The sequence below is a fragment of the Deinococcus psychrotolerans genome (assembly GCF_003860465.1).
Classification (GTDB): Bacteria; Deinococcota; Deinococci; order Deinococcales; family Deinococcaceae; genus Deinococcus; species Deinococcus psychrotolerans.
The window spans coordinates 1,941,995-1,995,995 of sequence record NZ_CP034183.1 but is presented as its reverse complement, the minus strand read 5'-3'; the positions used below and the strand labels follow the sequence as shown (position 1 = coordinate 1,995,995).

General features: G+C 63.7%; 56 protein-coding genes, 3 tRNA genes and 1 other RNA gene (2 of these 60 cut by a window edge). 25 read left to right on the top strand and 35 right to left on the bottom strand.

The window, feature by feature from the left end:
- The 3 genes in view from yqeK to rsfS are tightly spaced (at most 19 nt apart) and all read left to right on the top strand, a layout consistent with a single transcriptional unit that may run on beyond the window.
- Window positions 1-186: the 3' portion of a bis(5'-nucleosyl)-tetraphosphatase (symmetrical) YqeK gene (gene yqeK, locus EHF33_RS09860; protein WP_420889939.1), read on the top strand. 408 nt of this gene lie to the left of the window's left edge; 186 of the gene's 594 nt are visible here — the last part of the coding sequence; the start codon falls outside the window, past its left edge; it ends in the stop codon at window positions 184-186.
- Window positions 183-1,460, top strand: a complete 1,278-nt coding sequence (locus EHF33_RS09855) for an LCP family glycopolymer transferase (protein ID WP_124870699.1) — start codon at window positions 183-185, stop codon at window positions 1,458-1,460. The genes yqeK and EHF33_RS09855 overlap by 4 nt, the downstream gene beginning before the upstream one ends.
- Before the next feature lie 19 nt (window positions 1,461-1,479).
- The gene (rsfS, locus tag EHF33_RS09850) at window positions 1,480-1,881 is read left to right on the top strand and encodes a ribosome silencing factor (protein ID WP_124870696.1); all 402 of its coding nucleotides are present in this window, start codon (window positions 1,480-1,482) and stop codon (window positions 1,879-1,881) included.
- A gap of 34 nt (window positions 1,882-1,915) precedes the next feature.
- Here the strand turns inward: rsfS and EHF33_RS09845 are convergent, their stop codons facing one another.
- From EHF33_RS09845 to EHF33_RS09825, 5 genes are all read right to left on the bottom strand, one after another.
- On the bottom strand, window positions 1,916-2,737 hold the full coding sequence (locus EHF33_RS09845; protein WP_124870693.1) for an HpcH/HpaI aldolase/citrate lyase family protein: 822 nt from the start codon (window positions 2,735-2,737) through the stop codon (window positions 1,916-1,918).
- Window positions 2,738-2,925: 188 nt separating this feature from the next.
- A complete protein-coding gene (locus tag EHF33_RS09840) occupies window positions 2,926-4,935 on the bottom strand; it encodes a transglutaminase TgpA family protein (RefSeq protein WP_124870690.1) in 2,010 nt (669 codons plus the stop codon).
- The gene (locus EHF33_RS09835) at window positions 4,932-6,011 is read right to left on the bottom strand and encodes a DUF58 domain-containing protein (RefSeq protein WP_124870687.1); all 1,080 of its coding nucleotides are present in this window, start codon (window positions 6,009-6,011) and stop codon (window positions 4,932-4,934) included. The genes EHF33_RS09840 and EHF33_RS09835 overlap by 4 nt, the downstream gene beginning before the upstream one ends.
- Before the next feature lie 150 nt (window positions 6,012-6,161).
- Window positions 6,162-6,752, bottom strand: coding sequence for an ankyrin repeat domain-containing protein (locus EHF33_RS09830; RefSeq protein ID WP_124870685.1), 591 nt, complete (start codon window positions 6,750-6,752; stop codon window positions 6,162-6,164).
- A 112-nt stretch (window positions 6,753-6,864) separates the two neighbouring features.
- Window positions 6,865-7,824 (bottom strand): AAA family ATPase, encoded by a 960-nt coding sequence (locus EHF33_RS09825; protein ID WP_420889938.1) that lies wholly within the window; start codon window positions 7,822-7,824, stop codon window positions 6,865-6,867.
- Window positions 7,825-8,006: 182 nt separating this feature from the next.
- Between EHF33_RS09825 and EHF33_RS09820 the strand changes: the two genes are divergently transcribed.
- Complete coding sequence (locus tag EHF33_RS09820) at window positions 8,007-8,792, top strand: enoyl-ACP reductase FabI (protein WP_124870682.1); 786 nt, start codon at window positions 8,007-8,009, stop codon at window positions 8,790-8,792.
- 6 nt (window positions 8,793-8,798) lie between these two features.
- On the opposite strand, the gene EHF33_RS09815 is transcribed toward EHF33_RS09820, so the two are convergent.
- The 3 genes from EHF33_RS09815 to EHF33_RS09810 form a co-directional block, all read right to left on the bottom strand.
- Window positions 8,799-10,178: an alpha/beta hydrolase family protein gene (locus tag EHF33_RS09815; RefSeq protein ID WP_124870679.1), complete on the bottom strand. Its 1,380-nt coding sequence runs from the start codon at window positions 10,176-10,178 to the stop codon at window positions 8,799-8,801.
- Between the two features lie 117 nt (window positions 10,179-10,295).
- Window positions 10,296-10,466 (bottom strand): hypothetical protein, encoded by a 171-nt coding sequence (locus tag EHF33_RS21105; protein WP_164473359.1) that lies wholly within the window; start codon window positions 10,464-10,466, stop codon window positions 10,296-10,298.
- Between the two features lie 60 nt (window positions 10,467-10,526).
- A complete protein-coding gene (locus tag EHF33_RS09810; protein WP_124870676.1) occupies window positions 10,527-11,378 on the bottom strand; it encodes a M55 family metallopeptidase in 852 nt (283 codons plus the stop codon).
- Window positions 11,379-11,414: 36 nt separating this feature from the next.
- Here EHF33_RS09810 and EHF33_RS09805 point away from each other — a divergent pair, with 36 nt between their 5' ends.
- On the top strand, window positions 11,415-12,167 hold the full coding sequence (locus EHF33_RS09805; RefSeq protein ID WP_124870673.1) for a GNAT family N-acetyltransferase: 753 nt from the start codon (window positions 11,415-11,417) through the stop codon (window positions 12,165-12,167).
- 90 nt (window positions 12,168-12,257) lie between these two features.
- Here the strand turns inward: EHF33_RS09805 and EHF33_RS09800 are convergent, their stop codons facing one another.
- From EHF33_RS09800 to mglB, 5 genes are all read right to left on the bottom strand, one after another.
- Window positions 12,258-14,474, bottom strand: coding sequence for a tetratricopeptide repeat protein (locus tag EHF33_RS09800; protein WP_124870671.1), 2,217 nt, complete (start codon window positions 14,472-14,474; stop codon window positions 12,258-12,260).
- 51 nt (window positions 14,475-14,525) lie between these two features.
- Window positions 14,526-15,605 (bottom strand): hypothetical protein, encoded by a 1,080-nt coding sequence (locus EHF33_RS09795; RefSeq protein WP_124870668.1) that lies wholly within the window; start codon window positions 15,603-15,605, stop codon window positions 14,526-14,528.
- Window positions 15,606-15,752: 147 nt separating this feature from the next.
- Window positions 15,753-16,163, bottom strand: a complete 411-nt coding sequence (locus tag EHF33_RS09790) for an ACT domain-containing protein (RefSeq protein ID WP_164473451.1) — start codon at window positions 16,161-16,163, stop codon at window positions 15,753-15,755.
- Window positions 16,160-16,750, bottom strand: coding sequence for a GTPase MglA (gene mglA / locus EHF33_RS09785; RefSeq protein WP_124870666.1), 591 nt, complete (start codon window positions 16,748-16,750; stop codon window positions 16,160-16,162). Before mglA ends, EHF33_RS09790 begins: the two co-directional genes overlap by 4 nt.
- Window positions 16,751-16,873: 123 nt before the next feature.
- The gene (gene mglB / locus EHF33_RS09780; RefSeq protein ID WP_124870663.1) at window positions 16,874-17,359 is read right to left on the bottom strand and encodes a GTPase-activating protein MglB; all 486 of its coding nucleotides are present in this window, start codon (window positions 17,357-17,359) and stop codon (window positions 16,874-16,876) included.
- A gap of 140 nt (window positions 17,360-17,499) precedes the next feature.
- Between mglB and EHF33_RS09775 the strand changes: the two genes are divergently transcribed.
- From EHF33_RS09775 to EHF33_RS09765, 3 genes are all read left to right on the top strand, one after another.
- Window positions 17,500-19,896, top strand: a complete 2,397-nt coding sequence (locus tag EHF33_RS09775; protein ID WP_124870661.1) for a phosphodiester glycosidase family protein — start codon at window positions 17,500-17,502, stop codon at window positions 19,894-19,896.
- A 69-nt stretch (window positions 19,897-19,965) separates the two neighbouring features.
- Window positions 19,966-20,355 carry a DUF3208 domain-containing protein gene (locus tag EHF33_RS09770; protein ID WP_124870658.1) on the top strand — a complete coding sequence of 130 codons (390 nt, stop codon included), beginning with the start codon at window positions 19,966-19,968 and terminating at the stop codon, window positions 20,353-20,355.
- Window positions 20,352-20,582: a hypothetical protein gene (locus EHF33_RS09765; RefSeq protein ID WP_124870655.1), complete on the top strand. Its 231-nt coding sequence runs from the start codon at window positions 20,352-20,354 to the stop codon at window positions 20,580-20,582. The genes EHF33_RS09770 and EHF33_RS09765 overlap by 4 nt, the downstream gene beginning before the upstream one ends.
- A gap of 3 nt (window positions 20,583-20,585) precedes the next feature.
- Here EHF33_RS09765 and EHF33_RS09760 read toward each other — a convergent pair whose 3' ends face one another.
- Window positions 20,586-21,242 carry a hypothetical protein gene (locus EHF33_RS09760; protein ID WP_225429785.1) on the bottom strand — a complete coding sequence of 219 codons (657 nt, stop codon included), beginning with the start codon at window positions 21,240-21,242 and terminating at the stop codon, window positions 20,586-20,588.
- 148 nt (window positions 21,243-21,390) lie between these two features.
- On the opposite strand from EHF33_RS09760, the gene EHF33_RS09755 reads away from it, so the two are divergent.
- Window positions 21,391-21,466 (top strand) — tRNA-Ala (locus EHF33_RS09755).
- Window positions 21,467-21,533: 67 nt separating this feature from the next.
- Here EHF33_RS09755 and EHF33_RS09750 read toward each other — a convergent pair.
- The 4 genes from EHF33_RS09750 to EHF33_RS09735 are packed head-to-tail and all read right to left on the bottom strand — an operon-like array spanning window position 21,534 to window position 24,094.
- Entirely contained in the window at window positions 21,534-21,845 is a 312-nt protein-coding gene (locus EHF33_RS09750) for a hypothetical protein (protein WP_124870648.1), read from the bottom strand.
- Window positions 21,842-22,336: an acyl-CoA thioesterase gene (locus tag EHF33_RS09745; protein ID WP_124870644.1), complete on the bottom strand. Its 495-nt coding sequence runs from the start codon at window positions 22,334-22,336 to the stop codon at window positions 21,842-21,844. Before EHF33_RS09745 ends, EHF33_RS09750 begins: the two co-directional genes overlap by 4 nt.
- Before the next feature lie 60 nt (window positions 22,337-22,396).
- On the bottom strand, window positions 22,397-22,819 hold the full coding sequence (locus EHF33_RS09740; RefSeq protein ID WP_124870640.1) for a secondary thiamine-phosphate synthase enzyme YjbQ: 423 nt from the start codon (window positions 22,817-22,819) through the stop codon (window positions 22,397-22,399).
- Between the two features lie 33 nt (window positions 22,820-22,852).
- On the bottom strand, window positions 22,853-24,094 hold the full coding sequence (locus EHF33_RS09735) for an MFS transporter (protein WP_124870637.1): 1,242 nt from the start codon (window positions 24,092-24,094) through the stop codon (window positions 22,853-22,855).
- Window positions 24,095-24,213: 119 nt separating this feature from the next.
- On the opposite strand from EHF33_RS09735, the gene EHF33_RS09730 reads away from it, so the two are divergent.
- Complete coding sequence (locus EHF33_RS09730; RefSeq protein ID WP_124870633.1) at window positions 24,214-24,723, top strand: MarR family winged helix-turn-helix transcriptional regulator; 510 nt, start codon at window positions 24,214-24,216, stop codon at window positions 24,721-24,723.
- A gap of 13 nt (window positions 24,724-24,736) precedes the next feature.
- Here the strand turns inward: EHF33_RS09730 and EHF33_RS09725 are convergent, their stop codons facing one another.
- The 5 genes from EHF33_RS09725 to EHF33_RS09705 all read right to left on the bottom strand — a co-directional run bounded on the left by EHF33_RS09725 (window position 24,737) and on the right by EHF33_RS09705 (window position 27,771).
- Entirely contained in the window at window positions 24,737-25,168 is a 432-nt protein-coding gene (locus EHF33_RS09725) for a hypothetical protein (RefSeq protein WP_124870631.1), read from the bottom strand.
- 32 nt (window positions 25,169-25,200) lie between these two features.
- The gene (locus EHF33_RS09720; protein ID WP_241191128.1) at window positions 25,201-25,470 is read right to left on the bottom strand and encodes a hypothetical protein; all 270 of its coding nucleotides are present in this window, start codon (window positions 25,468-25,470) and stop codon (window positions 25,201-25,203) included.
- A gap of 23 nt (window positions 25,471-25,493) precedes the next feature.
- Window positions 25,494-26,390 (bottom strand): menaquinone biosynthesis prenyltransferase MqnP, encoded by an 897-nt coding sequence (mqnP, locus tag EHF33_RS09715; RefSeq protein ID WP_164473450.1) that lies wholly within the window; start codon window positions 26,388-26,390, stop codon window positions 25,494-25,496.
- 116 nt (window positions 26,391-26,506) lie between these two features.
- A complete protein-coding gene (locus EHF33_RS09710) occupies window positions 26,507-27,199 on the bottom strand; it encodes a c-type cytochrome (RefSeq protein WP_124870627.1) in 693 nt (230 codons plus the stop codon).
- Between the two features lie 101 nt (window positions 27,200-27,300).
- The gene (locus EHF33_RS09705; protein ID WP_124870624.1) at window positions 27,301-27,771 is read right to left on the bottom strand and encodes a SufE family protein; all 471 of its coding nucleotides are present in this window, start codon (window positions 27,769-27,771) and stop codon (window positions 27,301-27,303) included.
- Between the two features lie 133 nt (window positions 27,772-27,904).
- Here EHF33_RS09705 and EHF33_RS09700 point away from each other — a divergent pair, with 133 nt between their 5' ends.
- A complete protein-coding gene (locus EHF33_RS09700; RefSeq protein WP_124870621.1) occupies window positions 27,905-28,765 on the top strand; it encodes a sulfurtransferase in 861 nt (286 codons plus the stop codon).
- A gap of 113 nt (window positions 28,766-28,878) precedes the next feature.
- Here the strand turns inward: EHF33_RS09700 and EHF33_RS09695 are convergent, their stop codons facing one another.
- Window positions 28,879-29,871, bottom strand: a complete 993-nt coding sequence (locus tag EHF33_RS09695; RefSeq protein WP_124870618.1) for an NAD(P)/FAD-dependent oxidoreductase — start codon at window positions 29,869-29,871, stop codon at window positions 28,879-28,881.
- A 62-nt stretch (window positions 29,872-29,933) separates the two neighbouring features.
- Between EHF33_RS09695 and EHF33_RS09690 the strand changes: the two genes are divergently transcribed.
- The gene (locus EHF33_RS09690) at window positions 29,934-30,287 is read left to right on the top strand and encodes an MmcQ/YjbR family DNA-binding protein (protein WP_124870615.1); all 354 of its coding nucleotides are present in this window, start codon (window positions 29,934-29,936) and stop codon (window positions 30,285-30,287) included.
- Window positions 30,288-30,488: 201 nt separating this feature from the next.
- Complete coding sequence (locus EHF33_RS09685; protein WP_124870612.1) at window positions 30,489-30,722, top strand: hypothetical protein; 234 nt, start codon at window positions 30,489-30,491, stop codon at window positions 30,720-30,722.
- 74 nt (window positions 30,723-30,796) lie between these two features.
- On the opposite strand, the gene EHF33_RS09680 is transcribed toward EHF33_RS09685, so the two are convergent.
- The 7 genes from EHF33_RS09680 to EHF33_RS09650 form a co-directional block, all read right to left on the bottom strand.
- Window positions 30,797-31,993 carry an erythromycin esterase family protein gene (locus EHF33_RS09680; protein WP_241191127.1) on the bottom strand — a complete coding sequence of 399 codons (1,197 nt, stop codon included), beginning with the start codon at window positions 31,991-31,993 and terminating at the stop codon, window positions 30,797-30,799.
- A gap of 385 nt (window positions 31,994-32,378) precedes the next feature.
- A tRNA-Ile gene (locus tag EHF33_RS09675) sits at window positions 32,379-32,455 on the bottom strand.
- A gap of 92 nt (window positions 32,456-32,547) precedes the next feature.
- Complete coding sequence (gene argJ, locus EHF33_RS09670; protein ID WP_124870609.1) at window positions 32,548-33,702, bottom strand: bifunctional glutamate N-acetyltransferase/amino-acid acetyltransferase ArgJ; 1,155 nt, start codon at window positions 33,700-33,702, stop codon at window positions 32,548-32,550.
- Window positions 33,703-33,748: 46 nt separating this feature from the next.
- Window positions 33,749-34,336, bottom strand: a complete 588-nt coding sequence (locus EHF33_RS09665) for a hypothetical protein (protein WP_124870605.1) — start codon at window positions 34,334-34,336, stop codon at window positions 33,749-33,751.
- Between the two features lie 56 nt (window positions 34,337-34,392).
- The gene (locus EHF33_RS09660; protein ID WP_124870602.1) at window positions 34,393-35,883 is read right to left on the bottom strand and encodes a tripartite tricarboxylate transporter permease; all 1,491 of its coding nucleotides are present in this window, start codon (window positions 35,881-35,883) and stop codon (window positions 34,393-34,395) included.
- The gene (locus EHF33_RS09655) at window positions 35,883-36,401 is read right to left on the bottom strand and encodes a tripartite tricarboxylate transporter TctB family protein (RefSeq protein ID WP_124870599.1); all 519 of its coding nucleotides are present in this window, start codon (window positions 36,399-36,401) and stop codon (window positions 35,883-35,885) included. Before EHF33_RS09655 ends, EHF33_RS09660 begins: the two co-directional genes overlap by 1 nt.
- Before the next feature lie 95 nt (window positions 36,402-36,496).
- Window positions 36,497-37,465, bottom strand: a complete 969-nt coding sequence (locus tag EHF33_RS09650; RefSeq protein WP_124870596.1) for a Bug family tripartite tricarboxylate transporter substrate binding protein — start codon at window positions 37,463-37,465, stop codon at window positions 36,497-36,499.
- A 246-nt stretch (window positions 37,466-37,711) separates the two neighbouring features.
- On the opposite strand from EHF33_RS09650, the gene EHF33_RS09645 reads away from it, so the two are divergent.
- Both EHF33_RS09645 and EHF33_RS09640 read left to right on the top strand, forming a co-directional pair.
- Window positions 37,712-39,328, top strand: a complete 1,617-nt coding sequence (locus EHF33_RS09645) for an ATP-binding protein (protein ID WP_241191126.1) — start codon at window positions 37,712-37,714, stop codon at window positions 39,326-39,328.
- On the top strand, window positions 39,325-40,011 hold the full coding sequence (locus tag EHF33_RS09640; protein ID WP_241191125.1) for a response regulator: 687 nt from the start codon (window positions 39,325-39,327) through the stop codon (window positions 40,009-40,011). Before EHF33_RS09645 ends, EHF33_RS09640 begins: the two co-directional genes overlap by 4 nt.
- Window positions 40,012-40,033: 22 nt before the next feature.
- Here EHF33_RS09640 and rraA read toward each other — a convergent pair whose 3' ends face one another.
- On the bottom strand, window positions 40,034-40,531 hold the full coding sequence (rraA, locus tag EHF33_RS09635; protein WP_124870593.1) for a ribonuclease E activity regulator RraA: 498 nt from the start codon (window positions 40,529-40,531) through the stop codon (window positions 40,034-40,036).
- Between the two features lie 110 nt (window positions 40,532-40,641).
- Here rraA and EHF33_RS09630 point away from each other — a divergent pair.
- Both EHF33_RS09630 and EHF33_RS09625 read left to right on the top strand, forming a co-directional pair.
- Window positions 40,642-40,716 (top strand) — tRNA-Asn (locus EHF33_RS09630).
- Between the two features lie 191 nt (window positions 40,717-40,907).
- The gene (locus tag EHF33_RS09625) at window positions 40,908-41,849 is read left to right on the top strand and encodes a DUF808 domain-containing protein (protein ID WP_124870590.1); all 942 of its coding nucleotides are present in this window, start codon (window positions 40,908-40,910) and stop codon (window positions 41,847-41,849) included.
- A 49-nt stretch (window positions 41,850-41,898) separates the two neighbouring features.
- On the opposite strand, the gene EHF33_RS09620 is transcribed toward EHF33_RS09625, so the two are convergent.
- A complete protein-coding gene (locus EHF33_RS09620) occupies window positions 41,899-42,516 on the bottom strand; it encodes an NAD(P)-dependent oxidoreductase (protein WP_124870587.1) in 618 nt (205 codons plus the stop codon).
- Window positions 42,517-42,681: 165 nt separating this feature from the next.
- On the bottom strand, window positions 42,682-43,806 hold the full coding sequence (locus EHF33_RS09615; protein WP_124870584.1) for a sensor histidine kinase KdpD: 1,125 nt from the start codon (window positions 43,804-43,806) through the stop codon (window positions 42,682-42,684).
- 344 nt (window positions 43,807-44,150) lie between these two features.
- Here EHF33_RS09615 and EHF33_RS09610 point away from each other — a divergent pair, with 344 nt between their 5' ends.
- The 4 genes from EHF33_RS09610 to EHF33_RS09595 all read left to right on the top strand — a co-directional run bounded on the left by EHF33_RS09610 (window position 44,151) and on the right by EHF33_RS09595 (window position 47,618).
- Window positions 44,151-45,716 carry a sensor histidine kinase gene (locus EHF33_RS09610; protein WP_124870581.1) on the top strand — a complete coding sequence of 522 codons (1,566 nt, stop codon included), beginning with the start codon at window positions 44,151-44,153 and terminating at the stop codon, window positions 45,714-45,716.
- Window positions 45,709-46,341, top strand: coding sequence for a response regulator transcription factor (locus EHF33_RS09605; RefSeq protein ID WP_124870578.1), 633 nt, complete (start codon window positions 45,709-45,711; stop codon window positions 46,339-46,341). The genes EHF33_RS09610 and EHF33_RS09605 overlap by 8 nt, the downstream gene beginning before the upstream one ends.
- Window positions 46,342-46,431: 90 nt before the next feature.
- Complete coding sequence (locus EHF33_RS09600; protein WP_124870575.1) at window positions 46,432-46,875, top strand: NUDIX domain-containing protein; 444 nt, start codon at window positions 46,432-46,434, stop codon at window positions 46,873-46,875.
- The gene (locus EHF33_RS09595) at window positions 46,872-47,618 is read left to right on the top strand and encodes an SDR family NAD(P)-dependent oxidoreductase (protein WP_124870572.1); all 747 of its coding nucleotides are present in this window, start codon (window positions 46,872-46,874) and stop codon (window positions 47,616-47,618) included. Before EHF33_RS09600 ends, EHF33_RS09595 begins: the two co-directional genes overlap by 4 nt.
- A gap of 28 nt (window positions 47,619-47,646) precedes the next feature.
- Here EHF33_RS09595 and dprA read toward each other — a convergent pair whose 3' ends face one another.
- Window positions 47,647-48,759, bottom strand: coding sequence for a DNA-processing protein DprA (dprA, locus tag EHF33_RS09590; RefSeq protein WP_124870569.1), 1,113 nt, complete (start codon window positions 48,757-48,759; stop codon window positions 47,647-47,649).
- A 136-nt stretch (window positions 48,760-48,895) separates the two neighbouring features.
- Here dprA and ssrA point away from each other — a divergent pair.
- The 4 genes from ssrA to EHF33_RS09570 form a co-directional block, all read left to right on the top strand.
- Window positions 48,896-49,251: a transfer-messenger RNA gene (gene ssrA / locus EHF33_RS09585) on the top strand.
- A gap of 314 nt (window positions 49,252-49,565) precedes the next feature.
- Window positions 49,566-50,567, top strand: coding sequence for a roadblock/LC7 domain-containing protein (locus EHF33_RS09580; protein WP_124870567.1), 1,002 nt, complete (start codon window positions 49,566-49,568; stop codon window positions 50,565-50,567).
- Between the two features lie 11 nt (window positions 50,568-50,578).
- Window positions 50,579-52,204: a hypothetical protein gene (locus tag EHF33_RS09575; protein WP_124870564.1), complete on the top strand. Its 1,626-nt coding sequence runs from the start codon at window positions 50,579-50,581 to the stop codon at window positions 52,202-52,204.
- 50 nt (window positions 52,205-52,254) lie between these two features.
- Window positions 52,255-54,001, top strand: the 5' portion of a protein-coding gene (locus EHF33_RS09570) for a hypothetical protein (protein ID WP_124870561.1). Its footprint extends 230 nt past the window's final position; the window shows 1,747 of its 1,977 coding nt (coding positions 1-1,747); its start codon is at window positions 52,255-52,257; its stop codon lies off the right edge, out of view.

The following is a 54,001-nucleotide window of genomic DNA, read 5'->3' as shown; positions in this document are numbered from 1 at the left end:
GAGCCGGGGCGGGGCGTTAACCAGCACATCCGTGAACTGGCGATGGTGGACTTGGAAGGCGCTTTGGCACTGGCGATCAGCTCCAAGGTGCATTATCTGCAGGCACGCGGTATTCCGGTGCATCCGCGCACGCTCTCGGCGTATCAGGGCCTGCAAGAGCGCGGCGCACTGCCTCCCAGCGCATGAAGAGTCAACCGGCCCAGCGGCAAGGAACCCAACGCCAAGAAACGCGGCGGCGCTGGCTCCGGCCGCTGCAACTCTCCCTGCTGACGCTCGCGGCGCTGTGCGGCGGCGGCTACTACGCGCTGAGTGCCAGTAACGGCCAGGGCGGCGGCAGCAATGTGGTGCTGAGTGGCAGCTTGCCGAACTTCACCTTGCTGCTGGCGGGCCGCGACGTCATTTACTGCTACTACCACCAGCCCTGCAAAGATCAAAACCAGCGCAAGGGCGTCATTCAAACCGCCAACACCGACACCTTGATGTTGGTCAAGGTGCAGGGCAAGCGGGTCAGTGTGCTCTCGATTCCGCGCGATACCAATGTGGGCGACTTCGATCCCAAGAAATCTGCCGCCGAGCAAAAAGTCAATGGCAAATACTGGGACGGCGGGCCGCAGGCACTGGTCAGCGCGGTGGAAACCATCACGGGCGAGCGGGTGGACAATTACCTGATCGTGCGAACCGAGGAAGCGGCGCGGGTGATTGACGCGCTGGGTGGCCTCGACGTCAACGTTCCGGCGGGCGGCATCGAGTGGATCGACAAAGCGGCAGGCGTCAACCTCAAGCTGGCGGCGGGGCCGCACCACTTGGAAGGCCAAGAAGCGGTGTGGTACTTGCGCGTCCGCAAAGGTTTTGGCGACGATTACGGCCGAATCGACCACCAAAAGCAGGCGCTGAGCCAACTCGCCAGCAAGCTGACTACCCCGGGCGGCCTGAGCGCTGTTCCCACCATCCTCAGCGTGATGAACGGCGTGGAAACCAACCTCGATCCCACCCTCCTCACCACCGTTCAGCCGGTGCTCTCGCAGTTCAAGCTCAGCTTTGCCACCCTCCCCACAGACACCATCCGCCGCAGCTTTAACTTGGCGGTCAACCGTGAGGAACTGGCCAAAGTCTGGGGCAACTCACTCAAGGCCGAGCCAAGTAGCGCCGTGACCATCTTGCTCGAAGACGCCAGCGGCGCGAGCCTCGGCCCGCCGATGGTGGATGCCCTTCACGCGGCAGGCTACCCCAATGTGCGGCTAAGCACTTTACCCAAAATAGGCGAGCGCAGCCAGGTCTTTACCCAGTCTGACGTGGAAACCGCTCAAAATATCGCCGACCAACTCAACTTGCCCAGATTGCAGGGCGAACGCTTTCCGGTTGCGGCGGGCCAGATCGGCGTGCTGCTCGGCGGCGACGCGCCGCAACTCTTCGCCGCCCTCAACCACTTTACCCCTGCGGCCAGTTCACCCGCTCCCTAACTTTTCTTCTGGAGTTTTCATGACCAAATCAACCTCTGCCGCCCATACCTCAACCGACGCCTCGACTGATTCCCTCTTGCCGCAACTGCGGGCCATCGTGGACGCCGCCCGTGAGCGCCGCGCCGAGGATGTGGTGGTGCTCGACCTGACCGAAGTCAGCACCACCCTCGAATATTTCGTGATCTGCACCGCCACGGCGGGCCTGCAGCTCAACGCCGTGCGCGAGAATGTCCGCACCAAAGCGGTGGAAGCTGGATTTTCGCGCCCCACCGTCGAAGGCCCCTCGGAGCGCTGGTTGCTGCTGGCCTTCGGAGCCAGCGTCGTGGTGCATATCATGACCAAAGAAGCCCGCGAATACTACGACCTTGAAGGCCTGTGGAGCGACGCCAACAAGCTGGACTTTCCCGAAAACGTGGTCTGAATTTTTTGAAATCCTGCTCAAACCGCTCCAATCCTCAAAGCGGCGCGGACGTTCCGGCTTGTGCCAGCACGTCTTGCGCCGCTTTGACGTGCATTTCTTCGACCATCCGGCCCCGCACCGTCACCAGACTTCTGCCCTCTCGGCGGCCCGCTTCCCAGGCCTGCAGCAGTTCGTGGGCGGCCTCCACGTCGGCTGGGCTGACTCCGAAGCTGCGGTTAGCCGTCTCCACCTGCGAGGGGTGGATCAGCGTTTTGCCGTCAAAGCCCAGGGCACGGCCATTTAAGCACTCGCGCTCAAAACCAACCGTGTCGGTAAAGGTGTTGTAAACAGCGTCCAGCACGCCTTTATTGTGGGCGCGGGCGGCCAGCACCACCGCGCTGAGGGCAAAAAGCAGCGGCGTGCGCTCTGGGTCTGGGCCGGTTCGTAGGTCGTGGGCGAGGTCGTTGGCTCCCACGATCAGGCCCGCCACGCTCTGCTCGGCGGCGAGGTCGGGGGCGGCCAGCACGCCGCGTGCCGTCTCGATCATGAGCCACAGCGGCACGCCCAGCGTCATGCTGCGGGCCACTCCCGCTTCCTCGACCTTGGGCAGCACCAAGCCGTCGGGTTTTTCGCACAGCACCGCTTCTTGGTCGGCCTGCTCCCAAATGCTGCCGGAAATGTTGAGGCGCACCCACACCGGACAGGGAAAGCCCTCCTGCAGCGCGGCGCAGATATTTTCACGGGCCTGTTCTTTGTGTTCGGGAGCCACCGCGTCTTCCAAGTCCAGAATAATCACGTCCGCGCCGAGCGTGCGCGACTTGGCAATGGCGCGGGGCTTGTCGCCGGGAACAAAGAGAGCGCTGCGGGGGCGCTTCATTGTGGCCCCGCCGTGTGGGAGGGCGCTGGGCGGGAACGGGCCGCGCTTGAAACGAGCAGGAAGGGAAGCAGCGCCAGCCAGTGCCGCCAGTTCAGGCGAGAACGTTTGTGCATGACGCTCAGGGTAGACGCCGGGGCTGAGAAAGTGAACGCTTTCAGTGGGGAGAACATTTATTTCTGGCGAGTTGGTTAAGCTTTCACTTTGAGCTCCCGCACCTGCGCCGCGAAGGCCCGAATCTGCTCGTCGGTCGGCTGGGGGCCGTAGCGCAGCATCTGGTACTCGCCGATCAGGGTTTCAATGTGCTCGGCGTGTTGCGGGTAGCGCTCGGCAGCCCGCGCCGCGTAAGTGCTGGCGGGTTCCTGTGGCGCTCGGGGCAGCGACAGGCGGCGGGCTAGAAGGGCGTAGGCGGCGCTCAGCGGCTCCTGCGGCGGGCGGCGGCGCAGCAGCATCGGGACGAAAGCCAGCCCGATGGCCAGCATGCCGAACACGGTCAGTTTCCAGTCGCCCAACTCGCCGAGGCCCAGCTTGGCAAACAGTTGGCGCTGCTGAGCGCCGTCGTAGCCGATGACCCAAGTATTCCAGAGGTTTTGCAGCGCGTCGAGGCGCAGGCTCAGGCCGCCCAGCCAGCCGGGGTTGCCGCTAGCCAGCCCCGGAGCGCCGCGTAAACTCGAAACGCCCCGCTCAATTCGGTCAGGTGAAACGGTGGCGGTGGGATCAACCCGCACCCAGCCTTGCCCGGCCAGCCAGACTTCGGTCCAGGCGTGGGCGTTGGCCTGGCGCACGATCAGGTAGCCGCTGTTGGGTTCGGCTCCCTGATAGCCGGTCACCACCCGCGCCGGAACACCCGCCGAGCGCATCATGATGGCAAACGAGCTGGCGAAGTGCTCGCAAAAGCCGCGCTTCGTTTCAAACACGAAGGCGTCCATTCCGTTGACGCTGGGGAGGGTCGGTGGGTTGAGGGTATAAGCGAAACTGCCCGCCGCAAACACGTTTAGCCCCGCCTTGACCCGCTCTACGGGCGGCAAATTCAGCCAGGTCTTGGCCAGCTCACGGATGCGCGGATTGCTGCGATCCGGAAGCTGCAAATTGCGCTCCAGCCAAAACGAATCGGCGTTCAGGCCGTAGCGGTAGGCGGTGGCGGCGCTCAGTTTGAAGAGGGTGCGGCTGCCGATTCGGCTGGGCTTGATGACTTGCAGGTTTTGGGTGATGGCCGTGCCGGAAGGCAGCGAAGCGGGGGCGTCGAGGGCCAGCACCCAGGTATTCTGGCTGGGTTCGGCAGTCAGGGTGTAGTTTTGGACGGGCCCGAGCGCCTGCACGTCGGGGAGCGCTCTTCGCTCACGGCCCAGCCTCCACGTTTCGCCGTCAAAAAACTCCATCACCGGGCCGCGCCAATATAAATTGCTCGGCGGCGGCGCTTGGCCTTCAAACTGCGCCCGAAACGCCACCTCGTCGCTGAGCGCGAGGCTGCTGATGCTGCCCGGATTGACGCTGTCGGATAAGCCCGAAGCGCTTTGGCCCTTGCCGCTCACCGGCATTTGCCACAGCGGGCTGTCGGGGCGTGGAAACAGCACGAACAATGCGGCGGCCAGCGGCAAGGCTTGCAGCAGCAGCACTCCTGCCGAGCGCAGCGGCCCAAAGGCAGCCAGCAGCCCGGCCTTACTGAGGCCGAATGTGGGGAGGCCGGTCAAGCTCTTGGGCCGCTCCAGCAAGCTCACTCCCGCCGAAAGCGCCAGCATGGACAGCAGCGCGTGAACGGCGGTGAGGGTGTCTTGGACGTAAAAAAAGTGGGTGACGGTCAGGAAAAAGCCCAACAAACCCAGCGCCTGTACGTCGCGTCCGCTGCGGGTTTCCAGCGCTTTGAGACTGGTCAGCACCACCAAAATGGCTGTGCCGCCGTCGCGCCCCAGCAGCGTGTCGTAGGTTTGATTAAAGCCCCAGCCGGCCGCCGCCACCACCAGCAGGGAGAGCAGGGTTTGGGTCAGGGCGGGCAGAGCGGGAAAGCGGCCCAACCCCAGCGCGGCGCGGTAAGCCAGCAGCGCCGCAAACAGCAAACTGGCCCACCACGGTAGCCGTGACACATACGGCGCGGCGCACAGCAGCAGCGCAGCCAGAGTGGTCAGCAGCGCGGGCAGCGGGGCGGCGGGGTCAGTGGGCCGCTTGAGACTGCGGCTTCGGCTGGGCCAGTTGAGGGTGGTCATCGGCGCTTCCTCCCCCTGGACTGGTGAGCAGCAGCGGGCGGCTGATCGGGGGCGTTCTCAGCCGCACGGTAAAGCGCCAAGGCACTGAGGGCGCGGCGGGCCTGCGTTTCGCCGCTGCCTTCTTCCAGCTTCAGACTCGGCAACTCCAAGCGGTAGCGGGTGTCTTGCTGGCGGGCCTGCAACACCCAGGCGCTCAGGCGCGAGAGGCGCTCCTCGGTGTTCAGGCCGCGCAACTCGCCGTAGCTCAGGCGCAGGGTAAAGCTGGCGGGCGCGTCGAACAGCTTGGTTTGCAGCTCACCGAGGCGGGCCGATTGCCGCCACGCCACCTGCCTAGGCGCGTCACCCGGCAGATAAGGCCGGATGCCCGCGAAATCTTCTTGCCCGCTCAGGCGCTTCTCGCCGCTGCCTTCGCCGACTTTGCTGCTGGGTAGCGGCGGCGCGTCGTCCTCAGGGGCCGGATACACCAGCGCTTCGGCGCTCAGCAGCGGATAGGTCACGCCGCGCCAAAGTCCCAGCGGGTCGCGGCCTTCCAGCCGGAGGCGCGGCAGCAGCAGCGGGCCACGCTTGGGCGCGAAAATCAGCACTTCGGCGCGGGTTTCGGCCTCTGAGGGCACGTCGAACAAACAGATGGCCGCCGAACGCGGGCGGTGGGCACGCAATCTTAAGCTGCTGCGAGTCTGCTTGGATGGATTTTGCACCCGGACAGCAAAAACCGCGTCTTGTCCGGCCCAAGCGCTCCCAGGCGGCGCGGCACTGAGGGTCAGTCCGCTGAGGCTGCGCGAGGCCGACACCGCGCCCACCACCCACAGGCCCAGCATCAAAAAAGTCACGAGGTAGCCGAGGCTCAGTTGGTAATTGACGCAGCCGATCAGCGTCAGCAGCGCCGTGAGAAGAAACGCCGCGCCGAAGCGGGTCGGGTAGACACGCGGCCCCTTGGAAAAGTGGGTGGCGGGCGCAATGGTGACGCCCTGCCCGGTGTCGGCGCTGCCATCATCGCTGGCCCACTCGCTGACGCGCTCGCGCAAGCTGCTGGAAAGGGGCCGAGGGGGAGCGGTGCTGGCAGGGCGCTGGGTCATGGAGTTCCTTAAAGCATTTGTCGTAAAAGTTTCAAGACTTTTATGACCGAGCGGAGCGAGTGAAATACGTGCTAGAGCAGATGGGAGTGGAATTGGTGGGGTGCTTTTCCACAACAATGGAACGGACAAATGCTCTAGAGGGCTGAGAGATCAGGTTTGCGGTGTGGTCTTCGCTTGAGTCAGCAGCGCTTCAAGCTGAGCGGCCGCTTCGTGTGCGCCCATCAGTTTGGCCGCGTCCACCACCGAGAGGCCGCCCACGTCTCGGGTCTTTAGGTCGGCTCCTCTGGACAGCAGCAATTCCAGCATCTCCAAGCGGTTAAACATGGCGGCCATCATCAGCGCGGTTTTTCCAGCGGGCCCGGACGTTTCGGTGTTGGCTCCGTGCGTGAGCAGCAGCTTGGCCATCGCCAGATCGCCTTTGTAGGCCGCGCCGACCAGCGGGGTTTGCCCTTGGTCGTTGGCCAGTTCGGGGTCAGCGCCCGCCAACAGCAGGTACCGGGCCGCTTCCAGGTGGCCGTGATAGCTGGCCAGCATCAGCAAGCTGTCGCCCTTCTGGTTCCTGATGTTGGCGGGGAGGCCCTTTTCCAGCAGTGAGGCGAGTTGCTCGGCGTCTCCGGCCCGCACCAGTTCAAAGACAGCCTGAAAAAAGGCCAGCGTTTCAGGGTCGGGGGCGGGCAACTGGTGAGTAGGCGATTGGGGAGTGGCTGACTTGGGGACGGACAAATCGGGGTTGGGCGTCATTGGGTGGCTCCTTGCAGGGACTTGGGGCGAAAATCAAAACCAGTATGGCCACTGCTCCCGCCCGTATCTGAGCCGCTTCTCACCCTTCCCGCCACACGTTTATCAAGGCTCCTTAAGGAATCGCCACCGTCGCCAGAAGCTGGGCGGCCACCGCCGGACTGGCGGCCCCGCTGGAGCGGCCCAGCAAGCGGTGCGCGGCCACGCTGCCGAACACTGCCCGCACGTCTTCGGGCAGCGCGTGTTGGCGGCCTGCCAGCCAGGCCCACGCCCGCGCCGCCGAGAGCAGGCCCAGTGCGGCGCGGGGACTCAGGCCGGTCTGCACGTCGGGGTGCAGGCGTGAGGCGGTCACGAGGGCCAGCACGTAATCGGCCAGCGCTCCCGAGACGTGCACGGCGGCTGCGGCCTGCTGAGCGGCCAGCAGCGCTTTGGGGGTCAGCACGGCGCTCAGCTGGCGGGCCGCGTCTCGGCGTCCGCCCGCCAGCAGCAGCTCACGCTCGGCGCGGGGGTCGGGATAGCCCAGCGAAACGGTCATCAAAAAGCGGTCAAGCTGCGATTCGGGCAGTGCGAAGGTGCCGAGCTGCGAAGCGGGGTTTTGGGTGGCGATCACGAAAAAGGGACTCGGCAGGGCGCGGGAGGTGCCGCCTTCGCTGACCTGCCCCTCCTCCATCGCCTCTAAGAGGGCCGACTGGGTCTTGGGGGTGGCTCGGTTGATTTCGTCGGCCAGCAGCAGTTGGGTAAAAATCGGGCCTTCGTGAAAACGGAATTCGCGCTGGGCCGGTTCGTAAATGCTGACGCCCAGCAAATCGGCGGGCAGCAAATCGCTGGTAAACTGCATCCGCGAAAAATGCAGGCCGAGGCTGGCTGCTATCGCCTGCGCCAGCGTGGTTTTGCCGACTCCCGGTACGTCTTCGAGCAGCAGGTGTCCGCCCGCCAGCAAGCAGGCCAGCGAGAGTCGGACTTGCTCGGCCTTGCCCAAGATGACCTGGTCAAGCTGGGCGAGGGTGGCATTGGCCAGCGGCATTAAGCCCGCGTGCTGCTCCGCTAAGGCGGGAGTGGTTTGCAGCGCGGTCACGGTTCCCTTGAGAAGCAAAGGGGCCGGAAGAAACGGGGGCGGGCACTCATACTTGCAGCTTAGCGGTCGTGCTCTGGCAGAATGCTTACCAGTAGTTCTATTCGCCCAGCTTCCTTGTCAAACTCAGCTCCTTTTAGACCCGCTCCAACTTTCCCACCTCACGGCCCGCTAAACTCTGAGGCATGATCTCACTTGATTTAAGCGGCAAAAAGGCCCTAGTCATGGGCGTCGCCAATGCCCGCAGCCTCGGCTGGGCCATCGCTGAGCAACTCCTCGCGGCAGGCGCACGGGTGGCCTTTAGCTATCAGGGTGAACGTCTGCGCCCCGAACTGGAAAAACTGACCAAAGACTATTCGGGCGTGCTGCTCCGGCAGGCCGACGCCACCAGCGAAGACGATTTGACGGCGTTGTTTGCCGCCATCAAAGCCGAGTTCGGCCAACTCGACGCGGTGGTTCACGCCATCGGCTTTGCTCCGCGTGAAGCGATGGAAGGCCGCTTCCTCGACACCACCGCTGCCGATTGGAACACCACCCTGTCGGTCAGCGCCTACAGCTTGGTCAGCATGTGCCGCCACGCTGAGCCGCTGCTCACTGAGGGCAGCAGCGTGATCAGCTTGACCTACCACGCCTCGCAAAAAGTCGTGCCCAAATACAACGTGATGGGCGTGGCCAAAGCCGCTTTGGAGGCGGCCACCCGCTACCTCGCCGCCGAAATGGGTGCGAAGGGTGTGCGCGTCAACACCATCAGTGCTGGCCCGATGCGGACGATTGCCGCCCGCAGCATCCCCGGCTTTAGCACCATGTACGACCAGGCCGCCAAAGCCGCGCCGCTGGGCCGCAACGCCACCTCGCAGGAAGTCGGCAAGCTGGGGTTGTTCCTGCTCAGCGACCTCGCCAGCGGCATTACCGGCCAAGTGGTTTACGTGGACGCGGGCAGCAGCGTCATGGCCATGAAAATGGACAACTGAGTAGTTTTAAGGCTGACAGGCGTCCACGCCTGTTCTGGTGGCGCGGGTAAACTGGCAGCCGTATTTGGCGTCGGCCACCACACTGGGCGTCAGTACATCGTCTCCGGTAGGTTTGGGGCCGCCGCTGGCCCACTTCATCCAGTCGTTGAAGGCTTCTACGAATTCCGCTCCCACAAATTCGCAGTGCCCCGCCGCCCGAATGGCCCGCTGCACCAGCAGTCCCGAAGTGCCGTTTTTCTGGGCCATTTGAAGGTAATGCTGCTCGTGGGCAAACGGCACATAAAAGTCGCCGAGCGTGTGCATGGTCAGCACCGGCACCTTGAATTGGGCGTTAATGGCCGGGAGCCAGCGCAGTCCGTCGGCGCGGGGCAAGTTGGCGCTCGGATCGGCGGTGGTTCGCAAAACGGCTTGGTTGTAGGCGACCTCGGCGGCGGTGGGGGTCTGGCCCTGCGTCCAGCGGTAAACAGCATTTTGGTTGCCGTAAAAGTTCTTGGTCAAAATGCCGGTGAGGGTGCCGTCCGAGCCGCCGGTACTCAGCACCGCGTTTTGCAGCGCTCCTACCCTGAAGCCGAGTTCAAACACCGGACGCGGCCCGCCGGTCAGGTTCTGTGCAATGTCGCGTAGCCGGGTGCCCTGCACGGTGTTGGGCGTCCAAAGGTCGCCGCTGCTGTCGCTGAACAGCCCCGCTTTGATGTCGGGCAGCAAGGTTTGGAAACTGCTGGCCGGGTAAGTGCTGGAACCGTAGCCGCCGAGTTCTTGGGCATTGAGGGTGTAGTCGCCCAGCCACTGAAATTCATACGGTGGGTCGAGCACGCCGCACAGCGGCATGGAGGCGGCGTAGTTGACCTTGTGCTTGGCCGTCGCCAGCGTTTCGGTTTCCACGGCGGCGGCAGCAATATTCCCGCCCATCGAAACGCCCATGATGTAGGTCGCACTCGGCGCGGGGTACTTGCTCTGCGTCAGCGCTCCGAACTGCTGGGCCAGCGCGTTGGTGTCCTCGATGCCCGACCGCACGTCGTAATAGTTAGACGAGTAGCTGGAAGCCGCCCAAGCGTAGCCCTGCGAGACCAGATACTCGCGGATCGGAGGCGGGGCGACGCTCAGGGCCGCGCCCGTGCCCGCGTAGCCGTGGGCGTACATCACCAATTTGCCGTTCCACTTTTCCGGCACTTCGATGAGGTAACTGGCCTGTCCGTGCTCACCTGCGTAGAGGCCTTTGTAGAGCGTGGCCCCTGCAATAGAGGGCGTGCTGGGCACTGCCGCCGTGAACACCCGCGTATCTTGCTCGCGGGTGGGCTGAGCCACAGTATTCATAACAGGAGCACAACTCGACAAGATAAGGCTGCACATCAGTAAGCTGGCGGCGCTGGTGCGGGTCAATTTCATAAAGCCTCCCAAAAAACAATTTGAATGTTGAGTGCATTAGAAACCCCTCTCAGCTGTCTGTCAAATGCTTGGACTTAATCAGAACTACTTGTTATTGTGCAAGACTCAATTGAACCGTCATTTGTTGGGCAGTCCTCTTCCCAGAAACGAGCCTAGAGCCACCCCCAGCCCAAGGCCAATCGCCAGACCACCTGTGCCGAAGCGGGTCAGGCCCATCAGGGCGACGCCCAGGGCCACGCCGAACGCGATGCCTGCGCCCATTGCCTGATTCTTGGTTTTGAAGTTCATGGCCTGACTCTAGAAGAAATGATGCTTAAGCGCCCTTTAAGCGTTCATGAAGGCTACGGCTCAGCCGTTCAGCTGCACTTCGGCCACCTTACAGAGCATTCGGAACATCTGGAACAAGTGGAAGGCGTCGGGGCTGCTGTACCCCACCGTCACGGCATCGATGCGGGTCACGCCCGGCACGCGCCCAGCTTGGTCGGCCCGCGCTTGGTGGTCGAATGACAGCTGCACGCTGGCGGGAAACAAAACGGTGAACGGCTGGGCGCTGTGCATGCCCTCGGCGGCTTTTTTCGCGCCCGCCCGAATCTGCCGGCACGCCTCAGCGGGGTGCAGATGCACGGCGCTGAACATGCTCAGGCCCTCTTTGACCGCCACGCCCACCACCTCGGTTCCGACGCTTTCCTGCACCTGCTTGACCGCCACATCGTCGCCGCTGATAAACACCGTCGGCACGCCGTAATGTCCGGCCAAGAGCGCATTGAGATACGGCTCTCCAGCCTGTACGCCGTTGATTCTGACGTCGCGCACCGAGCCGTTCCAGGTGTGGGCCAGCGGCGCTCCCTGCGTTCCGGCGCGGGCGTGGTAGCCGACCATCATTAGTGCGCCCACGCCTTTTTCCTGAACGCCCTGCACCATGCTCAGCGCTCTGTCGTTGCCCGACACGTAGCGCACCCGCTCGTCCAAGTATTCGGGCAAGAGGTTTCTCATGGTGTCGTGCGAGTCGGCGATCAGCACGCCCGACGCGCCGCCTTCAAAGGCTCCCAGCGCGGCGGCGTTGGCCTCGCGGCTCATCTGGATGCGGGCGCGTTCATACTCGCTGCCACTCACCAGGCCCCCAAATTCCGGCGGGCTGACCTGCACCCATGAGCTGACTCCGCACACGCCTTCCATATCCACGCTGATGACAACATTCATGCCCTGAGCGTAGCGGCTGGGCGGTAAGCTAAGCAAATGACCACAGTGCAGACGACGCCATTGCAGCGGGTGGAGGCGGCCCTGGCGGAGAGCTGGCGGGGTTATCCAGGCGAGTGGACGACCTTTGGCCCACTCAGTGCCGTCTACGCTGGCCCTGACTTGCCGATCAACGTCGCTCTGGGAGAGACAGACCAGGAAAACGCGGCGGAAGTTCTGGCGCAGATAGAGGATTTTTACGCACTCCACTCGCAGGCAGCCGCTCTGCTGGTACACTCGCACGCGCATCCGGCACTCTTCACGGCGCTGGCGGCCAGAAACTACCACCTGGATTACTTGCTTCACACCTACGCCTGCACGCTCTCCAGCGCCTCATCTGCTCCAGTCTTTGATGTCGAGGAAATGACGCCCGACGAATGGGCCGAAATCACTCCGCAGGCTTTTGGAGCGCAGAGCCGGGAAATGATGCGGCTGGCGGCTGGTGTGCCGGACGTGCTGCGGCTAGGTGTCCGGCGAGGTGGGCAGTGGGCGGGCTTCGGGGCCGTGACGGTGATGCCGGATGCACAGGGCGGCGTGGCTCTGCTGTTCAGCGCCGGAACGTTGCCTGAGTTTCGGGGGCAAGGTATTCAGTCCGTTTTGCTCGCTGCCCGCCTGCAAAGCGCCCGTGAGCAGGGCGCGACGCTGGCGGCTGTCGATGTCGCCCCCAACAGCGTCAGCGAGCGCAACGTGAAGCGGGCAGGCTTTGAGATGGTCGGAGCGCGGCTCAATTTTGTTCAGGCTCAACCTCTCTAGAGAAGTCGTCACCCTGAGTGGAGCAAAAGGGCCTTATTTCTAAATGCCCCGTCTGCGCTCAGCACGCCCCCTGCGCTTCTGGTCAATCCTCTACTCCACATCCTTGAAATTGGTGTTCGGCCCTAGGCCGCTGGAATTGGTCACCGCGCTGCTGAAGCCGGTTACGGCGCTGAGTTTTTCGCTGACGGTCAATTCGATTTTGGCGACCTCGCCGCCGCTGACGCCCGCCTTGGCCGTCCCCGCCGTGCCGTAATCGGCAATGTACTTGGCCGGGTTGTCGGCAAAGGCCTGCGCCCCCGCTTCCGCCGTGCTGGCGAGGTTTTGCGCTCCGGCGGCGCTGCCCGCGTCATCAAAGGCGGGCACCAGTTGGCCGATGCCGGTCAGGGTCACGAACGACACCACCTCGTCGTTGACGCCGACGCCCAGCGTGCTCTTTCCGCTGCCCGCAAAATTCTCGCTCTCGGCAAAGCCCAGCCCGCCACTGATGGTCAGGCTGTCGCTGGCCCAGTCCTTGCCGAAGGTGTAGTCCAATTTTAGCCGCGCTCCCTCGCCAAACGCCAGATGAATGCCGGTGCAGTCGGCCTGATAGCTCGCCAAGATCATCGGCATGGATTCGGATGGCAGATTGCAGGCCTTGTCGGGAAAGGTCTTGAGCTTGCCCAGTTTGACGGGGTGCAGCACCTCAGCAGACTTGAGTGGGCACGAACGCCCGTCACTGTCGCGCACGAAGTCAGGCTGCAGGGCTGCCGTCAGCCAGACCTGATACAAGCTCAGCTCCTGCGCCGCTTCCACCAGGGCGCTGTCCACTACGGTGACGCGCTGAAGGTTGGCCGCCGCTTGATCGCTGCCGTCTTTCATGCCGGCGATCCAGGGACTGCCCAGCGCCCACATGTCGCCCAGCACCGCGTCCATCTGGTGAATGGCCGCCGCGTAGACCGGAAAAAAGCGGGTATGCACAGCCAGTGCCTGTTCGCGGCGGGTGGTGACGGCGGCGCAGGTGAACGACTGGGCCGCGTCCACGATCCGGTTGAGGTCAGCCGAAGCGTCGGCCTGCGCCTGATTGAGCGCGGTCTGGGGGCCGTCAAGGCGGGCGTTGGTGATGGTGGCGAGGTCGCCCAGCACGAAGCGGGCCTTGGTGGGGGCGCGGTCGAGGGTGTGGGTATCTTTCAGCGCTGCTTGAGTCGCCCGTGCCTGCGCCTGTTTCAGCAGATCGAGCAGGTCAGCCGTGTAGGTCAGCAAGGGCTGCTTGCTCTCCGGCAACACGTCGCTGATGGCGCTGGGGTCAAAGGGCGGCAGCTTCCAGTACGCCTCGTCTCCGGCCTCCACGCCTTTGACATCGGGAAACAGCGGCGGCGTCTTGGCCAGAATCTGCTGGCCTTTGGCACTCCGGCCCAGCACGCCCTCAGCGGTGTTCAGTCCCGCTTCGGCAAAGTCGGTGAAACCATTTTGGAGTGATCCCTGAAACAGCGGCAAGGCTTGTTTGGGATGCCCCTGACACAGCGCGATCAGCCCCAAGCCCGCCATCGCCTGCGCCGCTTTGGGATTTTGTCTCAGCCCCACGTTGAAATAATTCTGCGCCGCGTCTACCCGCTGCTGATCGAGCGCCAGCCAGCCGAGATTGACCTGTACATCACTTTTCTGGGCGGCGGTGCCGGTGTTGAGAAAAGCGGCGTAGAGCAGCGCCTGTTCGGCACTGGGAAAGTCGCGCAGCCCGCGCAGGGCCACTCCCAAATTGTTGGCGTAGGTGGCGTCGCTGGGCGAATTCAGAGCGCTTTTGCTGATGGCGTAGGCTCCAGCGCGGCCCATGTTCTGTGCCAACAAAAACAGGCCCACGTTGGAGGCGTCTTGCGGCTGAGCCTGTGTAGCCAGATTCTGATTGAGCGCCGTGAGCTGGGCGGGGTCGAGTTTGGCGCTGAGGCCCGCCTGCACCGACTTCACCAGGGCGGCGTAGGCAGAAGCGGAGGGCGTGTCAGCCACCGGAGCATGGCTCGGCGCGGTGGGGCAGGGGTTGACGCCCTGACCCTCGGCTGAGCCAGTCGCGGCGCTGAGCGAGGCTGCGCCTGAACTGCCTGACCCACTCGCTCCGCCTGATTCGCCTGATACGGCGCTTTTGCTCTGGGCCGCGCTCCAATCGTCAAGCTTTTTCTCCTCGGCGGGGGTGAGTTCTTGACCTTTGCTGAGTTTTTCAATGAGTTGCACGATCTCGGGCGGCGGCATGGCTCCGGCCTGTTGTGCTTGGGCGGGCAGCCAAGCGGTCAGCAGCGTCAGCGCGGCCAGACTGACCCGCTTGAAGTTCCTTCCGGACATGGGCGGTCTCCTTGAAGGGCAAGGGGCAGATGAATACAGTGCAGCGGGGAGTTACTTGGCGATTGGAGGCAGAGCCACCGCGTAAAAGCGCAGGCCGCCGCCCAGACGCAGCTTCACGGTGGTCGGTACTACATCCTTGTCGACGGCGAACAGCACCCGCACGCCCGCGTCCTTGCCTGCGGGCAGGTCGCCGCCCAGCTCCTTGTCACGCGATCCCAGATACAGATGCTGATAGTCCACGCTGATGCCGTCTTGATCGAGCAGTGAGGCCCTAAACGAGTACGCCGCGCCCGGCACCATCGACTGCGGCACCAGATTGGCATTGTGGAAGGTCAGATAGACCACTACCACCTTCTGATTGCTGCCCACGTCCATGCCGTCCGGCTGGCTGGCGGGAACATCCACTTTATCGACCCGGACATCCAGCACCGCCGGATAAAATACGCCCGCTTTGCCGGGAACCTCGTCGAGCGCGGCGCTGCCGTCTTTCACGCTGGGATTGGCAAAGGGGGCGGCCAGCGGCGCGACCTGGCCTTTCAGATCGTAACGCCAGACCTTGCTGTTGGCGTCGTCCACGATCAGTCTGGGCAAACTCACGTCTCCGGCCAGCACGATTCGGGTATACACGTCGATCTTCTGGCCCGGCTTGAGCTGAAGGTGGACTTCGCTGTGCGTGGCCTCAGCGAACCATGCGCCGTCGCCCGCCACCGACTGGTTCTTGCTGTCCACGCCAGTAAACCGGATGCTGTTGCCCGAAATACCCAGTTCAACTTTCTGCGGATTTTGAATGGTCAGGTGCAAAATCAGCGCTTTTTCGCCTTCCGGACGGATGTCGTCTTCGTCTCCTTTGTAGAAGTGGCCGACGCTGTATTCAGCTTTGCGAATGGTGTAATTGATGGCGTCGGTTGTCCCCAGAAACAGCGTATAGGTCTTGCCGACCACCGCTGAGCCGCCTGCGAGTTGCTGGGTACCCTGTACGGCGGGCGAAGTCGATGCTGGAGGGGCCGCCGGTTTGCCTGCCGGTTTGGTGGTGCCTGCGGCCAAGGAACCAGCCCCGAGCGTCACCTGAGTGAGCAGAGCCAGCCCCAAGACAGCGATCAGCGGCGTTTTGCTTGTCCCCGTTGCCTTCATAGCAGTCCTCCTTGGTGAGCGAACCTTAGAAGCTGCAGGATGAAAGGCCCGGTCAGACCTTAATGTGGTGGCGGATTTATAAAGGCCAGATGAAATGTAGTGGGCGACTGCCACAGCCGCAGCTTGCTCGCTGAGCAAAGCGGTTTTTTAGCCGTTTAGACGGTGTCCTGCTTCTTTGAGCGCCGTCAGCGCCTCACTCAGCCGCTCACGCTTGACCAGCACGTAATCGGTGTCGAACGTGGAGACGGCGAAAATGCCTATCCCGGCGTCCCGCAGAGGATTGAGCACCGCCGTCAGAATGCCGGTGAGGGCAAAATCAAACGGGCCGTGCAGCTTGAGCGCCGCCCAGCCTGCTTGGTGCTGAACGCCTTCCGGCACGAGGCTGGCCTCGCACACCAATGAGAGTTCATCCTCACTGCGGGTCAAACTGAAAAAAGAGCCGCTGAGCAGCCCACTTGGCAAAATAAAGTCGGGCGGCCACTGCGCCACCGCAAACTCGGTGGGATCAGCGCCGCCCAAAATGGACAGGGTGAGGTGTGGAGGTTGGTTTTCGTTCACTGCCCCTTAGCCAGCCGCTCCAGCACCAGCCGCGAGACGGTCTTGAGCGTTTCAAAGACGCCGCGTCCTTGATCGGCCACCGCTTCGTGCCACTGCAACTCATGCTTGGGGTCAATCACGGCGCGGATCATCTCGGTCGAGAGTGCGCCTTCTAAATCGCGCTTGTTGATCTGAAGAATCATCGGCACTTCTTTGACGTCGATGCCGTGTTCGAGCAAATTCTCGCGCAAGTTGCGCATACTTTCGGCGTTGGCCCTGAGGCGGTTGGGGGCGCTGTCGGCCACAAAGACGATGCCGTCTACGCCGCGCAAAATCAGCTTGCGGCTGGCATTGTAAAAGACCTGTCCCGGCACGGTGTAGAGGTGAAAGCGGGTCTTGAAGCCCTGCACGCTGCCCAAATCGAGCGGCAGGAAGTCGAAGAAGAGGGTGCGCTCATCTTCGGTGGCCAGACTCACCATTTCGCCGCGCAGATGACTCGGCACTTTGGAAAAGACCTGTTTGAGATTGGTGGTTTTTCCGGACATGCCGGGGCCGTAATACACGATCTTGCAGTTGATTTCGCGGGCGGCGAAGTTAATGGTACTCACGTCATTCCCCTTTGGGTCTGGCCGCACACGAGGCGGGCGAAACGGTGGCCGAGCAGCAAAACGTCAGTTTGTGGGCACTCTCTTTGTCTAAAACTAAGCGTTGAGCCTCACTTTAGCTTATCTTTAGCCCAGTAGGTCATCGAGGAGGGCGGTGGCGCTGCTGCCGAAGTCGGCGTCGAATTTGATGGGCGGCGCTTCTTTGAGGTTTTTCATCACCTCGTTGAGGGCCAAGATGGCTTTTTTGGCGTGCAACTTGACGCGCCCGAGCGGCACGCTGCTGTCGAAGATGAGGGTCAGGAGGGCCACGTCGCCCACCGACTCTACATAAATCGCGCCTTGTTCACCTTGGTGAATTTGCTCGCTGAAGGTGCGCTCACCGAGCATGTTGGCCAGCGCGGCAGTCGCGGCGGCGTTGGAGGCCACCAAAGTCGCCACCGAGTCGAGGGCGGGGGGCCTAGGTGCCCACAGCGCTTCTTTGTGAGACAGCACGAAACCCTTGCGGTCGACCAGAAGGCAGTAGCGCACGCCTGTCGCCACGAGCAGGTCTTCGATTTGCGTCTCGACCTGATCAAAGGGTTCACCGTAGAGTGCGAGGGAAGGCTCAATCATCAAGGCGCAGTATAAGTGGGGCGTTCTTACAAGCGGCGCACAGAACTCCTTGCCTTAAGCGGAGTGCCGAGTTCGGCGGCCCTCATCTGCGGCCAGCGCCGTTCATCACCTTCCTTGGGCCAGCCGCTACACTGCCCAGCGTGAACCGCTTGCCCACTGCCGCCCGCCGCCCCGGCCTGTCTTTGCTCAGTGTGCGCCTCGCTGCGCTGGTCTTTATGGCCCCGCTGACGCTGGCCGCCGCCCGTCCGGTGGTCATCAGCGGCGTGCCGACCAGTCCGGTGATCGAAACCAAGCTGCTCGCAGGCTCGAAAGAAGGCCTGCCGATTTGGTTTTTGCCGCAGTTGGGCCTGCAAACCCGCAACAAGCCGCAGGATGTGTGGCTCAGCTACGGCCCGCGCAGTTTGCGCTACACGCCGCAGGGAGGCTGGGCAGCGTCCGGCTTTGCCCTGACTGCGCCGTTGCCCGCCCCGGAGCGCTACGGCTCAGGCGGCAGCCTCCACGTGGGCCTAGACGTGCTGCGGGCGCTGGGCGTGCCGCTGGCGGGCAATGCCGAGCAGCTGGATGTGCGGGTGGTGCAGGCCGCCAGAGAAGTGCCGTTGCCAGTGCCGCAATTCGGCTTCAACTTGGCTCCGACTCTGGTAACGCCCAAAGTGGTGCAGGCCGCCAAGGTGCCGCTCAGTCCAAAGCCAAGTGTGCCGAAACCCAGCACATCAAAACCTGATGTGGCAAAACCCAGTGGGGCAAAAATCAGTATCAATCCCACCGCGCTCAAAGCGGTTTCCGCGCCAACCAGCCCACCGCCAGTCAGCCCACCCAAGGCCGCGCCAGAGAAAGTCAAACCTGTGGTCAAGCTGCCCAGTCCGGTGAAGGCGAGTCCTGCTGTGGGCCATTCAGGTTCTGCAAGCCCCCTGGCTACGAGTTCAGCTATCACGAGTTCAACAGCCGTGGGTCCAACATCTGCGAGTCCGGCTGCCGTGAAAGCCGCCGTCAACAAAGCGGTCACCGAGGTGCTGGAACTGCGGGCCGAGGTCGCTCAAAAGCCTTCCCTCCGAAGCGCCAGTATCGAGCCCACACCGATTGCGCCGCCTGCTGGACTGCTCGCGCCTGTTCCAACCTCAATAACGCCGACCCCAGTGGCTCCTCCTCCAGTTGCGCCGACCATGTCCGCGCCGACACCCCTCCCGGCCCCCACCCCTCCCCCACTGCTCAGTGGCCCGAAGATCGTGGGAACGCGCTCCAGCCTCAGCACCGTCCGCAATATTCAGCTTCAGCGCCTGGTGATTGATCTGAGCGGGCCAGCCACGTACAGCGCCAAGAACGAGCGCGGCGGCGTGACCCTCTTTTTGCCGCAGGTGAGTGCCGACTCCAACGTGCAGACCCTAGACAGCGGCGATACCCTGACCCTCGCCCCCGACAGCAACGGCGTGACAGTGCGGCTGGACGCGGGCGGCGGCCAAAGCCAAGTCAGCACCCTCAACGACCCTGACCGGATCGTGATCGACACGGCGACCAGCCTGAGCGCCGATGTGCCGCCGCCGATCAACCCGGACGCTTTGCCAATCGGCGTGAGCCTAAAGGCGTTCGGCGGCTTGTCACTGCTGAGCTTTGATCCGGCCCAGTTTACGCCGCGTGTGGTGGCCGCTCCGGTCGGCGTGGCCCTGAACGTTTCGGAGCTGGTGCGGCGGGTCGGCGGTGTGGCGGGCGTCAACGGGGGCTACTTCGATCCGCCCAGCAGCTTGCCGGTGGACTTCGTGGCGGCGGGCGGCAAGCTGCTGGCGGCCAGCTTGGAGCGGCGCGGCACGGTGGGCTTTAGCGAGGGCGGCACAACGCTGTTCGGCTTTCCGCGCCCACGCTACATGCTCACCGGCGCGTTCGGCTCGCTGATGGTCAACACTGTGACGGCCCGCCCCGCGCCCAAGCTGCTGACCGCCTTCGTCGGCGACGGCAAAACGGCGGTGGGCGGCGCGGGCCTCCTGACTCTGACCCTCAACGCGGCGGCGAGCGGTGTCAGCAAAGCCGAACTGGGCGGCGCGGTGCCAGCAGCGGGGCGCATCAGTCTCAGCTTTGATCCGGCCCGCTTTCCGCAGTTGCCGACGGCAGAGGGCAGCTCTATTCAGGCCACTCTCAATTACCAATCTCAAGAATGGCAGGGCGTCCGCGACGGCCTGAGCGCTGGCCCGATGCTGCTGCAAGGCGGCGAAATCGTGCTCAACCCAGAGCGCGAAGCCTTCAACGTGTTGACCGGGGTGTGGCGGCCCACCCGACAGGTGGCCTTTGCCATCTACAAGGGCCAGCCCACTCTGGCTTTTTTGGAATTTGGGACGCCCGAAACCTTTGCCCGCGCCCTGCACAACGTGGGCGTCACCGACGCGCTGCGCTTAGACAGCGGTTCGAGCGCCACCGTCTTCGTGTCGGGCGGGTATCTGGGCACCGGCGGCTACCTCAACACCGTCTGGAGCCGCCCGGTGCCCAACGCCATCGTCTTGGTGCCGACCAACAACACCGCCTCGCTCAAAGCAAGCAAAAACCTCAAATAAAGTTTTGGTTGGGTTGAGGCAAGTTACCCGTTGCCCCCACCTCCGCCGCCAAAACTGTAAACTGTGGAGGTGAGCAACTCTAACGCCCCTGCCGACGCCGCCGCGCACTCTGGACGGACGGCGGTGCGGCTTTTGCAAGGCTATCTGTGGCATCCCGGAGACGAAGACAACGAGACGTTTGAAGACTTTGATCTCGAAAACTACATGCCGCATGAACTCGGTGAAGCGCACGTGCTGTGGGACAAGGTCACGGCTCCCTTCGCCTTTTTTGAAAACGGCGAACCCACCGCTTCGCAGGCGTTTTACCAGTTCACCGTGCTGCAAATGTACGACGCCCGCCCCAGCGCCGAGAGCCTCAACGCCGACGCCCTCAGCGCTTCGCAAAGCCTCGGGCCGCTCCTAGACGCTACCCCCGAAGGTGTGGGCTGGCAGCTCTGGGAAGATTTGCGCGAACTATGAGCGAATCCGAGTTGCAGTGGCTCGATCTGTACGTGGAGGGCGATACCCACCCCCGCCGCTTTGACAAACCCGAATCGGTGCGGGCTTACCTGACCAAAGTGGAGCGCCTCGGTGAAGAAGGCATCAGCACACTGCTCGGTGCGGGCGAGGTGTCCCCGCCGCTGACCCGCCGCCGCTACTGGCTTGAGTTGCTGACCGTACCGACCCCGCCCGAACGGACAGCGTAAGCCTTACTCCCGAATCAACAACCCGCGCCGCGTCCAAGCTTGGAAGTTGAGCTGGCGCACCGTTTGAAAAGCCCGCATCCAATCTTGCTCGCCGCTCAGCTTTTGCCCTCGCCCATGCCGGACGGCGAGGTTGCGGTGGGCCGCCAAAAATTCGCTCAGCGGCGCACCGGGCAACAGGCGCACGTCGAGTTCCTCGCTACTCCCCGGCGAAAAAGGCAGGCCCGAGGTGCTGCTCAGCGACGCGGCGATGCCGCTGGCTTTGTCGCGGCTCAGCGTCACGGCCTGCACGAACGGCGGCAGGGCTGGGCCGCTGGGCGTCTCACTCCAGCGCAGCGAGAGGGCGGCGTCGTCGAGCAGGTAAGCGCGTTGGTGGCGGGCTTCGGGCAACTCCGGGGCGTAAAAGACCCCCAGCGGCAAAGCGCCCAGCCCCAGCAGTTCGCCGCCGAGCGCTTTGATGGCCCGCGACTGCTCCGGCGAGGCTCCCCAATCGCGCTCCTCCCGCACTTCAAAGCTCAAGTCGCCGCTGACCTCAGGGCCGGGAAAAGGTCGGCCCGCCAGCCGGGCGCTGCTGATGTCGGGGAGCAGGCGCTGGGCCGCCGCTTTGCCGAGCAGATGCTGCAACTCTTCAGCAGTGAGGGGAACAAGGTTGAGGTGAGGCACGATTCTAAAGCAGAGTTTAGCATTTGCGTCTGGTGAGTCTGTGCAGAGCCGTCAGCGTTCGTCTGTGAAGGGTCGGTGTTGACAGAGCGCCGAGACGCTGCTAACCTACTTAAGCCTGAAAACAGGCAGGAGCAGGACAAAAATGTGTGGGGCCATGGCGCAGCTGGGAGCGCGTCTGAATGGCATTCAGAAGGTCAGCGGTTCGATCCCGCTTGGCTCCACCAAAGAGAAAGAAGAAAGACCCCGTCAAGTGCGGGGTTTTTTCATTGCTTGTTGATGAGTTTGGATTGATCAGGCTGGCCAGTCCGTTCCGTCTTGATCGGCTTCGGCGCTGAGGCGGTCGAGGAGGGCGTCGGCTTCCTGCTTTTGCACCTGCGGCACGTACAAGCCCACGTCGCCCATATAGCCGCCGGTTTCAATTTCGATAACCGGCGAAGCCATCACCCACTGAAACGGCGTGCGAACCACGCTGACGATGCCGTGGGCGCTCAGGGTGCGGCGCACGCTCTCGGCAATCAGGCGCGGTAAGGTGTCGAGGCGCACCCACACGTCGCCCTGATACATCACTTGATCGCCATTGGCGCTGAGGTCGCCGCCGGTCATGGCCGACCACTCACCGATACTGTGGGAGACGACACGGTGAGAGACAACTCAGCCGCAAAGTAAGTGGCCAGCGCCGCTTTGGTGGCTGGGCTGAGCGGCACTGGGCGCATGTCGGACTCCACCTGCACCTGCACGCTGCGGGCCTCTAGGGCCACTTCGCCGTCCGCGAGGAGGCGCGAGGCATAGGCCCAACTGCTGCTCCCAAAGCGGGTGACGACGGTTTGAATCTCGACTTGCTGGCCGAGCTTGACTTCCCGGCGGTAATCGAGTTCTAAGCGGGCCAGCACCACTTTGAGACTGGTCAGGTTCACCGAGGCGGTCAGCGCCAGCCGCGAGCTTTCCAAATACACCGCGTAGGCCGCGTTGTTGATGTGTCCCATTTGATCGGTATCGGAAAAGCGCAGTTGAATGTGGGTGTAGTGGGCGGCGGAAAAATCAAGCGCCGAGAGCTTGAGGGCCGATAAATCGGGGAAAGCGGGCAGGGCAGTCATGGCTTTACTGTAGTGCAGCTCTTTGAGCGCTGGCCAAGGTGGCTTCCAAGAGCAGCAGTTCTACTTCTCCCCCGTCAGCGTCAGCAGGAGCCTGCGCGGCCCGCCTCGGTCGCGGTGTTCACACAGATAGATGCCTTGCCAGGTGCCCAGCGCCAGCCGCCCAGCCCGTACCGGCAGGCTCAGGCTCGGCCCCAGCAAGCTGGCCTTGATATGGGCGGCCATGTCGTCGTCGCCTTCCAAACGGTGCTCGAAGTCGGCCCAGCCGTCCGGCACGCTTTGATTGAAATAGCGCTCGAAGTCGCGCCGCACATCCGGCGAGGCGTTTTCATTCAACGTCAGCGAAGCGCTGGTGTGCTGGATAAACACGTGCAGCAAGCCCACTTTGAGGCCCGCCATTTCCGGCACGGCGCTCACCACCTCGCGGGTCACCAAATGGAAGCCGCGTGGATACGGGCGCAATGTCAGTTCGGTTTGATGCCACATCTTCAGCAGAGTAGTGCAGCGGCCCAGCTTGTTTCAGCGCTCCGACAGCCGCCGGTACACCCTTGGGGTCAGCAAGCCGACCAAGAGCAGGCTCAGGGCAATCAGGGTCATGCCCCAGCGTAGGCTGCTGAGCTGCGAAACGAAGCCGATCAGCGGCGGGCCAGTCAAGAATCCCGCATAGCCGATGGTGGCGACCCGCGCGATGCCGTGCCCGGCCAGCACCTTGCCCACCGTGCCGTAGAGGACTGGCACCACGTTGGCGACCCCCAGACCAAATACCAAGCTGCCCAGCACCATCAGGGAGGGGTTGAGTGTCAGCAGGCCCGCGCACAGGCCCGCGCCGCTCAGCAGCGCTCCCGTCATCACCACCCGCTGATCGCCGTAACGGCTGCGCCAGCCGTCCCCGAAAACGCGCCCCACCGTCATGGCCAGCGTGAAGGCGGTGTAAGCCGCGCCCAGCGCCGCGCCCGAGAGGCTTAGCACCTGCTTGGAATACAGCCCGCTCCAATCGCCCAGCGACCCCTCGCCCATCATCCCCAAGAAGCACAGCAGGCCCAGCATCCAGATCAGGGTGTTGGGGTTGGAGGGATTCACGCTGGAAGAGTTGGCCGGTGCAGCTTGGGAAGGAGCGTACTCAGGCGGCGCGTCCGGCTCCGGTTCACGGTCTGGTTCATCGGCGCGTTTGGGGAGCAGCTTTGCTCCGGCCAGCAGCACCACCGCGCTCATGCTCAGGGTAATCAGCAGGGCGTGGCTGACACTGCCCAGATGCCAGCCGAGCAGCAGGCTGCCCAGTCCCGCACCGGCGAGGTTGCCCAAGCTGTAGGCGGCGTGGAAGCTGGACATCACCGGCTTTGCCAGCCAGCGCTCGACGGCCACACCCTGTGCGTTCATGGCCACGTCCATCACGCCGTTGCCCGCGCCGAGCAGACTTAGGGCCGCGAACAGCAGCCACAGATTCGGTGCGAGGAAAGGCAAGATCAGGGCAAGCATCATCAACACGCCCGCCGTGACGGTGACGCGGCGGGTACCGTAGCGGGCGGCAAGGTGGCCCGTTTGCGGCATGGCCAACAAGCTGCCCACCGACATGCCCAGCAGGGCGATCCCGACGGTGGCGGGCGAAAGTTGCAGCGCTCCTTGCACGCTCGGCACCCGCACCACCCAAGTGGCCATCACCATTCCGTTGGCAAAGAAAACGGCGCTGGTGGCCCAGCGGGCGCTGAGCGCCTGGGCTTTGGATACGGTGGGTTGAGAGGCGGTCGGCAGGGTGAGGCTCACTCCAGCATCCTGACAGGTTCAGCCGCTGTGAGGGCCCAAAGGCGTTGCTCAACCGCTCTTTCACAGCAGACTGACCGGGAAACGTACCGGGGGCAAGGGCGCTTGATATAACCAGCAGCATGTCTTCTACGCCCAAGCTGCTCAGCCGCATTCAAACCGATTGGCAGCGGGTACGCCCCGGCCTAGACGCCGCCCCGATGCTGACGTACTTGCTGGTGAGCCGCCTTCAGGCCGCGCTCGCCAAGCAAGTCGAGCGCACCCACCGGCATTCGGGCCTCAACGCCGCCACCTGGGACCTGCTGATGACCCTGCGCCGCAGCGCCCCCGATGAGGGCCTGACGCCCGCCGAACTCGCCCAGCTCACCGCCCTGACCGGGGCCAGCATCACCAACCGGATCGACAACCTCAGGGCGCGGGGCCTGGCCGAGCGCCGCACCAATCCTTTAGACCGCCGCAGCGCGTTCGTGCGTCTGACTCCAGCGGGGCGGGCGCTGGCCGACGAACTGCTGCCGATTCACCTCGCCAACGAAACGGCCATCTTCGAGGTGCTGGACGACCAAGACCGCGCCGACTTGCAGCGGCTGGCCTTCAAGCTGCTGGAGCCGCTGGAGCGCGGAGAAGAAGGGTAAAGGGGGAGTATCTCTAATGCGCCAAAAAGCCGTGCAGCGGCGGCTGCGTCTCAAAGCTCAGCCACTCGCCGGCTTCCAGCTCCGGCAGCGGCGTGAAACTCGACAGCACCAGCGGCAAGCGGGCCTGCACCACCACCGTAAAGCGCGAGGCCAGCCGCGTGATTTGGCCGACGCCTTCCATACCGGAAATGCCCACCGCCGCCAGCTTGGTTAAGGGTTCGGGGACGCTGGGCAGCTTGGCAAAGCGGGCGAAGGTGCCGTGAACGATCACGCGGGCCGCGCCGGGTTTGGCGGTGTACGGCCCAGTCCGGTCAAACAGGTACAGTGTGCGGCCCCCCGACACGAATTCCATCAGCGGGCTGCCTTCGGGCTGCGGGTAAAGCTGACCCTCGGCGGCGTCGGCTTCAAAGCGTGAGACGAAGTCCTCGACGGACGTTTCCAACATGTTAGGAGTCTAGCGTCTGGGGAGCGCCGAATTTAGTCTCCGGCCAGCGCGTCCAGCGTTGGTGTGGGCCAGCCGAAAGCTTCCAGCAGCGGATCGGCCCGATCTAGGGCGAAGGTGCCTTCCACTTCGCGCTGAAGGTGAATCAGCACCAGACCGGTCAGGCGCTCTAGGTAGGCCCACTGCGCCGACTGCGCCGGCTGCCCGTCACGGGCGCGGCGCAGCAGCGTGAGGGCCTGCTGGTCTTCGCCGGCGGCAAACGCCTCGGACGCCGCTGAAGGCACCAGTGAAGCGGCGGCGGTCAACTCAGCCCACCCCAACCCCATTTTCAGCGCAGTGTCCGCCACGCCACGTCAATCACCACACCCGCCAGCATGGTCAGGGCCAGCCACATGTTGGCGTCAAAAAAGGCGACGTTGGCTTTGGTCAGGTCGTTGGGATTGACCAAGCGGTGTTCATACAGCAAAATCGCGCCCATTGCGCCCGCCGCCAGAAAGTACCAAAAGCTGGTGCCCAGCACCACGCCCAGAGCGATCAGCAACGCGAACGTCAGCGCGTGGCTGACTGCGGCGATCTTGAGGGCCGCTGGAATTCCGAAGCGGGCGGGGATGCTCTTGACATTGTTGGCGCGGTCAAAGTCGTAATCCATCGTCGCGTAGATCACGTCCAGGCCCACCATCCAGAAGATGACGATGGCCCACAAGATCCACGCGCCCGCGCCAAAGTGGCCGGTCACGGCGATCCAGCCGCCCGCCGCCGCCGCGCCGTCGGTGACGCCCAGCCAGACATGGCACAGCCACGAAAACCTCTTGATGTACGGATAGCCGATCAGAAAGGCGGCGGCGAGTGGGAGCAGCGCCAAGCACAGCGGATTGAGCTGGGCCGCCGAGAACGTCATCACCACCAAGCTGATGATCACCAGCCCCCACGCCTGTGCCGGAGACACTTTGCCGCTGGGCACCTCGCGGCCCGCTGTGCGCGGGTTCCCAGCGTCGATGGCCCGGTCGATCACCCGGTTTGCGCCCATCGCGGCGGTTCTGGCTCCGGCCATCGCTAGCGTGACCCAGATCAGGGTGCTGAGGCCCGGCCAGCCGTTTCCGCGCAGTTCCTGAGCCGCCAGCAGCATTCCGGCGTAGGCGAACGGCAGCGCGAAGACGGTGTGCTCGAACTTGACCAGCGACAAGTACGTTTTGAGTGTGGGGCGGGCAGAACTGGGGGCGCTCACAATGCGGCCATGCTACACCCGCCCCAAGGGGCAAGGGCGCATGAAGGCACAAAACGTGGGGGGCTGGGAGAAGGGCCGCCGGATGGCCTCCTCCCCTGTCTCCTTTCTAAAATCCCTTACTTGCCTGCGCCCATGCTGCTGAGGTAAGCCGTCACGGCGCTCAGTTCGTCGTCGGTCATCTGGGCGGTGACGATGTGCATGGCGTTGGGGTAGGCCAGCTTGTAATCTGGCACGCTCTTGAATTCATTCAGCACTTCCAGGGTGTATTTGGGAGACTGGTGGGTGATGCTGGCGACGTGCAGGTAATTAGAGCCTCGCCCATTCGCGCCGTGACAGACCACGCAGGCCGTGACATTGCGCCCGACGATGCCGTTGTCGTAAATCTGCTCGCCCTTGGCCTTCAGCGCGGCGTTGGCGTCCCAGGCTCCACGCGGCGTTTGCTGGGCGTAGTAAGCTGCCAAATCCACGATGTCCTGATCACTCAGGTTGGCGGCGATGGCCTGCATGATCTGGCTGGGGCGCAGCTTGGCCCGGAAGGCGGCCAGTTGCAGCGTCGTATAGCTGGGAATCTGCCCACCCAGCGAGGGTTTGTCCGACTCTGTACTGTGACCCATCGGGCCGTGACAGCCCTGACAGCTTTTGGTCAGCGTCTCGCCGCGTTGGGCATTGGGCGGGCCAGCCTTGATGGCCAGCGGATCGCCCGCCGGTGGGGCATTGGTGCTTTGGCTGTGGGCGGTACTCAGGCCCACAGCGAGGGCAGAGAGCGTGAGAACAGGAAGCCAAAAAGCAGCGCGGGGCAATCGGCTCATGGGAAGTTCCTCCGCTTCTTAGCGTAGTCCCATCAAGCTCACCTTTGATGCTTTAGGCCGCCGCCCTCTCCATGAATGAATGTCAGATTAACTACACTGTCTCAGTTGGCGGGTACGGCTTCTTCCTGTGGCTGGCCCTTGTCACTGCGTACTTCGTTTTTGAGGCGCATCAAAATTGCGCCCATACCGCGCAGGCGCATCGGGGTAATCAGTTCGCTCAGGCCCATGTCCATATAAAATTGATCGGGAATATTCAAAATCTGCTCGCGGGTCGCTCCGGCCAGTCCTTCCGACAAAATGCCCGCGTAGCCGCGCACGGTGGGAGCCTCGGCAGGCACCTTGAAATACATCTGCACGCCTTCACCGTCATTTTCGGTGACCAGAAAAAAGGGTGAGGCGCATTCCGGTACCGGCTGCATAAATTCGGGATGCTGGGCGTACTTCTCCGGCAGGGCGGGCAGCTTTTTGCTGTATTCCAGCAAAGCTTGTAGCCTGAGCGGCTTGGGAGCGCTGCGAAACAGGGTCACGATCTCCTGCAACTTTTCGGGCAAGGCGGGGGTCGGCTCATTCATGGTTTCAGTTTACTGTCCCCGCTCTTGCCCGCATGGTAACGCCCGACCAGTTGACAGGTTTTGTCAATTAAGCCAGAATCCCACTATCAAGGCGCGAAGAAAGCCGACACTAAAGAGCACAAGGAGAACGCAAATGGAATATGTAAAAGATGTACTGGTCAGCACCGATTGGGTGGCCGAACACCACAAAGACGCGGGCGTGCGATTGATCGAAGTCAACGAAGACATCTTGCTGTTTGAAACCGGCCACATCGAGGGAGCGGTCAAGGTGGATTGGCAAGGCGACTTCTGGGAACCGGTGATGCGCGAGTTTATCTCTGCCGAGCAGCTTTCCGCGCTTCTGGGCCGTCTGGGTCTCAAAGACGGCGACACCCTGATTCTCTACGGCGACAAAAGCAATTGGTGGGCTTCGTATGCTTACTGGTTTCTGAGCTACAACGGCGTCAAGAATCTCAAGCTGATGAACGGGGGCCGTCAGAAGTGGGTGGCCGAGAACCGCGAACTCGTCACCACGCCCACCGAAGTCGTGCCCAGCCCTTATCCGGCACTCAAGCGCGACGAGTCTTTGCGAGCCTACCGTGAAGAAGTCAGAGCGCACATTGAAAAAGTGCAGGCGGGACAAGGCGCACTCGTGGATGTCCGCAGCCCCGACGAGTTTTCCGGCAAAGTCACCCACATGCCCGCTTATCCGCAAGAAGGCGTGCTGCGCGGCGGCCACATCCCCGGTGCCCGCAGTATTCCCTGGGCCAAAGCCACCAACGAAGACGGCACCTTCAAGAGCGCCGACGAGCTGAGCGCCCTCTACGGCGGTGAAGGCGTCACGCCCGACAAAGACGTGATCGCCTATTGCCGCATCGCTGAGCGCAGCAGCCACTCGTGGTTTGTGCTGCGCGAGTTGCTCGGCTACCCCAAGGTTCGCAACTACGACGGCTCGTGGACCGAGTGGGGCAACGCGGTGGGCATGCCGATCGAGAAGACCTACCAAGACGTCTGAGAATACATGTGGAGAGGGAGACGGCCGAGCTGTTTGGGCCAGTCTCCCTTTTTTTTGTGGGCTCGAATATTCAAGCGGAGCGGCTTAACAAGCGCCGCAGCAAGCCAACTGGCTTAAACCCGCTCGGCCAGTGCCCAGCCGCTGAGCAGCGCCGCCTCCAGGCGCGGGCCGTGTTCGTCGCTCTGGCACCAATCGCCGCACCAGCCGAGACGCTGATCCGGCAGCCAGCCGCACGCTTCCGCGAAGCGCTGATCTGGCGTGGCGTAGCGCCAGCGGTGGGCAAAGCTGCCCAGCACCTCAAAGTCGCCCGCGATCTCCCGGGCCGCTTCGAGAAGCAGGGCCGTGACTTGCTGCGGCGAGTCTTCGAGGTGCTCCACGCTCCAATCGGCGCGGGCGTGCAGCATCAGCGAGGGCGGGTTGGGCCCGGACAAACTGAGCCGTTTGGTGTGTTCGCGGGCCACCCATTCCAGCGCCGGATGGTTGCTGACGCGCAGGGCAGGCCAGTTGACCTCAAGGTCGGCCGCTAGCGCCACTCCGACCGCCCAACACGGTTGAAAGGTGACGGCGCTCAGCGTCCCAGTCTGAGCTTGCTCTTCCAGCAGCGCGGCGAGTTGCGGGGCGGGCGCGTTGAGTAGCAAGGTCTGTGCTTCAAACATTTGCCCGTCGGCGCTGTGGAGTTGCCACTGTCCGTCACGCCGCTCAATTTGGGTAATCTGAACGCCCGTTTTGACGTCCAGTCCCTCGGCCAGTGCTTTGCCGATGTCGCTCATGCCCGCCGCGCCCACATAGCGCGGGTGGCCGTCTGGAGCGGCGATTAAGCGGCCCTCCTGCCATTCGGGAACGCTGCGTGTCCACTCGCTGAGCCAGCCTGCTTCCAGACCCTCGCTGACCAGCGCGTGTGTGCGGGCGTGCCGGGCGGTCATAAAGCGTGCACCGTGATCCAAGCGCAGCCCCTCACCGTGTGAATCTTTAAAGCGTTTGGTGGCGGCTCGGCCCGATACGCCCCGTGATTTGTCGAGCACCTGTACCCGCATTCCAGCAGCGGCCAGATCACGCGCTGCTGCCAGCCCGGCGATGCCCGCGCCCAATACCAAGAAGTCCGTCATGCGCCGAGTGTAGCGGGGCCAGACCCACGCAACTGCAAGCCAAATGCGGGCACAATCAAGCCGTGAATTCTGTCACCGCTCTCCGTAAAGCCTGCGCCGCGCTGCCGCAGTCGCAGGAAACCTTTCCGTTTGGCCTCGATACTTTAGTGCTGAAAGTGGGCGGCAAAATCTACGCCCTGTGCGGCCTGAACACCGAGCCGCCGACCCTCTCGCTGAAAGTGAGGCCTGAGCGCGGCGACGAGTTGCGGGCGGCGCACTCGGCCATTACGGCGGGCTATCACTTCAACAAGCGCCACTGGATCACGCTGCCCCTCGGTGGCCTGCCGGATGACCTCAGTGGCGAGCTGCTGCGGGCCAGTTACGGCTTGGTGGTGAGGGGACTGACCAAAGCTCAACGGGCCGAGTTGGGGCTTTAGGGCGCGGTGAGGGCGGTGGTGCCGAGGTTCACGAAGGACAGATTGAATTGATCGAAAGTCTCATGCCCAGCAGGATGCTCAGGTGAATTTCCTGTGAATAGACCACGTGCTCGGTTACGTGTGAAGGCGTTCAAGTTTCGCCCAAACTTGGCCTAACCTGCGTCTGACATTAGCCCTGACCGGCGGGGTGCATGATGAGGTATGCCCAACGAGAAAGATTTGAGTATTGATCTCAATACGCTGGCCGCCGTTCCCCGCCCCGCCGACGAAGAGCAGCCTGCCGAGCAGGGGCCCGCGCCCAGCCAACTGCCTCCAGCCCCGCACCTTCAGCCCATTCATCCGCACGAGCATCTGGACGCCGAGCAGGTCGAGCACTTGATGGGTGACGAGGACGCTGAGCAAGGCGCAGAGCGAACTGAGGCCGAAGCGCCCTGAACAACAGCTTTATCCAGTGGCACAATTTAGACGGCCCGAATCTGCCGGACAGAATCTCGTTACCTGTGCCCTCTTTACTCCTGAGCAGGAACCGGCAAGAGAAGCACTCCGTCGCTCTGCGCGAGGCGTTCAAGAGACATCGGAAAGCTGGCGGCGTTCTCTTCTGCTTTCCTCTGCTGGCCTGCTGACAGGAGGGGCGTCAGTGCTGGGGCGGCGTACAAGTGTGGGGTCACCGGCTCCGGGTAAGGCGCGGGCAGACCCAGGTTCGTCCCACTGGCCATGCCGATAAAGGCGTACTGCTGGCCCCACTGGGCGGCCAGATGCGCTCCGGCGGGCCACCAGTCGGCGTTCATGATGTCCATCCTGATCTGGCTCGCCCCGCGCTGAAGATGCGAGCTGTGGGCGAAGACCAGCGTGGGGCCGCGTGGCCGTTCCCGCTCGGCGATGGCGGTCAGGTTTTCGGTCATCATCACGTCCCGCAGCCCTAAGAGCTGTGAAATGCGCTGCGGCGACGACCCGGCAAGGACGGCGTGATAACGCAGCAGACCCAGAGCCGTTCGGGCGCTCAACTGCGCTTGCCAGATTTCGTCTGACCAGAAGCCGTCCTGCGCTGTGAGGCCGGGAAGCTGGGTACCCAAAAAGCCCAGCAAATCATCGGTCAGCACCCGCAGTTGCCGGGCGTCCTGTGTGGCCCCGACGGACTGGTTGGGGTTCATGGCGGCGGCGGGATTCGTCCAGCGGGCGTCGTCTCCGCAGCGTTGTTCGAGGGTGGCCCGGTCAACCGGCAGGTGGGCGAAGTGACGTGCCAGGAAGTCATAGAGACTGAGCAGGGCGTGGCGCGGGCTGGCCGCCCACATGTTCTCGATAGGAGGATCAAAGCCGTAAAACCTCACGCCCCGCGTTTCAGGACGCCCAGCATTGAAGGCCCGCATCCAAGCCAGCAGGTCGCGGTTGGCTTTAACCTGGCCGAAGCCGTGACTGAAGCCGCCCTCCATCACTTCATCCAGCGTGCCTTGACCCGAAGTGACGTAGTCGCTGGCCCGCATTGCGGCAAACACGTCGCTCTCAATGGCAATCGAGCAAAATCCCTGCGTTTTGACCAAGGACTCGAAGACGCGGTTGCGCCAAGCGGGGAAGGCCTCGACACCGTGGGTCGGCTCTCCCAAACCCAAAAGCTGCGGAGGAGCGGGCAAGCTGTCCAGAAAAGCGCTGAGGGCCACGTCCGGCTCGGTCATGTCCCAGCCGAGTTGAGGAGGCATCTGGTTTGTCATGGTGGGTTCCTTTGCCGCCGTGAAGTTGCTGCGACCCCTTCAGCATTCCTGTGCAAGATGTGAGAACGCTTACGGAAAAGCATTCATTGAATCTTAAGATTCTAAAATTTAGGGTTCGTGGCGCTGCCGCTCTTGCTCAGGTCGCCCAGCCGCTCAAAAGTGCTCCAGCTTGGTTCGGGTTACGCCGGAGAAACTGAACGTGACCTTGCTCCGCCGCTCGACTTGCAGATGACACAACCAGCTGTCCCGAAGATTGGTACGGCTGGGCATCTTGCTGCGGCGTGTTTTGGCGTGGAGCAAGAGCGCACAATCACTGACGCTCAGACTCAGTTTGATATTCTCAGAGAAACGAAAAAACCCCGTCTAAGACGAGGCTGATTCTGGTTGGTGCGGATGCCCAGACTTGAACTGGGGACCTCACGCTTATCAGGCGTGCGCTCTAACCAACTGAGCTACACCCGCGCACCGCTCATGCTCCGGCCAAAGCCTTCACAAGCGGTAGGTAGCTTATCAGCGGCCCTACGGGCTGTCAAGAAGGCGGGCCGCCGCTGCACTCAGGTCGTGTAATCGGCGTTGATCCGCACGTAGTCGGCGCTGAGGTCGCAGCCCCACGCCTCGCCTTTACTTTGGCCCACCGCGAGGTCGATTTCAAACACGACTTCCTCGGCGTTCATGGCTTTGGAAACGGCCACGGCGTCGTACTGGAGCGGCTGAGCATGAAAGACCGGTACACCCTGAACGCCCACCCGCAGGTTGTCGAGGTTGAGTCTGGCTCCGCTGCGGCCCAGCGCCATGATGACCCGTCCCCAGTTGGGATCGCGGCCATGCACCGCACTCTTGAGCAGTGGGCTGGCAGCGCAGGTGCGGGCGGCCAGCAGCGCATCGGCCTCGCTGCCTGCGCCCGTGACCTTGACGGTCAGCAGGGTGGTCGCGCCCTCGCCGTCGCGGGCGATCTCGCGTGCAAGGTCGCGCATGACTTCTTCCAAAGTCGCCAGAAACTCGGCGGTGTCGGCAGCGCCCGCTTCCCCGTTACACAGAACTGCCGTCATGTCGTTGGTGGAGGTGTCGCCGTCCACCGTCACAGCGTTGAAGGTGCGGGCCACAATCGCGCCAAAAGCCGCCCGCAGCGCCGCCTGATCTATCGCCGCGTCGCTGTAGACGAACGAGAACATGGTGGCCATGTCGGGGTGAATCATGCCGCTGCCCTTGGCCACGCCCACGATACGCTGCCCGCCTGCCAGGGTGCGCTCAGCGATCTTGGGGCGGGTATCGGTGGTCATGATCGCCTGCGCGTGGATGTCCACGTCGCCTTGTACTCCGTCCGCCAGCTTCGGGACGCCACTTCTTACCTTGTCCATCGGCAAGCGGTGGCCGATGATGCCGGTGGAAGCGCTCAGCACACTTTCGGGGGTGATGTCCAGCGCTCCGGCCAGCAGCTCGCTCATCTCGGTGTTGTCTGCTGCACCGCCCTCACCTGTGGCGGCGTTGGCCACTCCCGAGTTGACCAGAATGGCCCGCAGGGGCAGGCCCGCGTCGTAGAGCTGCCGGGCGCGGGTGACGCAGGCGGCGGCGGCGGCGCTGCGGGTTCCGGCAAAGGCCCAGACACACGGCGTGCGCGACACCACGGCGGTGAGGTCACTTTTGCCGCTGGGCTTGATTCCGGCGGCGAGGGCGGCGGTCTGAAAGCCTTGGGGGAGTGGAGTGGTCATGCAAACGAGTCTAGAGGTTTGACGAGCCAGATAAGCTCGGCCGTACTCAGTTGGCGCTGCTGCTGCGGACCTGTCTGGAGGTTGTCAGCGCCAGCGGCGTTACGCTGAGCCACAAAATGAGCGCACACCCCAGCCCGACAAAGGCTGACCTCAACTCAATCGGGGGCGATGAACCAAGCTGCACCGGCAAAAACAACGCCGTAGCTCCGAGCAGGCAAAACGCGCCCGCGACCCAGACAAAAGTGCCACTCCGGAAGGCGGGAACCAGCCCCAGAAAATGGAGTCCCACCAGAATGGCGATCACCGGCATGATGGCGTCGGGATGTCCGCTGACGGTGAGCAACCGGCCCGCCACTGGAAAAGCGATCAGCATGGCCGTGACCGCAATCCGGTATGGGGTGGTGAGAAAAGGATTGACGGCTGGCGAAGCGGACTGATTGGGTGACTGCTTGGCCCGGCGGTAAAACTTGAAGCCCACCGTTGCCAGCCCCAGGCTCACCAGTACAACCAGAATGAGCGCGGGAATGCGCCAGTTTCCCGGCAGAGCCAGACTTCCGCTGATGCCCCATCCCAGCGCGAATCCGGCACTGATGAGGATAGACATTGCCGCGCCGTGCAGATGAGTGGCTTCCATAAGGCGTCAGGGTAGACCAACGCCCATGATTGACGTGAGTTTGCCAACTTGGTGCTCTACGCCCGCGCCCGCGCCCGCGCCCGCAAAATCGGCGGCAGCAGTAGCGCCAGCACCACGATCACCAGAATGAAGGCCGAGCTGGGCTGCGTCGCGAACACCGTGTAGTCGCCGTTGCTCTGCTGCATGGCCGTGCGGAAAAAGTTCTCAGCGGTTGGCCCCAGGATGACGCCGATGATGGCGGGCGTCACTGGGAAGTCGAAGCGGCGCATCCCGTAACCGACGAGCCCGAAAATCGCCAGCAAGAACAAATCGAAGATGCTGTTGTTGAGGCTGTAAATGCCCACCGTGCTGAACACCAAAATACCCGCGTACAAAAAGGGCCGGGGAATGTTGAGCAGCTTGGCCCACACCGGAGCCAGCGGCAAATTGAGCAGCAGCAGCATGAAGTTGCCGATATAGAGAGAAGCGATCAGGCCCCACACCAGATCGCCGTTGGTGATAAACAGCAGCGGCCCCGGTTGCAGGCCGTACTGCTGGAAGGCAGCCAACAAAATGGCAGCGGTGGCGCTGGTGGGTAGGCCGAGGGTCAGCAGTGGCACCAGCACGCCCGCCGCGCTGGCATTGTTGGCGGCTTCTGGCCCGGCCACACCCTCAATCGCGCCGTGCCCGAACTCCTCAGGGTGCTTGCTGAGTTTCTTTTCGAGGGTGTAACTCAGAAACGTGGGAATCTCTGCGCCGCCTGCCGGAATCGCGCCGAAGGGAAAGCCCAGCGCGGTGCCGCGTAGCCAGGGCTTCCAGCTTCTGCGCCAGTCCTCGCGGCTCATACTGGCGTTGCCTTGCAACTTGATGACGCTGCCACTATTTTTGCGGAGTCGGGTGGCCACGAACAGGGTTTCCCCGATGGCAAACAGACCGATCACCACCGTCACGAAGTCCACCCCGTCGAGTAGTTCGGGAAAGCCCAGCGTGAACCGCGCCTGCCCACTCTGAAGGTCGGTGCCGACCAGACCGATGGCCAGCCCAAAAAATAAGCTCAGCAATCCGCGCAATGGGCTTCCGCCAAAGGTGGCGCTGATGGTCACGAACGCCAGCAAGATCAGGGCGAATTTGGCGCTCGGCGGAATCTGCACGGCGATTTCGGCGATGGCGGGCGCGGCAAAGGTCAGCAACATGGTGCCGATGGTTCCGGCCACGAATGAGCCGATGGCGGCGGTGGCCAGCGCGGCGGCGGCGCGGCCTTTGCGGGCCATCTTGTTGCCTTCCAGCGCAGTGATGATGCTGGCCGACTCGCCGGGGGTATTCAGCAAAATAGAAGTGGTGGAGCCGCCGAACATGCCGCCGTAATAGATACCCGCGAACATGATGAAAGCGCTGACCGGCGGCAACTTGGCGGTGACGGGCAGCAGCAGCGCCACCGTCAGAGCTGGGCCGATGCCGGGCAGCACACCGACCAGAGTGCCCAGCGTGACGCCGATGAGCGCCCACAGCAAGTTGAGCGGCGTCAGGGCCGTTTCAAAGCCCGCGAAGAGAGAAGTCAGGGCGTCCATCAGAGGATGCCTTTGAGAATGCCCGGTGGCAAGTTGAGGCCCAGCCCACGTGTGAAGACCAGGTAAGTGATGAGTGCGACGATCAGCGAAATGGCAACGAGCAGCAGGTAACGCCGCTCACCGAAGGCGAAGGCCACGCTGAAATACATCAGCGCCGTGCCGAACACAAAACCCAGCGGCGAGAGCAGCAGTGCCCCAATTAAGAAGCCGCCCAGAATGATGCCTGCCGCCGCCAGATTGACCGGCGCGTCAGGATCGGTGTCCTCTTCGGCAGCGGGTTCGGCCTTTGCGCCGCGAAGGGTGGCCACGAGAAGCAGCAGACCCAGCACAGTCAGGCCGCTGCTGACGATCAGCGGAAAGACGCGGGGACTGACGATGGTGTTCATGCCCGAATCGGCGATGCGCTGCGTGCCGAAAAACAGCCAGATGCCCAGTGCGGTCAGGGCGACGGCCACCAGCAGATCAGGCCAACTGATAGCGGGTTTGGTAGGTAGAGAGGGTGAGGCGGGCTGGGTCATGTGGCTCCTTTTTGGCGCGGGTGTTGGGGAAGCGAATCCTCTTCCCACCAAAAAGCGGAGCAGCTCTGATCGGGCCGCTCCGCTTTTCTGAGTTTTTACTTCACCAGGCCGATGCTTTGCAGCACTTCCTTGGTGCGGGCGGCTTCCAGCTTGAGGTACACGTCAAATTTGGAGCCGCTGAGGTAAAGGTCTGTCCAGCTGCGGGTCTTGAGGGTGTCTTTCCACTCTTTGCTGGCGTGCATCTTGTCGAGCGCACTGACCAGCACGGCCTTCTCGCTGCTGCTGATGCCGGGGGGAGCCACGATGCCGCGCCAGTTGGCCAGTTCGACATTCAGGCCCTGTGACTTGAGGGTCGGTACGTCGATGCCCGCCTGCGGTTTGGCCGAGCTGATACCCACCGCCCGCAGTTTGCCCGCCTTGATCTGGGCCTCGAACTCGCCGTAGCCCGCCACCGCCGCCGCCACCTGATTGCCCAGCACTGCGGCCAGCGTCTCGCCGCCGCCACTGAACGGCACGTAGTTCATCTTCTTGGGGTCGATGCCTGCCGCTTTGGCCATCAAACCGACCAGCATATGATCGGTGCCGCCCGCGCTGCCACCCGCAAAGGCCACCTTGCCAGGGTCGACTTTCCAGGCGGCCACCAGATCGCCCATATTTTTATAGGGGCTGCTGGCCGGAACCACCACCACCTCATATTCGCCAGTCAGGCGGGCCAGCGGCGTGACCCGCGAGAGGTCCACCTTGCTGCTGTTGGTCTGAATGGCCCCGACCATCACCAGACCCATCGTCATCATCAGTGCGCCGTCGCCCTTGGCGTTGTAAAGCTGCGCCAGGCCGATGGTGCCGCCCGCGCCCGGCACGTTGAAGACCTGCACCGGCTTGGTGATGCCCACGTCCTGCATCACGCCCTGAATGGCCCGGCTGGTCTGGTCCCAGCCGCCGCCGGGGCTGGCCGGAGCCATGATTCGCAAATTGGGAATGGTCTGGGCACTGGCGAGCGGTGCGGCGGCCAGCAGGGCAAGCGAGAGGGCCAGTTTGGACAGACGGTTTACGGTTCTGGACATGAATTCTCCTGAATGAAGCGCTTCAGCACGGCGGCTGATCACCTTCAAAGGTTGAGTTTGGCGTGAGTGAAGCTTAATGGATCGCCCCGGTCAGCGCAAGCATTTTTTTGCGGCTGGCACGGTCTTTTTGCTCATTTGGGCTGCACTCAATGAACGCAATGCACGAAAGTCGGGCGCGGTGAGCAGCCCAGGAAGGCTTGCTCTAAACTGCACAGACGCCCCTCAACCGTTCTCAGGAGAAACCCCGTGTCCTCATCCCGCTTCCCCGCCCGTTTCGGCGCGGCCCGCCCACCTGCCAGCGGCTGGCCGCTTTCCCGGCTGTTTTTACGCTTGGGCATTGGCGGGCGCTTGGTGGCGCTGCACATTCTGATTCTGTGCGTGCTTACGCTGCTGCTGGTCGTCATCGAAGTCGGGCGCTTGTCCACGCAGGCCCGCGCTGAGCTGGGGCAACGGGCGCTGACCGCTTCGCGTTTGGTGGCCCAGTTTCCCGCCGTAATCGAGGGAGCCAGCCGAGGCGAGCAAAGCCCGACGCTCAATACTTTTGTCAACATCCTGCGGGGAGAAGTCGGAGCCGATTACATCGTGGTGGGCGAGCGGCACGGTATTCGGCTGGCCCACCCTTCGCCAGACCGTCTCGGTAAAGCGATGGAGGGCGGCGATAACGATGGGCCGTTTGCTGGGCAGGAAATCATCAGCGTGGCGCGGGGGTCGCTGGGGCTGGCGGTGCGCGGCAAGGTGCCGGTTCTGGACGGTGAGGAGATCGTTGGGGTGGTGTCCACCGGCTTTTTGATGCCGCAGGTGCAGGCGCTGGCTCGCCAGGCTTTATTGGCCCTGCTGCCCTGGTTCGTGCTGGCGCTGGCGTTTGGATCGCTCGGCGCGGTACTGATCGCCCGGCAGCTGCGGCGCGACATTCTGGGCCTAGAGCCGGAGCAGATCGCCACGCTGGTGCAGGAGCATCAGGCGGTGCTGTCGGCGCTGGGCGAGGGCGTGCTGGCGCTGGGGCCAAACAACGAGATCACGCTGGCCAGCGCTCAGGCGCAACTGGCGCTGGGGTTGCCCGATTTGCCAGATCGCCCGCTGCTGGCACAGGTCTGGCCCGCCGCCGCCCAATTGAGCGCCGAGCGTCGCCACAATCTGGAACTGCCGCTGGGCAAGATCAGCGTCCTGGTCAACACCGAGCCGCTGCCGGGCGGCGGCAAGGTGCTGACCTTCCGTGAGCGCGGCGCGGCCCTGCGGCTGGCCGAGGAACTGACCCAGGTGCGCTCGTTGGTCGACGTGCTGCGTGCCCAGGGCCACGAATACGCCAACCACCTGCACGTGCTGTCGGGGCTGCTGCACCTCGGCCACGTCGAGGAAGCGGCCAGTTTGCTCCGAGGCCAGATTGAGGCCGACACTGCGTTCCGTGAACTGACCCGCGAGCTGCAAGTGCCGCGTGTGGCGGCGTTGCTGTTCGGGCAAAGAGAGCGGGCGCAGGAACTCGGCCTGCTGTTCGGTGTGGAGGCCCAGTCCAACCTCTCGCCGCGCTGGGAGCGGCACGCGGGGGCACTCGTCACCATTCTCGGCAACTTGATTCAAAACGCCTTTGAAGCGCTGAGCAGTGTTGGGGGTGGGGAGGTGATTCTCAGCATCGGTGAAGACCCCGATGGCCTGCAACTCGAAGTGCAGGACAGCGGCCCCGGCGTGGCGAGCGTCCTCCAGAACAGCCTGTTTCAGCGCGGCGTGAGCAGCAAAGGCGAGGGACGCGGGCATGGGCTGGCCAACGTGCGGGCGCGGGTCGAGGAACTGGGCGGCAGTTTGCGGGTCTTTCGGCGCGGTGAAAGCACAGTGTTTCAGGTCAATCTGCCGCCGCTGGAGAGCGCGTGAAAGCCGCAAAAACCGCTACGGTGCGGGTGCTCTTGGTGGAAGATGATTTGCGGGTGGCCCGTGTCAACCGCGAGTGGCTGGAGCGCGACCCCGACGTGCATGTGGTGGGCACGGCGGTCAACTGCGCTCAGGCGAGTGAGCTCTTGCGGGCCCTCACGCCCGATCTGGTGCTGCTGGACGTGCATCTGCCCGACGGCAGCGGGGCCGAGTTGCTGCGCGGCTGGCGTGCGGCGGGGCAGTGGGTGGACGTGGTGATGGTCACGGCGGCAGGCGACGAGGCCACTGTGCGCGGCTCGCTGGCTTACGGCGTGCTGGATTACCTGATCAAGCCGTTTGGCGGCTCGCGGCTGGCCGAGGCGGTGGCGCGGCACCGATTGCGGGCGCGGCTGACGCAAGACACCTTCAATCAGGCCGCTCTCGACCGCTTCAGGGGCGTGCAGGCCAGCGAAGAAGCAGCCCTTCCCAAAGGCGTGGATGTCCACACCTTGGAGCGGGTCGCCGCTTGCCTGATACAGGCTTTGCCAGAACCCCTCAGCGCCGAGGATGTGGGAACGCGGGTGGGGCTGAGCCGCGTCACCGCCTGGCGCTACCTCGAATTTCTGGTCAAAAGTGGTCAGGCCGAACTCGCCCACCTCTACGGCGCGGCGGGGCGGCCGGCCAAGCTCTACCGGGCGCGGGAATGAAGTTGGAGCGTGAGCAGTGGCTTTACTCTCTTCTCTCGTCCAGGTGCAGCTCGGTGGCCGATACCAGCAGGCCGTCCTCATCAGCGTAGAGCCAGTCGCCGGGTTCAATACGGAGTCCAGCAAATTCCAGCGCTCCGCCGCGCAGACCCTCTCCCCGTTTCTCGCTGCGCCGTGGATGGCTGCCCAGCGCCTTGACGCCCAGCTTTTGCCCGCCGAGTTCGGCCGTATCGCGCACGCAGCCGTGCAGCACAACGCCCGCCCAGCCATTCTGGACGCCCAGGTGGGCCAGTTGGCCGCCCACCAAAGCGCAGCTCAACGAGCCGCTCGCGTCGACGACCAACACCCGGCCCTCGCCCGGCGTTTGCAGTTCGGCCCGCACCAGGCTGTTGTCGTCCTCCACTTTGAGGGTCATGACCCTGCCGCTAAAACGGATCAGGCCGCCGTAATCGCGCCACACAGGAGCAGAAACTTGCACAGCGGGAAAGGCGTCGCAGAGGTCGGCCGTCGCGTAAGAAGACATGCGCCCAGCCTAGCGCCTGACTGGGCACGCCGCAGGGTGGGGACTTGCACCTTTTGCCCAGGACTGCTATCCTTCCTGTCGCTGAAGTTGTGTCCTGCTTCAAGCGGTGTTCGGCAGTAGCTCAGTGGCAGAGCGTTCGACTGTTAATCGAATGGTCGTAGGTTCGACCCCTACCTGCCGAGCCAGATCAAGAAACCTCGTTTATGACGGGGTTTTTTTGTTTTGAATTGCGGGGAAGATGTCGATGGCCTTTGATCAATTCATGCCAGCGTTAACTCAATGGTGGAGCAGATTCCGCCCTTGCTAGAATGCAAAGTCTGATGACGCTCCAGTCCATGCCCAGCAATTTGTTCCCACTGCCCGAAAAGCGGCTCGCATGAGCGGCGGTTTGGTGGCCCTGCTCGACGACGTGGCCGCTCTCGCCAAGCTGGCTGCCGCCTCTATAGATGATATCGGCGCGGCGGCCAGCAAGGCGGGCGTCAAAGCCGTCGGTGTGGTGATCGACGACACGGCGGTCACGCCCCGCTACGTCACTGGCTTCACGCCGGAGCGCGAGTTGCCGATCATCTGGCGCATCGCCAAGGGGTCGCTGAAAAACAAGATCGTGTTCATCCTGCCCGCCGCGCTGCTGCTCAGCCAGTTTTTGCCGTGGGCGCTCAATCCGCTGCTGATGGTGGGCGGAGCGTACCTGTGCTTCGAGGGGGCCGAGAAGCTGTATGAAGCAGTCTGGGGCCACCACGATACGCAGGGAGAGGCCGTCATCAAGCTGAGCAGCGACGCCCACGAGCAGCAGATGGTCTCGGGCGCGATTCGCACCGACTTCATTTTGTCGGCAGAGATCATGGCGATTTCGCTGGGCGAGGTGGCGGATCAACCGATTTTTGCCCGCGCCATCATCTTGGTGGCTGTGGCGCTGATGATCACGGCGCTGGTCTACGGCGTGGTGGGACTGATCGTCAAAGCCGACGATCTGGGTGTTCGCCTGGCAGCCACCGGTTCCAAGACCGCTCAGGCTGCGGGGCGCGGACTGGTCAAAGGCATGCCGGTGATCATGTCGGCCCTCTCAGTGATCGGTACGGCAGCGATGCTGTGGGTCGGCGGTCACATCATCACCGACGGGCTCAATAAGTTCGGGCTGAGCTGGCCTGCCCACACCCTGCACGATCTGGCGTTGGGAGCGGGCCACGCCGTTCCCTTCGCAGAGGGAATTGTGGAGTGGCTGGTCGAAACGCTGGGGTCTGCGGTGGTGGGCGTGCTGGTGGGCGGCTTCATCGTGGCGGCGCTGCATCTGCGCCCGAAGAAGGCCGCAGCGCACTGAGCAGCGGGCCAGTGGGTGACCTGCCACTGAAGCCCGCCGTCAGTAGCCGTCAGTAAGCGATGCCAACCCGGTAACCGATGTGCTCTTTTGCCAGCAGTTCGGCGTAGGCGTAGGCCGCTGTGTCGCCGGTGGAGATCTGCTGACCGTCCACTGGAAGGTAATCCCGCTGCGTCCGGTAGCCGCCGACGGCTTCTCCATCCGGCAAATACGTCGGGCAGATGACCGTCCAGTCGAGCGGAGAATCACGCAGCATCTCGTACGCTTTTTGGTGCTCCTCTGCGGCGAAGGTCTGCTTGCGGCGCGAATCGCTGGTCTGGTAGCGCAGCTTGCCCGGCTCGGTTCGGCTCTCCAAAATGCCTGCCGTTCCGATGGTGACGATTCTCGCTACGCCGTGCTCTTTCATGCCCTGAATGATGGCCGCCGTCGCCTCGGTCAGCGTGGTTGCCGAATCTGTTCCGAGGGCGCTCATGACGGCGTCCGCTCCGGCGATGGTCTGCCTGACCGCTTCCGCGTCTCGCACATCGCCCTGCACCAGTGTCAGGCCTGCTTGCGCCGTACTCTTTTCGGGCGACCTGACCAGCGCCCTGACTTCATGGCCGTCTTGCAAGGCGCGGCGAAGAATCTCGCTGCCTGTGCGCCCCGTCGCTCCAAAAAACGTTATGTTCACGGTGTGTGCCTCCTGTTGCCCCAGAAGTATCACTGAATGGCGAGTGAGTGAAGGGGGATAGCACACTGAACGTTATCGGCGGCCAAGCAGGTCAACCGGGCAGCTTTTGGAAATGGCCTGCCTGCAACTGCAAAGCGTTTTGCTGCGAGCGGTTCAACGTGGCCCTCAGTCCCGGCTGATGATATGCACGTCCACGTCCCGCGTGCTGCGCAGAACTTGTTTGATTAAATCGCCGCGCCAGAGTTCGGCCCAGCGTGAGCGGCTGGTTTCGCCCATGACCACTTGGGTGGCCCGCGAACGCCCGACATAGCCGATCAGTGCGGCGGCCACCCCGCTTTCGCCGTCCAGCACTTCAAATTGGCCGCCCAGCGCCACGGTCAGGGTGCGGTAGGCATCCAGCAGGCGCGACTGATCAGACGTGATGCGCGGGCCGCGAATGGTGACCACATGCAGCGCACCGTGTAGCCGAGCGGCCAGTTGACCGCCCCGGCGAATCAAGCGCCCAGCACTTTCCTCGGCGGCAATGGCGACGACGACGATTTCGTGAACGCCGGGGCTGCCGGTCGGGGCGGCCTGCTCCACCACGCTCGCCACTTGCCGCAGAGCGATTTCGCGCAGCGCCATCAAGTTGGGTGAGGTAAAGAAATTGCCCAGCGCTTGATCCACTTTTTCGGGGCCGTAGACTTGACCGGCCTTCATCCGGGCGCGGAGATCGTGCGGCGTCAAATCGACCAGCACCAGTTCGGTGGCTTCACTCAGCACAGCGTCGGGAATCCGCTCGCGCACCCGCACGCCGGTCAGCCGGGCCACGGTGTCGTTGAGCGATTCCAGATGCTGCACGTTGACGGTAGACAGCACGGTGATGCCCGCCGCTAGCAGCGCTTCGACGTCTTGCCAGCGTTTCTGGCGCTCGCTGCCGGGGGCGTTGGTGTGGGCCAGCTCATCGACCAGCACCACTTCGGGGCGGCGGGCCAGCAGACCCGGCACGTCCAGCTCACTCAGTTCGGTGCCGCCGTGAAGAATCACCCGGCGGGGAAACAGCGGCAGCCCCTCGGCCGCGCGGATGGTCTCGGGGCGTCCGTGGGTTTCCACAATACCGATCAGGGCGTCCTCGCCTTTTGCCACCCGCTCGCGCAGTTCGCTGAGGGCGCGGTAAGTCTTACCGACGCCCGCCGCCATCCCGATAAAGACTTTGTGGACGCCGCGCACAGGAGCGCTTGACCCACCCGACTGACCGGGAAGGGTCAGCCGCTGTGGGGAGCGCTCAGAAGGGGACTCGGCGTCCGGCATCTCTTCAGCGCCCAGCCTGCGGAGCCGCCGAGTTGAGTGGCAAAGTGGGTTTCAGCTTGGCAGCGGCATTCACCAGTCCACGCACCCACGCCACCTGACTCCTGGCTCTGGCAGGGCGGGCTTGAGAGTCAAGATTCGCGGCGAGTCGGTCGGGTTTGCAAAGGGGGAAAGTGAGTATCAAAACTTCCTCGTTCAGCTCAGATGCGCCAGTCATTTTGGTGTCGCCATTTTAAGGTCGCTTTATGGTGCGCCGACGTCTTCATCTGTACCATTCGTCTATCGGCCAGTCAGATTGGCCAGTTGGCCAGTGGCCCGCTCGCCGCTTTCGGATAGCTTTAAGGGCGATGCGAGAAATCCTGCGTCTTCTGTTCGGGCCGCCCAAACTGCCGCTGCAAAGCGCGACGCTGTGGGCGGTGTGCCTCACGCTGCTGGGCGCGGTGCTGCTGACCGACTTGCTGACGCCCGCTTCGCTGGTGGTGGGCACCTTGCTCACGGTGCCGGTGGCGCTGGCCGCGCTGGGCAGTTCGCGCCGCCCGGTGCTGATCTTGACGCTGCTGGGGGTACTGGGTTCACTGGTGGCCGCCGTCTTCAACGCCGTGGCCGACGGCTTCAGCAGCGCCGATCTGGCCAACCGCACCGTCAGCCTGCTGGCCATTTTGTTGGTGGGCGGACTGACTCTGCGCTCCCGCGAGGCTTCCGAACGGGCCGTGCAGATCGCCGAGGATGAGCGCCAGTTGCAGCGCGAACGCTTGCTGCGCCGCCTCGCTGAAGACATGGGCGGCCCGCTGGGTCAGGCCGAGTTCGTGGAGCGGGCCGCCACTGCTATGCAGCGCCTGACCGGGGCCAGCAGCGTCGAGGTGGGCGCGGTCGAAAAGGCCATCTTGCGCCGTCCCCACGCGCTGGCGTTCGCGCCAGGAGTCGAAGCGGACGATCACCGCTCCCACCTGAACAGCCGCCTGCCGCTGGAGTATTTGGCCCAACCGGTGGGCGCGGGCGACGTGTGGGCGGCCGACGGCGGAGCGCTTTTGCTGGCCAGGCTGCGCCGAACTGAGGGCGGCGATTTGCTGCTGATCGCTCAGCGCCCCCAGATTCCGCTGGCCCTGACGGCTGAAGCGGTTTCGGTTCTCCAACCGCTGCTGGAGCGCACTGCTCTGCTCGACGACTTGCGGGTGCAGCGCCAGCAGGTCAGCGAACGCGGCGAACTGCTGCGCGATCTGGTCTACGCCTTTTCGCATGATCTGCGCACTCCCCTGCTCGCCAACGCGGTCAACATGAAAGCTGCCCTGCGCGGCGCGTACGGCCCGCTTCCCGCAACGTATCTGGGCACCCTGGAAAACGGCCTGGAGTCCAACGCCACGCTGCTGGCCCTCGCCGAGAAGCTCCTCTTGGTCACCAAGTACGAAAGCGGCGAGGCCGACGACCTGATGGAAGAAGTCAACTTGCGGGCGCTGGTGCAGAGCGTGCTCGAAGACCTGCGCCCCCGCATCGAGGAGCGCCGCTTGGTTGTGGAGCGCGACCTGGAAGCGGTGCGGCTGTGGGGCCGCCCGCACGATCTGCGCCGCGCCGTCCAGAACCTGCTGGACAATGCGGTCAAGTTCAGCCCACTCGCCAGCACCCTGCGCGTTTCCCTGGCTCAGGAAGACAGCGAGGCAATGTTGAGCGTGCAAGATGAGGGGCCAGGCGTATCGGCGTCCCGTCAGCCGCAACTCTTTCAGCGCTTCCGGGGCGGCGGCGCGGGCAGCGGCACCGGGCTGGGCCTTTACCTGACCCGCCGCATCGCCGAGGCCCACGGCGGCCATGTCCGCTACACCCGCACCAGCAAAAACCGCAGCCTCTTTACCCTGACGCTGCCCGTCACCGGAGAGCCTGCTCCTGAAGAGCTCGGTTCTGGAGGAAAGGCCTATGTCTGAAGAAACGATCCGAATTTTATTGGTCGAAGACCACGCCTTTACCCGCGACGGCCTGCGGGCCACCCTCAATTTGGAAGCCGACTTGCACGTCGTCGCCGAGGCTCGCAGCGGTGAAGAAGCCCTGGAGCGCTTAGCCAGCGTGGAAGTGGACGTGGCGGTGGTGGACATCGGCCTGCCCGGCATAGACGGCATTCAGACCGCCGCCGAGATCCGGCGTGGCTGGCCGGAGGTGCGAATCGTGATGCTGACCGCCCACGACCTGCGCCAAGAAGTCTTTGCGGCGCTGGCATCCGGGGCGGCGGCTTACTGCCTCAAGAGCGCCAAACCCGAACTGTTGCTGCTGGCGGTGCGGGCGGCGGCGGCGGGCAGCGCCTACCTCGATCCGCAGGTGGCCCACCACGTGCTGGGCGGCGTGCGTGCGCCGGGTTCAGCTCCGCTGCTGACCCCCCGCGAGCTGGAGGTGCTGCGCCTGATCGCCGACGGCCTGTCGAACAAAGACATCGCGGCGCAGCTGGGGGTCAGCGTCAGCACCGTCAAGCTGTACGTGCAGGAACTGCTCATCAAGTTGCAGGCCGCCGACCGGACTCAGGCAGCGGTCAAGGCTCTGCGGCAGGGCTGGCTCTAGGGAGGGATGAGCGCGGATCTCAGCGCCGGTCTGTCGATGCCCATAAGCCATCACACATCCCGCTCTCCATTCAGCCGCTAAGCTCACCCCATGAATGACCGTCCCTCAGATTCTGATTCTGCTGCCCCCCCATCAAGGCCGCTGGTGTGCGTCGGCGCGTTGGTAAGCGGCCCCGCCGGCTACCTGATTGTCCAGACCACCAAATGGCGCGGCAGTTGGGGCGTGCCGGGCGGCAAAGTCGAGTACGGCGAAACGCTGCTGGCCGCCGTTGAGCGCGAATTTGTGGAAGAAACCGGCCTGAAGATCACCCACATCCGAGCGGCCCAGACCCAAGAGGCGGTGCGCTCAGCCGAGTTTCAAAAAGATTCTCACATGCTGCTGTTCGATTTCTTTGCCCAGACCGAAGATGAGACCATCACGCCCAATGAGGAGATCGTCCAGTGGGCCTGGGTCAGTTTGGAAGAAGCGCTGACCTATCCGCTCAACAGCTTCACCCGCACCCTAGTTGAGCTGGCTATCAAGGAAGGCGCATGAAGCCCTACACCGCTCTCGTCACCGGGGGAGCGCGGGGCATCGGGCGCGGGGTGGCGCTGGCGCTGGCGGGTGCGGGCTACCACGTGGCCGTGCAGTACCGCTCCAGTGCCGAGGACGCCGCCGAAACGGCCCAGTTGTGCCGTGAGCTGGGTGTTCAAGCTGATACCTTCCAGGCCGAGTTGACCGACCCCGATCAAGCTGCCGCTGTGGTGGAGTGGGCGCACCGCCGCTTTGAAACGCCGCTGATTCAATCGCCGCTGGGCGTGCTGGTCAACGTGGTGGGCAACTATGTTCACCGCCGCTGGGATCAGACCACTCCCGACGAGTGGAACGACATGCTGGGCAGCAACCTCAGCGCCACTTTCTACACCTGCCGGGTGGCCGTGCCGCTGATGCGGGGCAATCAACCGGACGCAAGCAGCTTCGGTCGGGTCGTCAACTTCGGCTATGCGGGCGCACAGAACTTGCTGGCCCGGCCCGGCGTGGTGCCGTACGCGGCGGCCAAAGCGGGCGTCATTGCGCTGACCAAGGCCATTGCCCGCACTGAGGCTCAGTACGGCATCAGCGCCAACGTGGTGTCGCCGGGCGTCATCGAAACCTCAGTCAGCCAGCCGCTCACCGAGATTCCGGCGGGGCGGCTCGGCACGGTGGACGAAGTGGCGCGGGCCGTGATGACCTTCGTGGAAGGCAGCGCTTACCTGACCGGCCAGGTGCTGGAAGTCTCGGGCGGCTGGAACCTCTAGCACCGAAATCACTCAGCGCCTCAACCAATCAGCGGCGTAGATACCGCCCGCCCCGTTCGTCCACGAGGCCGCACAACCCCAGCATGGTCAGGGCCAGTTGCGCCTCGCTGATGTTCAGCCCGCTGCGCGACACCACGTCGTCCAGCAAAACCGCGCCGGTTTCGGGCAGGGCGGCGTACACCAGCGCCTGCTCGGGGCTCATGTCTAGGTGGACGGGCGCGGGCGCTTCACCCCAGCCGAGTTCGTGCAGCACGTCGCTCACGTTTTCGGTCAGCACCGCGCCCTCGCGCAGCAAGCGGTGGGGGCCAGCCGCTAAGGGATCACCCGCCCGGCCCGGCACCGCGAAGGCGCTGCGCCCGCATTCGAGCGCGTGCGTGGCGGTAATCATCGCGCCGCTTTTCAAATCGCCCTCGATGACCACCGAACCGGCGCTCAGAGCGGCAATCAAGCGGTTTCGCTGCGGAAAATGGTGGGTGGCAGGCCGCGTGCCCATCGGGTACTCGCTGACCAAAGTCAGGCGGGCAGCGAGGCGGGCATTTTCGGCGGGGTAAATCACGTCCACCCCGCAGCCCAAGAGCGCCGTGCTGACGCCGCCCGCGTCCAAAGCGGCTTGGTGGGCGGCGCTGTCGATGCCGCGTGCCAGGCCGCTGACCACGTTGACTCCGGCGCGGGCGAGGTCGCCCGACAACTGGCGGGTGAATTTGAGGGCGTGGTCGCTGGCGGCGCGGGTACCGACGATGCCCACCGCACGCGGCACCACCTCCTGCGGCAGATCAGCGCCGCGTACCCACAGCGCAGCGGGCGGGTCTTGCAGGGCTTCGAGCGCCGCCGGATAGCCTTCCAGCCCGCGCCCCAGCACCTGCACTCCAGCTTCGCGGGCGCGGCTGAGTTCTTGCTGCGCCCGGACGCCCACCCCCGCCGCACCAATGGCGCTCAGCGATTTGGTATCGAGGCCCGGCACTGCCCGCAACTGGGTCAGCGAAGCGCCCAGCACCGCCTGCGCCGAGCCGAAATGCCGCCGCAGGTTCTCGATGCGGCGCGGCCCCAGAGCGGGTGTGAAGCGCAGGGTCAGCAGCGCCAGCAACTCGGCGTCTGTGTCTTCGGGAAGGTTCAGGTCGGGGGCAGCGTCCATCAAGCTCATGATTGAGATGCTAAATGGCCGGGCCTGACATATTCCCGACACCCGGCCGTTATAACCGCCTGACGCCGGGGTGAGACGGCCTAAGCCATTTGCTCAAGGCGAAATGGGCGTGAGATGTTCTATACTGAATTCATCTGGGGGCGATCCGGTTTCGACGGGGATTACTGAAGGATGTGGTGCGTGTCGAGGTGGCCGTTGGCCTCGTTAAAAAGCGGCAAAGCCTTTAACTGGCAACAATAACAGCTTTGCAATGGCTGCCTAAACCCCAGCCCAGCAACCGTAGAGCCTCGCCATTGGCGCTGCGCGAGCTGATTTAAACAATGGCTAGCTCCGGTTTTACTCTGGTGCCGGGCGCGAACTAAAACAGAGTTAAGGAAAGGAACGCCCGCCTGTAGGCCAGTCCCGCCCCGACAATTCAATTTGCAGGCTACACACGTAGAGTCACGCTGAATGGGTTTCCGGACGAGAGTTCGACTCTCTCCGCCTCCACCACCCAACAAAACCCGCCGCTTTTCCTTTGAGGAAGGCGGCGGGGTTTTTGTGCCTTTAAGAGCGGTCAAATTACCGACGGTGGATAGTTCTGCAATCCCGCATACAAGCAGCTTAACGAGCGCTTGCCCACACCGATCGGAACATGAGCGGGAGCGCTGACGTACCTCACGGATCACTTGAGCGCACTTCGGCAAGTCAGAAAACTGACCTGAAGCAAAAAGCCTGAAATTCGCGGCCCAGCGCAGATCAAGACCACAGACAGTGGAGGGCTGAGAGAAAGGTGTAAGCGGGTTTAACTATACTTGTGGCAACTTATGCCGAATCCTGTCTTCCGACTCACTGCACGCTCACTTTCCAAAGTGGTGTCGGGCCGCGCTGCCGAGACGATGCTGAGCGCTTCGCTGCGTGATCTCAAGCTGTCGCCAGAAACGGTGACGGCAAGGGACATGCAGCGCGTTCTCTCTGGCCCGCTCGAGCGCCGCCTCTCACAGGCCCTTCCCGGCACGGCGGCATTTGATAAATTACAAGCCCTTTCCCAGCGACTTGAGCGCCTCGATTTGAGAGCCTCGGATTTGTTTGACCAGGGTGCCCGTACCGTGATCTGGGATCAGGAAGACACCGATACCCAGTGGAGTGATGATGAGCGTCTGCTCGGTGCTCCCGCCCACAGCCCCATCCACAGCACAGAGGAGCCGAGTTATCAGCGCCCGGCCAGTTCAAGCAGCCCCGGCCCAAGCAGTTCTGACTTAAACCCTCCCATATCCACTTCCCGCGCACCAGCTCCGCCGAGCCTAACCACCCAATCACCGGCCCAAGCGTTATCCTTCACGGGCCAAAATGAGGAGATCGTGAACGATTTGAGCGCCGATGCACCGACTGACCCCACACTCCACAACCCGCCTGAAGCTGCGATTGGTGACAATTTCAGCGCCGATGATTTCGAGTTCAGTGACCCCGATTATGTTCACCTTCAAGCGGCGGTCAAGCGCTACGAACTGCTGACGGCCCAGGGCCAAGACGCGCTGCTCTACGAACTCGCTCGTCACCCCGGGGTGCAGACCGTGGTGCTGTGCAGCACCGAAGGCCAAGTGCTGAGCGTGCGTGCGCCGCAGGGTGCGCCGCAACTCGGCAGCGTGGTGGCCGCCACCGCCATGCTTTTTCGCCAGCGCGAACTCAAGCTGCTCAGCGCCGACTTGGGCAACGCCACCGTGTGTATGCGGGTGGTGGGAAACTACTGCGTGGCTCTTTTGGCACGCGGCAACGTCAACGTCGGGCGGCTGCTCACCGAGCTCCAGCAAATCGAGGTCAGCGCATGAAGGCCACTTGTTTGTTTCACTCTGTCACTTCTGGCACTGCCAACTCCAACACCTCCAACCGCGCCGCTCTCTTGGCGCTCAGCGTGCTGGCCAGCGGCGCACTCGGTCAGGCCGGGGCGCAAAATCTGGACGCTTACCGCAGCCTCAAAACGGCCCTGAACCAAGCGGTGCAAGACCGGGCTTTTAGCAAAGGCCGCAGCCTCAGCGACCTCCAAAAGGCCCAGCAAGCGCTCGACAGTTTGCAGCCCACCATTCAAGACAAAGTTCTCTCGCAGGGCCTAACGGACGCGCTGTCGGCTTCCCGCGCTTCGCTGGCCCGCAGCCCCGCCGAGCTGGAAGCCCAAGTCACTCAGGCGCGGGGCCTGATGCGGGCGGTGCTGTACACCCAGACCCTCACTGCCCTGCCCACTGCCCAGCAACCCAACCAAGCCCGCTTGCTGACCGAGGAATTTGGCCTCAGCGGCGCGGCCAGCAGCCAGTTTCTGACCTCGCTGGCCAGCGGCAAAACGGCGCAGGCCCAGCGCCTGATCGAGCAGGCCGCTGCCCGCAAAGTGCAGGGTTACCTCGGCGCGGTGAACTTGACCAACAAGACCGCTGCCTACCTCAACCTCACGCGGGCGGCCAGTTGGTTCACGGCGGTGCAGAGTGCGCCGGGAGCCGGAGCCCTGCAAGTCGATCAGTTTGCCAGCGCCCTGAACGCCGTCACTGGCGGCGACGCGGCGGCGGCCAGCACCGCCCTCCAAACCCTGCGCAGCAGCTCGGCCAGCTTTGTGCAGGCGGCCAGCGGCGCAGCGCCCAGCACAGCGGTCAATACCGTTCCGACGCTGCCCAAACCCACTCCGGCTCAGGCTGGCACGCCGCCGAGTGCGCCCGCGACGACTCCGGTGACGACTCCGGCGGCCAATTCCCGTCCCAGTTCGTCTGGCAGTGCAGGCGGAGCCGACCGCATCTACGCCGCCCTCGGACGCGCCCTGAGCGCCGCTTCGGTGGCTGATCAAGCCGCCGCCCGCAGCGCTCTCGAAGACGCCCAGCAAGCCTTGAACCAGTCGCCCACGCTTGGCCGCAGCGCCAGCTCCGCCGCACTGGCCACTGATTTGAGCACCCTCAAGACCCGCAGTGGCCTGCGCCCCAGCGACGTGCAGTCGGCCATTGGTGACCTCGCCAACGTGGAAGCCGAGGTCAAGGGCCAAACCGGCAGCGTGCTGAACGCGTCGGCGGCCAGCGTCTCACGCGGCGTCGGCGGCAGCATCCGGGCGGCGCTGTTTTTCGTGCTGGCGCTGGTCTCGCTGTATCCGCTTTACTTGCTCAATCTGGCTTTCGGCAGCCGCAATCCGTACTGGCGCTCGGTGCTGGGCGGCCTCGTGCTGCTGCTGTTGCCGCTGCTGCTCGAAGGTGTGTTCGGCTTGCTGGGCTGGCTGGGCGATTTGGTGGGCTTCGGGGCGCTCCGCAGCCTGACCAACTTGACCCTGACCCAAAACGCCTGGGGCGGCCCGGTGTGGGCGCTGAGCTTGGTGCTGGCACTGACGGCGTTGACCTACGGCTTTAGGGGCCTGTGCATTCAGTTCGGGCTGCTGGGCAGCGCCAAGCCGATGCAAACCGAAACCCAGAGCAGCCTCGAATGGGACGAGGAAATCTGATGGCCCGCTCTGCGCCGTGCGCCGTGCGCTGCCTAAGGGAGAAGTGCTAAATGCCTTACCGACAAGCTGTCGCTCAGTTGGGTGATCTCATTTCGGCGCGGGCATTGGAGCGCTTGATCGAAAGCGCCGCCCAAGACCGCTCCATGCGGCCCGAAGAACTCTCCAGCACTCAGTTGGCCGACATCCTCAAGCGCGACGTATTCCGCCGCCTGCAACTGACCGTGCCTGCCTCGCTGGCCAAGCGCCGCATTGAGGAAGTGCTGGCCAACCTTAAGCTCAGCGCGGCGGTGAGTCCGGCACCTTCCAACGCCGTAACAAGAATTGAGCCGCCGTCTCAAAGCCAGCTGGACGGCGCTGCTCAAGCTCCCGAGCCTCAGCAAAGCGGTGCTCAGCCGAACGCCGCTCAAGCCCAGAATCAACTTCACGTCGCCTCATTGGAAGAAAGCCTCAAGGCTTACTCGCTGTATTTCGATTGGCCGGAAGTCAAGCGGCTGCGGGCGCTCAGCGCGGTGCTACGCGGCGAACTCGACGCGGGTAAACCGCTGCCCGATAAGTTGGTGGCCGAGGGTTTAGACCTGCAAGAAGCGCTCTCACGCCGCCTCGCCGAAGCGCTGGTGAGGCAGGAAAGCGACCTCGCCGAGCTGCGGGCCGGATTTGGCCGCGTCGAGGGCGTGGGCGGCCCCAAAGTGCGGCGGCTCAGCGGCCTGCTGCAAAGCATCGAGGACGCCCAAAAAACCGGAGCGCTGCTGCCTTCCGAAGTCGAGCGTGCCCGCAACCTGACGTTGGATCTGCGTAAATTGGTGGCGTCATCGGTGGTGGGTTTGCCCACGGGCGGCGCGGCTCCGCAGGCCAGCGACGACGTGGTGCAGCAAGTCCGCGAACTCGACCGTGCCCACGAAGTCCGGGCGCTGTCTGACCTCAGCCGCGAGTTTGCGCCGCTCATGCGCGTCGAGGAAGGCCTCAACCTCGAGATTCAGGCGGCCAAAGAGCGCTTAGACAGCGGCCACCTGCTCGGCGAAGAGCGTTTCGTACGGCTCAGAAGTGATTTGGAAGCTGCCCAACTCGCCCAACTGGCACAGCAGCAAACCGAACTCAGCGACTTTGAAACGCGGCTCTCCCAGCTCGACTCGGCGCTGCGACCCGCCGAACAGGCCCAACTCGGCGCGGCGGTGGCACGCGGCCTGCTGTCGTCGGGCAGCCTCGCCACCGACGAACTGCGGCTGCTTTCGCGCAGCTTGCCGCTGCTTGAGAGCGGTGACGCGAGCGCTGAGGACGCCTTAGAAAACCAGCGTGAGCTGCTGGAAATCGAGCAAGCCGCCCGCGATTTGCCGGTGATCGAGGGCCTGCAAGGCGATTTGTCACAGGCCGCACAGGCCCTGGAGCGCGGCGAAATGGCCGACCTCTCGGCGCTGTGGGCCGTGATCGACCAGCGCAAAGGCGTAGCGGCGCAGGAACGCGAGGCGCTCGACCTCAGAACGCGGCAGGTGCTCGACGAATATGGCCGCTACCGCCACCTCGCCGGCGACACCATTTCGCATTTGGGCCGCTTGGCCGATACCTTGCGCTCACACCTCAAGCTCGGCAAGCTGTCTGCCGATGGCCGCGCCCACTACATGCAGGTTTTGGGCGACGCCGAAGCGCTGCTGAGCGAGGCCCGCGCCGAGTTTCAAGTGGCCCGCGACCTCACTGCCCAGTTTGGCGAAGAAGCCCTGACGGGCCTGCTCGACGCGCTGGGCCTCGATGAAGAACCGGAACAAGAACTCGTGACGCTGCCGCCGCTGCCTCAGGGCCTCTGGG

Excerpts from the sequence above, each read along its gene's own strand:
- EHF33_RS09600 (WP_124870575.1), top strand. The coding sequence starts at position 46,432 with ATGAATGACCGTCCCTCAGATTCTGATTCTGCTGCCCCCCCATCAAGG.
- EHF33_RS09855 (WP_124870699.1), top strand. The coding sequence starts at position 183 with ATGAAGAGTCAACCGGCCCAGCGGCAAGGAACCCAACGCCAAGAAACG.
- EHF33_RS09650 (WP_124870596.1), bottom strand. The coding sequence starts at position 37,465 with ATGTCCAGAACCGTAAACCGTCTGTCCAAACTGGCCCTCTCGCTTGCC.
- EHF33_RS09695 (WP_124870618.1), bottom strand. The coding sequence starts at position 29,871 with ATGACGGACTTCTTGGTATTGGGCGCGGGCATCGCCGGGCTGGCAGCA.
- EHF33_RS09795 (WP_124870668.1), bottom strand. The coding sequence starts at position 15,605 with ATGAAGGCAACGGGGACAAGCAAAACGCCGCTGATCGCTGTCTTGGGG.
- EHF33_RS09835 (WP_124870687.1), bottom strand. The coding sequence starts at position 6,011 with ATGACCCAGCGCCCTGCCAGCACCGCTCCCCCTCGGCCCCTTTCCAGC.
- EHF33_RS09625 (WP_124870590.1), top strand. The coding sequence starts at position 40,908 with ATGAGCGGCGGTTTGGTGGCCCTGCTCGACGACGTGGCCGCTCTCGCC.
- EHF33_RS09830 (WP_124870685.1), bottom strand. The coding sequence starts at position 6,752 with ATGACGCCCAACCCCGATTTGTCCGTCCCCAAGTCAGCCACTCCCCAA.
- EHF33_RS09615 (WP_124870584.1), bottom strand. The coding sequence starts at position 43,806 with ATGCCGGACGCCGAGTCCCCTTCTGAGCGCTCCCCACAGCGGCTGACC.
- rraA (WP_124870593.1), bottom strand. The coding sequence starts at position 40,531 with ATGTCTTCTTACGCGACGGCCGACCTCTGCGACGCCTTTCCCGCTGTG.
- EHF33_RS09745 (WP_124870644.1), bottom strand. The coding sequence starts at position 22,336 with ATGACTGCCCTGCCCGCTTTCCCCGATTTATCGGCCCTCAAGCTCTCG.
- EHF33_RS09700 (WP_124870621.1), top strand. The coding sequence starts at position 27,905 with ATGGAATATGTAAAAGATGTACTGGTCAGCACCGATTGGGTGGCCGAA.
- EHF33_RS09765 (WP_124870655.1), top strand. The coding sequence starts at position 20,352 with ATGAGCGAATCCGAGTTGCAGTGGCTCGATCTGTACGTGGAGGGCGAT.
- EHF33_RS09820 (WP_124870682.1), top strand. The coding sequence starts at position 8,007 with ATGATCTCACTTGATTTAAGCGGCAAAAAGGCCCTAGTCATGGGCGTC.
- mglB (WP_124870663.1), bottom strand. The coding sequence starts at position 17,359 with ATGATTGAGCCTTCCCTCGCACTCTACGGTGAACCCTTTGATCAGGTC.
- EHF33_RS09810 (WP_124870676.1), bottom strand. The coding sequence starts at position 11,378 with ATGAATGTTGTCATCAGCGTGGATATGGAAGGCGTGTGCGGAGTCAGC.
- EHF33_RS09580 (WP_124870567.1), top strand. The coding sequence starts at position 49,566 with ATGCCGAATCCTGTCTTCCGACTCACTGCACGCTCACTTTCCAAAGTG.
- EHF33_RS09595 (WP_124870572.1), top strand. The coding sequence starts at position 46,872 with ATGAAGCCCTACACCGCTCTCGTCACCGGGGGAGCGCGGGGCATCGGG.
- EHF33_RS09705 (WP_124870624.1), bottom strand. The coding sequence starts at position 27,771 with ATGAATGAGCCGACCCCCGCCTTGCCCGAAAAGTTGCAGGAGATCGTG.
- rsfS (WP_124870696.1), top strand. The coding sequence starts at position 1,480 with ATGACCAAATCAACCTCTGCCGCCCATACCTCAACCGACGCCTCGACT.
- EHF33_RS09710 (WP_124870627.1), bottom strand. The coding sequence starts at position 27,199 with ATGAGCCGATTGCCCCGCGCTGCTTTTTGGCTTCCTGTTCTCACGCTC.
- EHF33_RS09730 (WP_124870633.1), top strand. The coding sequence starts at position 24,214 with ATGTCTTCTACGCCCAAGCTGCTCAGCCGCATTCAAACCGATTGGCAG.
- EHF33_RS09845 (WP_124870693.1), bottom strand. The coding sequence starts at position 2,737 with ATGAAGCGCCCCCGCAGCGCTCTCTTTGTTCCCGGCGACAAGCCCCGC.
- EHF33_RS09680 (WP_241191127.1), bottom strand. The coding sequence starts at position 31,993 with ATGACAAACCAGATGCCTCCTCAACTCGGCTGGGACATGACCGAGCCG.
- EHF33_RS09740 (WP_124870640.1), bottom strand. The coding sequence starts at position 22,819 with ATGTGGCATCAAACCGAACTGACATTGCGCCCGTATCCACGCGGCTTC.
- EHF33_RS09815 (WP_124870679.1), bottom strand. The coding sequence starts at position 10,178 with ATGAAATTGACCCGCACCAGCGCCGCCAGCTTACTGATGTGCAGCCTT.
- EHF33_RS21105 (WP_164473359.1), bottom strand. The coding sequence starts at position 10,466 with ATGAACTTCAAAACCAAGAATCAGGCAATGGGCGCAGGCATCGCGTTC.
- EHF33_RS09800 (WP_124870671.1), bottom strand. The coding sequence starts at position 14,474 with ATGTCCGGAAGGAACTTCAAGCGGGTCAGTCTGGCCGCGCTGACGCTG.
- EHF33_RS09660 (WP_124870602.1), bottom strand. The coding sequence starts at position 35,883 with ATGGACGCCCTGACTTCTCTCTTCGCGGGCTTTGAAACGGCCCTGACG.
- EHF33_RS09750 (WP_124870648.1), bottom strand. The coding sequence starts at position 21,845 with ATGACCGGCGGCGACCTCAGCGCCAATGGCGATCAAGTGATGTATCAG.
- EHF33_RS09665 (WP_124870605.1), bottom strand. The coding sequence starts at position 34,336 with ATGGAAGCCACTCATCTGCACGGCGCGGCAATGTCTATCCTCATCAGT.
- EHF33_RS09610 (WP_124870581.1), top strand. The coding sequence starts at position 44,151 with ATGCGAGAAATCCTGCGTCTTCTGTTCGGGCCGCCCAAACTGCCGCTG.
- EHF33_RS09655 (WP_124870599.1), bottom strand. The coding sequence starts at position 36,401 with ATGACCCAGCCCGCCTCACCCTCTCTACCTACCAAACCCGCTATCAGT.
- EHF33_RS09805 (WP_124870673.1), top strand. The coding sequence starts at position 11,415 with ATGACCACAGTGCAGACGACGCCATTGCAGCGGGTGGAGGCGGCCCTG.
- EHF33_RS09725 (WP_124870631.1), bottom strand. The coding sequence starts at position 25,168 with ATGTTGGAAACGTCCGTCGAGGACTTCGTCTCACGCTTTGAAGCCGAC.
- dprA (WP_124870569.1), bottom strand. The coding sequence starts at position 48,759 with ATGAGCTTGATGGACGCTGCCCCCGACCTGAACCTTCCCGAAGACACA.
- EHF33_RS09605 (WP_124870578.1), top strand. The coding sequence starts at position 45,709 with ATGTCTGAAGAAACGATCCGAATTTTATTGGTCGAAGACCACGCCTTT.
- EHF33_RS09840 (WP_124870690.1), bottom strand. The coding sequence starts at position 4,935 with ATGACCACCCTCAACTGGCCCAGCCGAAGCCGCAGTCTCAAGCGGCCC.
- EHF33_RS09685 (WP_124870612.1), top strand. The coding sequence starts at position 30,489 with ATGCCCAACGAGAAAGATTTGAGTATTGATCTCAATACGCTGGCCGCC.
- argJ (WP_124870609.1), bottom strand. The coding sequence starts at position 33,702 with ATGACCACTCCACTCCCCCAAGGCTTTCAGACCGCCGCCCTCGCCGCC.